At 47.5% G+C, this 43,841-nt stretch carries 38 protein-coding genes, 2 tRNA genes and 1 pseudogene; 29 read left to right on the plus strand and 12 right to left on the minus strand.

The genetic code is table 11. The annotated features are described in order from the left end of the window. The first annotated feature begins 555 nt into the window (after positions 1 to 555). Positions 556 to 1,674 (plus strand): nucleotidyltransferase domain-containing protein, encoded by a 1,119-nt coding sequence (locus tag JWG39_RS12205; RefSeq protein ID WP_205219695.1) that lies wholly within the window; start codon positions 556 to 558, stop codon positions 1,672 to 1,674. 42 nt (positions 1,675 to 1,716) lie between these two features. Here the strand turns inward: JWG39_RS12205 and JWG39_RS12210 are convergent, their stop codons facing one another. From JWG39_RS12210 to JWG39_RS12220, 3 genes are all read right to left on the minus strand, one after another. Next, on the minus strand, positions 1,717 to 2,895 hold the full coding sequence (locus tag JWG39_RS12210; protein WP_205219696.1) for a M20 metallopeptidase family protein: 1,179 nt from the start codon (positions 2,893 to 2,895) through the stop codon (positions 1,717 to 1,719). Positions 2,896 to 2,978: 83 nt separating this feature from the next. After that, positions 2,979 to 4,436, minus strand: coding sequence for a sodium:solute symporter family protein (locus tag JWG39_RS12215; protein ID WP_205219697.1), 1,458 nt, complete (start codon positions 4,434 to 4,436; stop codon positions 2,979 to 2,981). Then, entirely contained in the window at positions 4,436 to 4,696 is a 261-nt protein-coding gene (locus JWG39_RS12220; RefSeq protein ID WP_205219698.1) for a hypothetical protein, read from the minus strand. The genes JWG39_RS12215 and JWG39_RS12220 overlap by 1 nt, the downstream gene beginning before the upstream one ends. A gap of 194 nt (positions 4,697 to 4,890) precedes the next feature. Between JWG39_RS12220 and gpt the strand changes: the two genes are divergently transcribed. The 17 genes from gpt to JWG39_RS12305 all read left to right on the plus strand — a co-directional run bounded on the left by gpt (position 4,891) and on the right by JWG39_RS12305 (position 20,073). Beyond that, positions 4,891 to 5,382 carry a xanthine phosphoribosyltransferase gene (gpt, locus tag JWG39_RS12225; protein ID WP_205219699.1) on the plus strand — a complete coding sequence of 164 codons (492 nt, stop codon included), beginning with the start codon at positions 4,891 to 4,893 and terminating at the stop codon, positions 5,380 to 5,382. Beyond that, the gene (locus JWG39_RS12230) at positions 5,379 to 6,890 is read left to right on the plus strand and encodes an ATP-binding cassette domain-containing protein (protein WP_205219700.1); all 1,512 of its coding nucleotides are present in this window, start codon (positions 5,379 to 5,381) and stop codon (positions 6,888 to 6,890) included. The genes gpt and JWG39_RS12230 overlap by 4 nt, the downstream gene beginning before the upstream one ends. Before the next feature lie 15 nt (positions 6,891 to 6,905). Beyond that, positions 6,906 to 8,189: a diguanylate cyclase domain-containing protein gene (locus JWG39_RS12235; RefSeq protein ID WP_205219701.1), complete on the plus strand. Its 1,284-nt coding sequence runs from the start codon at positions 6,906 to 6,908 to the stop codon at positions 8,187 to 8,189. Between the two features lie 273 nt (positions 8,190 to 8,462). Continuing rightward, entirely contained in the window at positions 8,463 to 9,155 is a 693-nt protein-coding gene (locus JWG39_RS12240; protein ID WP_205219702.1) for a DUF2848 family protein, read from the plus strand. 58 nt (positions 9,156 to 9,213) lie between these two features. Then, entirely contained in the window at positions 9,214 to 10,254 is a 1,041-nt protein-coding gene (locus tag JWG39_RS12245; RefSeq protein ID WP_205219703.1) for a TRAP transporter substrate-binding protein, read from the plus strand. Between the two features lie 78 nt (positions 10,255 to 10,332). After that, positions 10,333 to 10,905, plus strand: coding sequence for a TRAP transporter small permease subunit (locus JWG39_RS12250; RefSeq protein ID WP_205219704.1), 573 nt, complete (start codon positions 10,333 to 10,335; stop codon positions 10,903 to 10,905). After that, entirely contained in the window at positions 10,905 to 12,185 is a 1,281-nt protein-coding gene (locus JWG39_RS12255; protein WP_369130619.1) for a TRAP transporter large permease, read from the plus strand. Before JWG39_RS12250 ends, JWG39_RS12255 begins: the two co-directional genes overlap by 1 nt. Positions 12,186 to 12,240: 55 nt before the next feature. After that, positions 12,241 to 12,972 (plus strand): 5-oxoprolinase subunit PxpA, encoded by a 732-nt coding sequence (locus JWG39_RS12260; protein ID WP_205219706.1) that lies wholly within the window; start codon positions 12,241 to 12,243, stop codon positions 12,970 to 12,972. Beyond that, positions 12,972 to 13,703, plus strand: coding sequence for a 5-oxoprolinase subunit B family protein (locus JWG39_RS12265; protein ID WP_205219707.1), 732 nt, complete (start codon positions 12,972 to 12,974; stop codon positions 13,701 to 13,703). Before JWG39_RS12260 ends, JWG39_RS12265 begins: the two co-directional genes overlap by 1 nt. Further along, on the plus strand, positions 13,700 to 14,731 hold the full coding sequence (locus tag JWG39_RS12270) for a 5-oxoprolinase subunit C family protein (protein WP_205219708.1): 1,032 nt from the start codon (positions 13,700 to 13,702) through the stop codon (positions 14,729 to 14,731). The genes JWG39_RS12265 and JWG39_RS12270 overlap by 4 nt, the downstream gene beginning before the upstream one ends. An 80-nt stretch (positions 14,732 to 14,811) precedes the next feature. Beyond that, a complete protein-coding gene (locus tag JWG39_RS12275; RefSeq protein WP_338032214.1) occupies positions 14,812 to 15,804 on the plus strand; it encodes a TRAP transporter substrate-binding protein in 993 nt (330 codons plus the stop codon). Then, a complete protein-coding gene (locus JWG39_RS12280; RefSeq protein ID WP_240192118.1) occupies positions 15,797 to 16,459 on the plus strand; it encodes a TRAP transporter small permease in 663 nt (220 codons plus the stop codon). Before JWG39_RS12275 ends, JWG39_RS12280 begins: the two co-directional genes overlap by 8 nt. After that, the gene (locus JWG39_RS12285; RefSeq protein WP_205219709.1) at positions 16,459 to 17,760 is read left to right on the plus strand and encodes a TRAP transporter large permease; all 1,302 of its coding nucleotides are present in this window, start codon (positions 16,459 to 16,461) and stop codon (positions 17,758 to 17,760) included. Before JWG39_RS12280 ends, JWG39_RS12285 begins: the two co-directional genes overlap by 1 nt. 242 nt (positions 17,761 to 18,002) lie before the next feature. Beyond that, positions 18,003 to 18,782 (plus strand): putative hydro-lyase, encoded by a 780-nt coding sequence (locus JWG39_RS12290; RefSeq protein ID WP_205219710.1) that lies wholly within the window; start codon positions 18,003 to 18,005, stop codon positions 18,780 to 18,782. Further along, on the plus strand, positions 18,775 to 19,668 hold the full coding sequence (locus tag JWG39_RS12295) for a glutamate cyclase domain-containing protein (protein WP_205219711.1): 894 nt from the start codon (positions 18,775 to 18,777) through the stop codon (positions 19,666 to 19,668). The genes JWG39_RS12290 and JWG39_RS12295 overlap by 8 nt, the downstream gene beginning before the upstream one ends. Positions 19,669 to 19,741: 73 nt before the next feature. Further along, positions 19,742 to 19,900 carry a hypothetical protein gene (locus JWG39_RS12300; protein ID WP_205219712.1) on the plus strand — a complete coding sequence of 53 codons (159 nt, stop codon included), beginning with the start codon at positions 19,742 to 19,744 and terminating at the stop codon, positions 19,898 to 19,900. A 26-nt stretch (positions 19,901 to 19,926) separates the two neighbouring features. Continuing rightward, complete coding sequence (locus tag JWG39_RS12305) at positions 19,927 to 20,073, plus strand: hypothetical protein (protein WP_205219713.1); 147 nt, start codon at positions 19,927 to 19,929, stop codon at positions 20,071 to 20,073. A 296-nt stretch (positions 20,074 to 20,369) separates the two neighbouring features. Here the strand turns inward: JWG39_RS12305 and cimA are convergent, their stop codons facing one another. Further along, positions 20,370 to 21,974: a citramalate synthase gene (gene cimA / locus JWG39_RS12310; RefSeq protein WP_205219714.1), complete on the minus strand. Its 1,605-nt coding sequence runs from the start codon at positions 21,972 to 21,974 to the stop codon at positions 20,370 to 20,372. Between the two features lie 269 nt (positions 21,975 to 22,243). Between cimA and JWG39_RS12315 the strand changes: the two genes are divergently transcribed. Continuing rightward, positions 22,244 to 22,951: a FadR/GntR family transcriptional regulator gene (locus JWG39_RS12315; RefSeq protein ID WP_205219715.1), complete on the plus strand. Its 708-nt coding sequence runs from the start codon at positions 22,244 to 22,246 to the stop codon at positions 22,949 to 22,951. 168 nt (positions 22,952 to 23,119) lie between these two features. Here the strand turns inward: JWG39_RS12315 and JWG39_RS12320 are convergent, their stop codons facing one another. The 5 genes from JWG39_RS12320 to JWG39_RS12340 are packed head-to-tail and all read right to left on the minus strand — an operon-like array spanning position 23,120 to position 27,794. Then, positions 23,120 to 24,088, minus strand: a complete 969-nt coding sequence (locus tag JWG39_RS12320) for a lysylphosphatidylglycerol synthase transmembrane domain-containing protein (RefSeq protein WP_205219716.1) — start codon at positions 24,086 to 24,088, stop codon at positions 23,120 to 23,122. Then, complete coding sequence (locus tag JWG39_RS12325) at positions 24,085 to 24,816, minus strand: acyltransferase (protein ID WP_240192119.1); 732 nt, start codon at positions 24,814 to 24,816, stop codon at positions 24,085 to 24,087. Before JWG39_RS12325 ends, JWG39_RS12320 begins: the two co-directional genes overlap by 4 nt. 17 nt (positions 24,817 to 24,833) lie before the next feature. Next, a complete protein-coding gene (locus JWG39_RS12330) occupies positions 24,834 to 26,177 on the minus strand; it encodes a TRAP transporter large permease (RefSeq protein WP_205219717.1) in 1,344 nt (447 codons plus the stop codon). After that, positions 26,174 to 26,698, minus strand: a complete 525-nt coding sequence (locus tag JWG39_RS12335) for a TRAP transporter small permease subunit (RefSeq protein WP_205219718.1) — start codon at positions 26,696 to 26,698, stop codon at positions 26,174 to 26,176. Before JWG39_RS12335 ends, JWG39_RS12330 begins: the two co-directional genes overlap by 4 nt. A gap of 13 nt (positions 26,699 to 26,711) precedes the next feature. Continuing rightward, complete coding sequence (locus JWG39_RS12340; protein ID WP_205219719.1) at positions 26,712 to 27,794, minus strand: TRAP transporter substrate-binding protein; 1,083 nt, start codon at positions 27,792 to 27,794, stop codon at positions 26,712 to 26,714. 283 nt (positions 27,795 to 28,077) lie between these two features. On the opposite strand from JWG39_RS12340, the gene JWG39_RS12345 reads away from it, so the two are divergent. The 5 genes from JWG39_RS12345 to JWG39_RS12365 all read left to right on the plus strand — a co-directional run bounded on the left by JWG39_RS12345 (position 28,078) and on the right by JWG39_RS12365 (position 32,772). Next, positions 28,078 to 30,285, plus strand: a complete 2,208-nt coding sequence (locus JWG39_RS12345; protein ID WP_205219720.1) for an alpha/beta fold hydrolase — start codon at positions 28,078 to 28,080, stop codon at positions 30,283 to 30,285. Positions 30,286 to 30,347: 62 nt separating this feature from the next. After that, a tRNA-Asn gene (locus JWG39_RS12350) sits at positions 30,348 to 30,423 on the plus strand. A gap of 70 nt (positions 30,424 to 30,493) precedes the next feature. Continuing rightward, positions 30,494 to 30,571: transfer RNA gene (locus tag JWG39_RS12355), tRNA-Pro, on the plus strand. Between the two features lie 409 nt (positions 30,572 to 30,980). Then, positions 30,981 to 31,616, plus strand: a complete 636-nt coding sequence (locus JWG39_RS12360) for an Eco29kI family restriction endonuclease (RefSeq protein ID WP_205219721.1) — start codon at positions 30,981 to 30,983, stop codon at positions 31,614 to 31,616. Positions 31,617 to 31,623: 7 nt separating this feature from the next. Beyond that, a complete protein-coding gene (locus JWG39_RS12365) occupies positions 31,624 to 32,772 on the plus strand; it encodes a DNA cytosine methyltransferase (RefSeq protein ID WP_205219722.1) in 1,149 nt (382 codons plus the stop codon). Between the two features lie 191 nt (positions 32,773 to 32,963). Here the strand turns inward: JWG39_RS12365 and JWG39_RS12370 are convergent, their stop codons facing one another. Beyond that, the gene (locus tag JWG39_RS12370; RefSeq protein ID WP_205219723.1) at positions 32,964 to 35,432 is read right to left on the minus strand and encodes a GGDEF domain-containing protein; all 2,469 of its coding nucleotides are present in this window, start codon (positions 35,430 to 35,432) and stop codon (positions 32,964 to 32,966) included. Positions 35,433 to 35,814: 382 nt separating this feature from the next. On the opposite strand from JWG39_RS12370, the gene JWG39_RS12375 reads away from it, so the two are divergent. Beyond that, positions 35,815 to 36,861, plus strand: coding sequence for a PDDEXK nuclease domain-containing protein (locus JWG39_RS12375; RefSeq protein ID WP_205219724.1), 1,047 nt, complete (start codon positions 35,815 to 35,817; stop codon positions 36,859 to 36,861). A gap of 259 nt (positions 36,862 to 37,120) precedes the next feature. On the opposite strand, the gene JWG39_RS17130 is transcribed toward JWG39_RS12375, so the two are convergent. Continuing rightward, positions 37,121 to 37,387, minus strand: coding sequence for a phage integrase N-terminal SAM-like domain-containing protein (locus tag JWG39_RS17130; protein ID WP_369130618.1), 267 nt, complete (start codon positions 37,385 to 37,387; stop codon positions 37,121 to 37,123). A 670-nt stretch (positions 37,388 to 38,057) separates the two neighbouring features. Between JWG39_RS17130 and JWG39_RS12385 the strand changes: the two genes are divergently transcribed. Next, positions 38,058 to 38,597: a hypothetical protein gene (locus JWG39_RS12385; protein WP_205219725.1), complete on the plus strand. Its 540-nt coding sequence runs from the start codon at positions 38,058 to 38,060 to the stop codon at positions 38,595 to 38,597. A 109-nt stretch (positions 38,598 to 38,706) separates the two neighbouring features. Here the strand turns inward: JWG39_RS12385 and tnpA are convergent. Next, positions 38,707 to 38,940 (minus strand): annotated as a pseudogene (gene tnpA, locus JWG39_RS12390) (IS200/IS605 family transposase); the annotation flags it as partial. Positions 38,941 to 39,253: 313 nt separating this feature from the next. On the opposite strand from tnpA, the gene JWG39_RS12395 reads away from it, so the two are divergent. The 3 genes from JWG39_RS12395 to JWG39_RS12405 all read left to right on the plus strand — a co-directional run bounded on the left by JWG39_RS12395 (position 39,254) and on the right by JWG39_RS12405 (position 43,534). Beyond that, positions 39,254 to 39,814, plus strand: a complete 561-nt coding sequence (locus JWG39_RS12395; RefSeq protein WP_205219727.1) for a hypothetical protein — start codon at positions 39,254 to 39,256, stop codon at positions 39,812 to 39,814. Positions 39,815 to 39,953: 139 nt separating this feature from the next. After that, entirely contained in the window at positions 39,954 to 41,939 is a 1,986-nt protein-coding gene (locus JWG39_RS12400; protein WP_205219728.1) for a GTPase domain-containing protein, read from the plus strand. Then, positions 41,936 to 43,534, plus strand: a complete 1,599-nt coding sequence (locus JWG39_RS12405; protein ID WP_205219729.1) for a LeoA/HP0731 family dynamin-like GTPase — start codon at positions 41,936 to 41,938, stop codon at positions 43,532 to 43,534. Before JWG39_RS12400 ends, JWG39_RS12405 begins: the two co-directional genes overlap by 4 nt. Positions 43,535 to 43,841: the final 307 nt, after the last annotated feature.

Consider the following 43,841-nt stretch of genomic DNA (forward strand, 5'->3'; position numbering starts at 1 on the left):
GGCAGCCAATGGAAGATCAACAGCGTAAACCCATTTTAGAAAAGTTACACTACCCATGCTCGGGCTATAACTGGCAACAAGCATACATCGAATACTTGGCAAAGAAGAGTCTCAGGTTAGTGTAATGCGAAAACGGGGAATAAAGCGTAAACCACTCATCTTAGTATAGAGTTAAAATGAAGATCATCTCTTGCTTGACAACATCTTGAATGTTTGACGTTTTTTTAAAAAAAAATATTTTTTTTGCAAGGTGCGAAATATAAGTTCTATGATTCCCCATCGTTTATTGAATCCAGATTTTGCTCCTTTGGAGCCTAAGGTTACTGATATCATTTTTCCGCAGTTTACCCATGATGCAGAACCCGGCTTGCATGAAATATCTCCTGCCAGGAGCAGTCTGTATCTGCTTCGTTCCCACGTTAATGCCCGTAACCTGCAAGGGCATGGTGTCTCTGCAATGGCAGCAATAGTCAAGCAGTGCCGGTCATTCACGCTCAGTTATGGCAGTTTCGATGACCTTCCGCACATCTTCAACTCAGATTCAAGGTTGTTTACATGAAACGCTATCCGATACTTGAAGTTTGTGCCAGGGTTGAAGGCCATGAGGTGCAGCATCAGATGTTGCGGGAGTATTGCCAGAATTTTAATGACTGGCAGGGGTTGCTGGTGAGAGCTGAGCGTGAGGGGATGGCTCCATTATTGCGCAAGCACATTCTGGAATCCGAGGCCGAAATTCCGGCAACTGTTCGCAGGAGTTTAAGCCTTCTCTATAAACGCCACAAAAAACAGGCTGTTGTACGGTTGAAGGTTCTTGAGGATATACTTCAGTTGTTTGAGCAGCATCAGTTAACTCCGATCCTGCTGAAAGGTTCTGCACTGTGTTTGACACTTTATCCCGATCCAGCCCTTCGTCCTATGCGGGATATGGACATTCTATTCAGCAGAGCTGAGGTTGACAAAGCGCAGGGGTTGTTGCGTGATGCAGGTTTTGAACAGGCCAATTCTCCGATACCACCAGATCATCATCACTTGCCAGCCCTGCATAAGACCATTGATGATATAAAAGTCTGTTTTGAACTGCACCGGGGATTATATCCGAACTGTCCGCCATACTATCCTGTGGTTGATTTCTATAAGTTAATGGAAGCTGGCCAGATGATTCAGGTTGGTGAGGTGGATGTTTTAACTTTTAGTCATGAAGAGACTCTTCATTATCTGTATCAACATGCATTGCGAGCACCTCTTACATACGAGTCATATAAACTGATTAATATTGCAGACATTATTGGCTACACAGAAAAGTATATTGAAACACTTGAATGGCAGATGATCCAAAAGAGGTTCCCTTTGCTCTTTAATGCATTACCACTTATGCAACACGTATCACCCTGGAATCGTCAGAATGTTTCTGAAGATATTATTGCATCAGTGCAGAAAGAGAGGACTGTCGACCTTGCATCTTTCAATGGTTGGCCCCATAGAAGATTAAAAGATTTTAAGGCAAATGGAATTGGAGTATCCAAGATTTTAAAGGAGACCTTCTTACCATCCATCTGGTGGACACAGATCTATTATGGGAAGACAGGATATCGAGGGTATCTCAATGCTGTTGCACTTAAACACCCACGACATATCTTGTGGTGGAAGCGGTTGTACTCTTCTTTAACGGGATAAAAAAATTTGCAGGGTGAGTGATCCGTAATTTATATGACGAGGTCAGCAGTTCCTTGCGTTTGATATTTCCATCACCAGATTGCAAAGATATTTGACACCGGTTCCAAGGACCTCTTCATTGAATGCAAAATGAGAGTTGTGGTGCGGTGCACAACCCGGAGTGCCGATACCTATAAAGGCATAACATCCCGGAACCTGTTCAAGATAAAAAGCCATGTCTTCCCCTCCCATTGTCGCTTCGGCTTCAATGACATTTTCAGAGCCGACGGTTTCAGCTGCGGCCTGACGGGCAATTTCTGTTACCGCGCTGTCATTGATCAGAGGGGGATAACCAGGTTGATAATCCAGTTTGTATTTGACCCCGGCTGCTGTGCAAACGCCGTTTATCATGGGCTCCAGTCGGGACTCCCAGCCTTTCCATACCTCTTTGTCGAGAGTTCGTGTGGTCCCTGACAGATGAACCTTGTCGGGAATAATATTGAAGGCAGTTCCACCTTGAATTGTCCCGATGGTAACGACTGTGGGGGACAATGGATTCATCTGCCGGCTGACAACACGCTGAAGAGTGTTAATAACCTGTGCCGCTGCATCGACAGGGTCTTTACAGAGATGGGGCATGGCTCCATGGCCGCCTTTGCCGATTATATCAAGGTCGAAACGATCCATTGCCGCCATGAGCGGGCCGGCCTTGAGTGCAATTTTATTTTCAGGAATAGAGGCCCAGAGATGAAGACCGAGGGCATAGTCAACTTTCGGATTGTCAAGCACGCCCTCCTCTATCATCAGCTTTGCACCCCCCGGGCCCTCTTCAGCTGGCTGAAAGACAAATTTAATCTGTCCACTGAACTGGTTTTTTAACTCCTTGAGGATCAGTGCTGTTCCAAGGAGGATTGCTATATGACCGTCGTGACCGCAGGCGTGCATGAACCCCGGGTGGGTGGAAGCGAAGGGGAGGCCGGTTTCCTCTGCAATCGGCAGTCCGTCTATATCTGATCGAAGCAGAAGTGTTTTCCCTGGACCGTTTCCCTTGAGAAGGGCTGTAACTCCAGTTTTGGCAATGCCGGTTGTGACTTCAAAACCTGCCTGTTCCAGCGTTCTGGCGATAAATGACGACGTTTTAACTTCGTTGAAACCTGTTTCTGGAATTTTATGCAGCGCACGTCGCAGTTCAATAATACCAGGCAGTTTTGTCTGCACATACTCTTTAATTTTTTGTTTCATAACGATTTTCTGAGTGGAGTGTGAAAAAATAAGGTGCAGACGACAACCTGTCCTGTTCCCTGAACAGGTTGTCTGCCCCTTTTTTACAGGTTGATAAATTTATCCACGTGTTTCTTGTCCATGGGAGGCGTAAGAAAAGAAACGACAATAAGAACAATAAAATTAAGAATCAAACCTTGCAGGCCTGGGTGGATTCCGGCATATTTCGGGACAATTTGAAGGACGATCAGATAGTTGAAAACAACTCCCGTGATCACCCCGCAAATAACTCCTGCCTTTGTTGCCCGGGGCCAGAAGAAGGTGGCGATCGTTACCGGCAGCAGCTGCACAATGGAACCATACGCTCCAAGGAGCAGAGAAACGATGGTTTGACCACCAAAAATTGCAACCATATAACTGATCAATCCAAAACCAATAACTGAAACCCGAATCCATACCGTTGCTTCTTTCTGAGTATGTTTTTTCTTTTTCAGTGGTTCAATCAGGTCCTGAGTGAAGATGGCCCCGGCTGCATGGGTAATTGTGTCCTGGGTGGACATGGCTGCTGCGAGAGCTGCGGCAAGAACAAGTCCGATGGCGAGTGGACTGAAGTTCATATTGGCAAACATCCACGGAAGAATTTTGTCCGGGGCACCAAGGGTTTGCGGGTCAACTTGCAGGATGCCGGCAAAACCGATAAAAAGAACTGGAACAAGAAAAATGGCAAAAGTAGGGTACCACATGATGGTTCTTTTCAGGGTCTTTTCGCTCTCTGCTGTATAGGCTTTCATGAAAAGGTGGGGCCACATGGAAAAGCCAAGAACGGAGACAATCAAGGCGGAAGCATAAGGCATATAGTCCATTTTTGTTCCGGGACCAACCAGAAGGTGAGTCGGCATTGCTTCAGCAATTTTTGTGAACATGGCTGTAGGGCTGCCGTATAGAGAATACGCGAAGTAGAGGCCGAGTACCCAGGCGGTGACTACCATGAAAACACCTTGAAACACGTTGGTCCATGCAACAGCCCGGACCCCGCCATAGAAGACATAGGCGACAACAACAACATAGGCAATAAGTGCACCTGCCCAGAAAGGGATTCTGCCTCCGGAAGCTATTTCAAAGACATACGCACTGCCTTTCATCTGCAGAGTGATGTACTGGATAAAGGCCAGGATTGAGATAATGGCGATTATGATGGAGAGAGCTTTGGATTGAAAGCGATCAGCAAAAAGTTGTGCCTGAGTTACATATTTAAATTTTTGTCCCGCTCGTGCAGCCTTTGGTCCCCAGATCCACCAGGGGACGAGGCCCAGAGCGCAGTATCCCATAATATAGTAAGAGGCTGCCCCTTTTGAGTAGGCCCATCCCGGGCCTCCCAGATAGGCAAATGCGCTGAAAATGGCACCTCCCATCAAAAAATAAAGTACAATAAAGCCCAGGCTGCGGTTTGCGGCAATGTACTCCTGTACCGAGTTTTCTCTGCCCCGCCCGGCAAAGGCTCCGATGCAGAATACGATGCAGAGATAAAGCAGTATGACTCCGAGGGTAATTATCCAGTCCATTATTTTGTCCCCTTATCTGAGAGATAGAGTGCTGTCAGTATGACAAATTCAGCAGCAATCAGCATGACCACTGTAAACAGGCCCAATGGCATGCCCCAGATAATGGGAAACACTTTATTGGCAAACAGCCAGTAAAATGCCTGCGCGAGAGTGATAAGTGCCAGCAGTGTAAAAAATACAATGGCTTTGATTTTGTCTTTCTGTGGGGTGCCAGGTCTGAAGAGTTGCAGGCCCGGACCGATTTTGTCTCTGTCTCCCATGGTACATCTCCTGTGATTGAAAAAATTAAAATGAAAAAAATAAAGGATACACCCCTGCTGTAAAAGCGAAATGTTTCCAACATGTTAAAGAACTATACTGCGTCAAGAGTGGTTTCACAATAAACACCATAATTGTAATATGAGGGTCCCATGAGAACTTCTACAATAACTTTCTCCCCTGACAGGAGCACGAAATGAGCAACACGTATCAGAGAACCTATCCTATTTCCTGGGACCAGCTTCACCGGGACGCGCGCGCCCTGTCGTGCCTGCTGCTTGATACCGGAAAATTCTTTAAGGGGATCATCGCCATCACCCGCGGCGGTCTTGTCCCGGCGGCGATTATTGCCCGTGAACTGGATATCCACAAGGTGGATACCATCTGCATTTCCAGCTACGACTGGAAAGATAAAAAGAGTGAGGCGCAAATTCTCAAGGGATTTACCGGTGGTGGAGATGGCGAGGGGTGGCTGTTGATTGACGACCTTGTTGACACCGGCAACACTGCGCAGATTGTGAAGAATCTCGTTCCCAAAGCACACTTTGCCACGGTTTATGCCAAGCCCGCCGGTAAGCCGCTGGTGGATACCTTTGTCACAGAGGTCAACCAGGAAACGTGGATTCTCTTCCCCTGGGATACTGAAACGACCTTTGTTGAACCTCTTGCCGTACGGGAACGGCTGTGAGTGAGGTGTTGATCCGGTTGGAAGGGATCAGCAAATCCTTCGGCAAGGTTCGGGCGAACAGCAATGTGAGCCTGGAGATTGTCGGTGGTCGAGTGCTCGCGCTGCTCGGAGAAAACGGCGCGGGAAAATCGACTCTGATGTCGATTCTTGCCGGACAGCTGCGGCCGGACTCCGGCACTGTCTCTGCCCGTGGCCAGGTGCTGCATCTTACTTCGCCGGAGGAGGCGATTGCTGCCGGTATCGGTATGGTCTATCAGCATTTCAAACTGGTGGAAGCGATGACAGTGGCGGAAAATGTCTTCCTTGGTCACAGGCAGATGTTCCTCAACCGGCGGAGAATGGAGGTTGAGGTGGAGGCTCTTGCCTCGCGGTTCGGCATGTCCGTGAAACCCTCCGCAGTGATTCGGGATCTCTCCATGGGTGAACGGCAGCAGGTAGAGATTCTCAAACTGCTCTACCGCAGGTCTGAGGTGCTGATTTTTGATGAACCTACCGCCGTGCTCACTCCTGCAGAGGCGGAGAACCTCTTTGCCACCATGCGCCTGATGCTGGCGCAGGGTAAGGGAATTGTCTTTATCAGCCACAAGCTCGAAGAGGTTATGTCGGTGGCCGATGATATTGCCATTCTGCGGCGGGGCGAGATTGTTGACACCGTGCCGGTCAAGGATGTTTCATCCACCGCCGATCTGGCGGAGCGGATGGTGGGTCGGAAGGTGTTGCTTGAGGTGGAAAAAAAGTCGGTGGAGATCCGGCAACAGGTCCTTTCCCTCGACGGCCTCGGCTGGAGTGAGCAGGATGGCGGGGTGTCGTTTGAACTGCGTCAGGGGGAAATTCTCGGTATCGTCGGCGTGGCGGGTAATGGACAGAAGGAGCTGGTGGAGACGGTCTGCGGCATGTGCAAACCACACTCCGGTACGGTGCGTATCCTTGGCAGGGAGTGGGGAGAGTTCTTCCGCACCGCCGCCGACGATCCCGAGAACACGCTTGCCTGGATCGCTGAGGATCGCCAGGGGCTTGCCACCTGTCCAAGCCTTGATCTGCTCGACAATTTTCTCCTCACCACCCGCCGCAGTTTCTCCAGGGGACCCGGTAAATTTTTCCTTTTTCGGGAAGAGGCGCGTAAACGTGCAGAATATCTGCTCAAGACCTTCGACGTCCGCCCGCCAGACCTCTCCGCTGCCGGCTGGCAACTCTCCGGCGGGAATCTGCAGAAGATGGTTCTTGCCCGTGAATTTTACCGTAAACCGCGGCTCATCGTTGCCGAGCAGCCCACCCAGGGACTTGATATCTCTGCCATGGAAGAGGTGTGGAAGCTTTTGCTCAAGGCTCGTGAAGCCGCAGGAATTCTTCTTGTAACCGGCGACCTTACCGAGGCTCTGACCCTTTCCGACCGCATTGGCGTGATGTTTGACGGCCGCCTGCTCGCCTGTTTTCCGGTAGAGGATACGGTAAACCTCGCGGCTGTGCCGCAGATGATGGCGGGGATATGTGAGGAGTGTGCAGCGTAAAAAAGGAGTAACGACATGAAAAAAAACATCTTTACATTTATTTTCCAGTCTCCTGATAGCGAGGTTGAGGAAGGAGCAGGGGGTGTTGAACGTCACAAGGTGAATCGGATCCGCTGGGGGTTCCTGTTTGTCATAACTCTTCTCTGGTTTCTTTTTATATATATCCTGTTCTACTGGAACCTGTCCCGCAGTCGAGAATTTCACATCGGAGAGAATGTTCGTGCCGCCCGATCCTTTTTTGAAATGGTCGTTGTTGCCCGGCGCTGGAACGCCGAACAGGGAGGTGTTTATGTCCCGGTGACCGATAAACTCCAGCCCAATCCGTGGCTGAAGGATCCTCTGCGGGATGTTGTCACCCGTGGAGGAATGGAACTTACCATGATTAACCCCGCTTTTATGACCCGTCTCATCTCTGAGGATTCCAGCACGAGCAAACTCGTCGATTTCCATATCACCAGCCTCAAGCCTCTTCGACCCGGTAATGCGGCCCGGGCGTGGGAGAAAGATCCTCTTAAGGATTTTGAAAGGAAGAAGATAAAAGAGTACTGGTATGTGGACGATACAAGGGAAAGGTTTCACTATATCGCGCCGCTCTATACAGAGGAGAGCTGCCTTGACTGCCACAGGGAGCAGGGCTATAAGGTGGGGGATATCCGGGGCGGGATCAGCGTAAATTTTCATATTCCCGAGCAGCGTATCTGGCCGCTCGCGGTCAATATGCTGCTGGTTGGCGGGGTGGGAGCCGCAATAATACTCTTCTTTGGCCGTCAGCTTATCCGTTCCTTTGATACTGTTGAAAAGCTGGCAGAGGTAGACAGCCTCACAAAGCTCGCCAATCGGCGTCGTTTCTCCCTGACATTTCACCGGGAGTTTTCCCTCGCCCGGCGAAACGGAACGTCTTTGTCCATGATCCTCTGCGATATCGATTATTTCAAGCCGTACAATGACAATTACGGCCATCCGGAAGGTGACAACTGCCTGCGCCACGTTGCCAGGGCCCTCGCTGAAGAGATCAAGCGCCCTGGAGACCTGCTCGCCCGCTACGGCGGTGAGGAGTTCATTGTCATCCTGCCGGAGACCAGCGCAGAGGGCTGTCGGAGGGTTGCAGAGTTGCTGCGGGAGAAGGTGGAGCAGCAGCACATCCCCCATGAATTCGGAGCCGGAAGTCCATGGTTGACGATGAGTTTCGGCTGCAGTACTTTCTGCGACGAGGATATTTCAGAGGAGGAATTTCTTAATCGGGTTGATCAGGCACTCTACCGCGCGAAAGAGAAGGGGCGAAACAGGGTTGAGGGGTAAAGCCGGAAGGAATTTCTTCTGCTGTATTTTTTCTGTTCTGAATTCTTCTTCTGTGGAAGTTGGCAGCCGGGAGAGTGTTATATTGTTATTTTAAGTTTTGAAATATCTTAAAAAAAACAGTGTGTTAATAGATAATAATTACATATATGTTATAAAAATATAAAAAATATCGATAATTGCTTTGGAGTGTGGCATTATGACCATTATGTCGAATTTTTCCATGCGTTATCCGAGTGCTGGTGGACAGAATGTGGGGCTGAGAAAGGAGTCAGCATGAAAAAAGAAATAAAAGTGATGGGAAAAAATGGAGAGGTAAAGAACGCTCTCCTCAGCATCGAATGCTGTGTCGCCGCTGGTTATACCGGACGTCGGCAGGATGTTGTTCAGTCTCACATAGAGGAGTTACAGAAACTTGGAATCCCGACTCCCTACTCTGTTCCGGCCCTCTACTGGATTTCGCCGCATCGGATAAGAGATGGAAACGAGATATATGTTGTCGGTGAGTACAGCAGCATGGAGGTTGAATTTTTTCTTGCCTTGGATGAACATGGCCGTCGATATTTCACTGTGGCCAGTGATCATACAGACCGTGAACTGGAATCTGTCTCTACCTCCAAGTCGAAACAGATTTGTGACAAAATTATTGGAGATGAGTTTTGGTTTGTTGATGAGGTTGACGATCACTGGGACGGGATCCAGCTGCAGGCCCGGGTGATGGTGGCCGGAAAGTGGCAGAAATACCAGAACGGTGTTTTGGGGGATCTTCTCCACTGGAATGATTTGGAGAAGATCATTGCCAGAGATAACGTAGCTTCAGGCACCCTCGCCATTTTCGGCGGGACATTGCCGATTATTGCCGAAGGGACGATTTATTCAGAGGCCTGCGAAATCACGATGATTGACCCTTTTCTCTCCCGGTCAATTACAAAACAGTACAGAGTTCACATCCTTCCAGACAGAAGCTGACGTATCAATCCATACCGCTTTCGTCACAGTATGGCGAAAATCTTTTACAGGGAGCACAATGATGATTTCTAAAACAGTTGCAGCTGCACTTGTTGCAGTCCTTTTTTCATCGACTGCCGTTTTTGCCGCGCCGGACAGATTACGTGTTGTGGGAAGCTGGAACAGTTTGACACTGTATAAAAATTTTGAAGAACCTTTCTGGACAAAAACGATTCCAGCCGAATTTGGGAGCAAGGTGAACATGACCTCCCTTTCCCAGGTGAAGTTGAAAGGTCCCGCAGTAGTTCGCCAGATGAAGATGGGCGTGTTTGATGTGGTGAATACCGTTGCGGATTATATCGTTTCCGACTGCCCTGATCTGGCGGGTCTTGATTTACCTGGAATTACCACTGATCTTGAGACGGCTCGCAAGACCGTGGAGGCGTATCGGCCCGAGCTTGAGAAGTATCTGGCACGGGATTTCGATGTAAAACTGCTCAGTGTGACCCCTTATCCGGCACAGGTCCTTTTCAGCCGGGTGCCCCTGAAGTCTCTTGGTGATTTAAAAGGGAAAAAAATTCGTGCTTCCGGCTGGACAACCTCGGAATTTGTGACTGCCATCGGTGCTACGGGAGTGACTCTTTCCTTCAGTGAGGTGCCTCAGGCTCTGCAGCGTGGTGTGGTGGATGCCGCCATTACGGGTTCGCTTTCAGGCTACTCTGCGGGGTGGGGTGAGGTTTCCTCATATCTCTATCCGCTGCCCGTTGGCGGCTGGGATTACGTTGTTGGAGTAATGTCGCTGAACACCTGGGACAAATTCTCCGCCGAGGAACAGACCAAATTGATGCACCTCGTGAAGAAAGATCTTGAGGATCCGGGCTGGGCTGTTGCCGGGCAGGAGACTCTCGAGGGTGTGCAGTGTCTCACCGGAGGAGACTGTCCCCACGGCAATGCTCTTTCTCTGACTCTGGTCCCCGTGACGGATGCGGACAGAAGCCGGGTAAAAGAGGTGTTGATTTCCAACGTACTGCCAGCTCTCGCAGAAAAAGTGAAGCCTGAAACAATGACCTCCTGGAACGAGACAATCGGGAAGGTGGTCGGCATAAAAGCAAAGCAGTAAATCCGGGCGGCAGGCGGGTGTGAAAGGCAGGTGCGGGGCATTGTGTTCCGCACCGTAATTTTTTAAGAGAGTCAGGATATGGATATTGTTCACAAAGTGGAGAAAGTCTCACAGGCTGCCTCCTGGGGCGGCGGTCTCCTGTTGCTGCTGACGGCGGTATTGATTGTCGTGGAGATTGTACTGCGCAAGGTTTTCTCCATATCCCTTGGTGGAACGGATGAATTGTCGAGGTATGCCCTTGCCATCAGCTGCAGCTGGGGCTTCAGCTTTGCCCTCTTTCGAAAGTCTCATATCCGTATCGATATCCTCTACCGACTCTGTCCGCAGAGGTTGCAGCAATACCTTGATATTTTATCCCTGAGCCTGTTCCTCATCTATCTCGGAGTTGTCAGCTGGTTTGCCTGTTTTGTGCTGAAGACTTCACTGGTGCGACATTCTACGGCCAATACCCCGCTTGCGACTCCCCTGTGGATTCCACAGAGTCTCTGGCTGGCTGGCCTGATCTGGTTCTGTATTGTGATTCTGGTGCTGTTGACGGTTACGGTCTGGCGGCAGATAAAGGGCAACCGCAGGGAGAGTGAGGATTTTGCCTCTATTGTCACTCTTGAAGAGGAGATTGAAGAGATAGAGGAAGTGGGAGATAAATCATGATTATTGGTGCGACCCTTGTCCTTCTTCTGGTTCTCCTGCTCTGCAGTGTGCCGGTCGCGACAGCTCTTGTTATTCTCGGGCTCTCCATCGGTGCGTTGTTTTCAGATTATCCGCTTTACAGAGCGGTGGGGGAGATAACCTGGTCTGCGAGCACAGATTTTCTCCTGCTTTCCATTCCTCTCTTTGTCATGCTGGGCGAGATTCTGCTGCGTGCCGGAATTGCCAGGCGAACCTATAATGCCCTTAACCAGTGGCTCTGCTGGTTGCCGGGTGGACTGCTGCAGGCCAATATCGGGACCTCGGCCCTGTTTGCGGCAACTTCCGGCTCCTCCGTGGCCACTGCCGCAACGATTACCACTGTGGCACTGCCCCAGGGGCGGAGGTTCAAATACTCTGAAAAGCTCTTTTGTGGTTCGATTGCCGCAGGAGGGACGCTCGGGATTCTCATTCCTCCATCCATCAATCTTATTGTTTATGGTTTTTTGACTAATACCTCTATTCCACGCCTCTTCCTCGCGGGCATTGTGCCGGGGATAATTCTCGCCATCCTTTTTATGACCTGTATTGCAGTGGCCTGCATGGTTAATCCGGCATTGAGCGGGGGGCGACAGCGTTACAGCTGGGAGGCTCGGATTCACGGGCTGCTTGACCTCATTCCGGTGTTCATTATCTTTTTTGTGGTGATCGGTTCTATCTATGCAGGACTGGCTACGCCGACGGAATCAGCAGCTCTCGGAGTCCTCGCATCTCTGCTGCTGGCCTTGATTCACCGGACGGTAAACGTGAAGTTTTTTCAACAGGTGTTTGAAGGGACAATGCGAACCAGCGCGATGATCATGCTGATTCTCATTGCAGCCAACTTTCTCAATTTTATCCTTGATTCCATTGGCCTTGCAGATATGCTCAAGGAGTTTGTCTTTGGACTGGGAACTTCTCCGCTGCAGACGCTGCTCATCGTTATTGCGCTCTATATTGTTCTCGGTTTTTTCGTGGAGACCCTCTCTTTGATGGTCATTACTATTCCGATTATTGCACCAGTCTTGATTGGTCTTGGGTATGATCCCATCTGGTTCGGTGTGGTGCTGATTCTGCTGATTGAGATGGCACTGATTACTCCACCAGTGGGGCTGAACCTCTATGTAGTGCAGGGCGTACGGCGCACGGGTTCCATCAGTGACGTCATGGTGGGAGCAGCTCCCTTTGTGGTGATGATCGCGATTATGATTGTACTTTTGATAATTTTCCCGAATATTGCCCTCTATTTCACTCAATTTGTATAAAAGTACAGAACGATATGCTGTCAGCAGAGCTCTAAATTTAAAGGAAGAGGAAAAGATGAAACTCAACTGTGATATGGGAGAAGGCTTTGGCCGCTACTCTTTTGGCTGGGATGAAGGCATTATGCCCCACGTCCAGATGGCGAATATCGCCTGCGGATTCCACGCCGGAGACCCGGGTGTAATGGCAGAGACGGTGCGCATGGCAAAGGAGCACGGTGTGGAGATCGGAGCCCATCCCGGTTATCCGGATCTGCAGGGCTTTGGCCGGCGGAATATGGGCCTGTCGCCCGATGAGGTGCGGTGCATTGTTCTCTACCAGACGGGTGCGCTTGATGCCTTCTGCCGGGCATCAGGCACACAGCTTTCCTATGTTAAACCTCATGGGGCCTTGTACAATACGATGATGCGTGACGATGCTGTTCTTGGCGCGGTGATGGATGCTGTGGTGACATGCAATCCGCAGCTGCGGTTGATGCTGCAGTCCACCGCCCGTTATGCGCACCATCAAAAGATGGCGGAGAAACGGGGCCTTTCTCTGTATCTGGAGGCCTTTGCCGACCGTGCGTACGAAGAGGATGGTACCCTGCGTAACCGTGCTCTTGAGGGAGCTGTCCTTGACGGTGAGGGGGTGCGTGAACGCGTGAGAACTCTCTGCGAAGAAGGAATTATCGTGGCGATTACCGGCAAAGAACTGAAATTTCCGGTGGACAGCATCTGTGTGCATGGTGATAACGAATCCGGTGTGAAGCAGATTGCCACCATTCGTGCCATGCTTGAGGCGAAGTGATGACTGTGCCTCCTGCCCTCGAATTTCTTCCCTGCGGGGATACTGCCCTCTGCGTTCAGTTTGGCGAGGTTGTGGATCGGGATCTCTGCCTCAGGGTGGTACAATTGAAGGAGGCGGTGAGCCGGGCCGCGCTGCCCGGAGTGGTGGAAACGGTCCCTACCTATCGCTCTCTGCTGGTTCACTACAACCCGCTGCAGACGAGTGCGGAGGAGTTGAAAGATGCGCTGTCCGGGCTTGTGGAGGAGGGCAGTGACGTTACACGTGAGGTAAAACGCTGGCTGATGCCGCTCTGCTGTGACAGCGAATTTGCCTGGGATCTTGCTGATCTCTCAACGCAGCTGCAGCGCAGTGAAGCAGAAATTCGGCAGATTCTCTTTGAGACGGAACTTTTTATCTACATGATTGGCTTTACCATGGGCCTGCTTTACTTCGGGGATTTCCCGCAGTTTCAGCAGGTGTCGCGGCGTACCAGTCCACGCACGAAGCTGGCTGCGGGAGCGGTGGCTGTCGCGCAGGGTTCCGGGGTAATCTATCCGGTGGAGAGTCCCGGAGGCTGGAACGTGATCGGGAATACTGCCGCACCGCTTTTTGATGTGCGCCGTGATCCGCCATCTCTTTTTACCCCCGGCGACACCATCCGCTTTCAGACTGTGGACCGCGCGGAGCATGAGCGTATCGCAAAGGCGGTGGCCCGTGGAGAGTATGAGCTGCAGTGGGAGGCAGGAAAATGAGTGCACTGAAGGTAACGGAGGGTGGTTTCTGCACCACTGTGCAGGATCTCGGACGATTCGGCTGCCAGGCGATGGCTGTGCCGGTCTGCGGGGTGCGCGATGCCGATGCCCTGCGTCTCGCCAACCGACTGGTCGGCAACGAAGAGGGAATGGAGGGGCTGGATATTATCTTCAGTGGCCCCGCTTTTGAGGTGGCGGCTGATTCCGTGCGAATTGCACTGGCCGGAGCTGAAGTTGCCCTGGAAATTGAGGTGCCTGGCGCGAAGAAAAAACGGCTGATTCCCGCCGGAGAGAGCGTGCGCCTTAAGCGGGGAACCCGGTTTGGCGTTGGTTCGTTCAGCGACAGTTTCTGTTGTGTGCTTGCGGTGGAGGGCGGCTTTGCAGTGGAGAAAATCCTTGGCAGTCGTTCCACCTGTATTGCCGGAAAATTTGGCGGCTTCGAGGGGAGGCATCTTCAAGAGGGTGATTCCCTTCCTCTGCAGCTGGAGAGTGTTGCAAAACGGCCGGAGCGACTGCTCGCCGGCTGGTTTTATCGCAGTGGGACCGACGGCAGTGCCGTGATCCGCGTGGTGCCGGGACCGCAGGAGGAGTATTTTACCGCAGAGGCCCGCGAAACATTTTATGCTGGCCGCTATACGGTAACAGCGCAGTCCAACAGCATGGGGCTGCGCCTGGAAGGGCCGTCGCTGAGGCACAGCAGCCGTGGCTTTAACCTTGTCTCCGACGGGATTGTCACCGGCGCTATCCAGGTGCCGGGCAACGGGATGCCGATTATCCTTTTCAATGACCACCAGATTACCGGCGGATATCCGAAGATTGCCACCGTTATTTCCGCCGATCTTGCCACCCTCGGCAGGCTGGGACCAGGAGCGGAGATTTCCTTCAAACCGCTCACAGTGGCTGCAGCGGAGCAGGTGCGCCGCAACCATGAACGCTACTTTCAGCAGATGTGCAGACAGATTTGTGAAGTTTGCTCGTCGAAGGAGGCGCTGGCCCTGCGTCTCGCCGCGTGTAATCTTCTTGACTGAGGCTGTAGTACGATGACCGGAGCAGACTTCGCACCGTGCGGGGGCTCTGAACACTCTTAACCCGTAAAAGGAGAACAGCTGTGAACGTATCGAAAAATATCGTTGCCGGGATTGCCGGCCTGAGTTCCACTCTCATTCTCAGTGGCGCCGCTCTCGGTGTTACCTGGGATATGCCTACCCCTTATCCCGACAAGACCTTTCACACCGAGAATATCATTGAGTTTGCCAAAGATGTAGAAAAAAAGAGCGGTGGCGAGCTGAAGATCAAAGTGCATTCTGCCGGATCGCTGTTTAAACATGCGGAGATTAAAAACGCCGTGCGCGGAGGCCAGGTGCCCATCGGGGAGTTTATCCTTTCCCGTATTTCCAATGAAAACCCGATCTTCGGGGCAGATTCTCAGCCTTTTTTTGCCACCAACTATGACGAGGCAGGGAAGCTGTGGCAGGTGCAGAAACCGATTGTGGTGCGGTTGCTTGATAAAGAAGGAATGATTCCGCTCTTCTCCGTACCGTGGCCGCCGCAGAACCTCTATACCAAAAAAGAGATCAAGACGGTTGACGATCTCAAAGCACTGAAATTTCGTGCCTACAATGCAACTCAGGAGAAGCTGGCCAAAGAACTTGGTGCCGCTCCTGTTGCGGTGGAAGTACCGGATATCCCCCAGGCTTTTGCCACCGGACGTGTTGAAGCAATGCTGACGTCTCCCTCCACCGGGGCCAACTCAAAATCGTGGGACTTTGTTAACTATTACAGTGATATTCAGGCATGGTTACCGAAAAACGTGGTAGTGGTCAGTAAACGGGCTTTCCGCAAACTTGATAAGAAGACTCAGCAGGCTGTGCTGGATGCAGCCGCCGAGGCGGAAAAGCGTGGCTGGGAGATGAGCCGGGCGGAGACGGCCGCCAAGACACAGATTCTTGAAGAGAATGGCATGAACATGGTTCATCCTTCTGCCGAGTTGATGACTGGACTGAAAAATATCGGCGACAATATGATTATCGACTGGCAGAAGAGTGCCGGTCCGGATGGGAAGACGCTGGTTGAGGAGTATCGGAAGCTTACTTTTGAGTAAACTGCCCGTTGTGCCGCCAGCCTTCTTTCTCCAGGCTGGCGGTTGTTATTCACTGGCACCGCCAGCGGTGCCATACCTTGGATTTTTCATGCGCACGTTCCTCAATGGTCTTTATACCCTTGGCGGCTGGCTTGGTGCTGGCTGTATCGCAGCGATCTGTCTGCTGGTTTTTTCTCAGGTGGGGCTCAATCTGATTGATCGTATCTCCTCCGCCACCACTGGTCATGCTATTGGTATGACCATTCCCTCCTACGCTGATTTTACCGGCTTTCTGCTTGCGGCCGGAGCATTTCTCTCTCTTGCCTGGACCCTGCGGCAGGGCGGCCATATCCGCGTTTCGCTGGTAACTTCGCATCTCCCGGACCGATTTCAATTCTGGGTGGATATCTGGTGTCTCGCGGTGGCTTCCACCGTCACCGCCTTCTTTACCTGGTACACCGCGCTGCTGGTGCTGGAGTCGTGGCATTATAACGATCTCTCCGCCGGGATGATTGCTGTGCCTTTGTGGATTCCGCAGTTTTTTATGTTTTTTGGTCTGTTTATTCTTACCGTGGCGCTGATTGATGATTTCGTTCTCAGTGTCACCGGACATATTCCCGTCTCGTCCCGGAAAGCCGGGGCCGAAGATTTGACCGGTAACGAGGAGGGAATCTGATGCCAGAACTGTTTCTTGCCCTTTTCTTGTTGATTCTACTTTTTGCCCTTCTTGCGGGCGGACTGTGGGTGGCTTTTTCTCTTTTGGTTGTTGGCATGACCGGGATGGTGCTGTTTACCGATGCGCCCCTCGGCAGTGTGCTGGCGACTACGGTGTGGGGGGCGAGTAACAGCTGGTCGCTGGCCGCTCTGCCACTTTTTATATGGATGGGGGAAATCCTTTTCCGGTCGCGACTCTCCGAGGATATGTTTGCCGGACTCGCACCCTGGCTGACTCATCTTCCCGGACGGCTGGTGCATGTGAATATTCTTGGCTGCGCTCTCTTTGCGGCGGTCTCCGGTTCCTCGGCGGCCACGGCGGCAACCATCGGCAAGATGAGTATCCCCGAGTTGAAGCGGCGGGGTTACCCTGAATCGCTTATTCTCGGTTCTCTTGCCGGTTCGGCCACCCTCGGTCTGCTCATCCCGCCCTCCATTATTCTTATTGTCTACGGGGTGGCCACCGAGCAGTCGATTGCGCGGTTGTTCGTTGCCGGAGTGTTGCCCGGGGTGTTGTTGATCGGGCTTTTTATTGCGTATGTGACGGTCTGGTCATTTCTTCATCCTGGGGCAATTCCGGAAGAGAAGGTAGAGATCAGCCTGCGTGGCAAGCTGAAGGGATTGACGTTGCTTATGCCGGTGACGCTGTTGATTTTCGGGGTGATCGGTTCGATATATTCAGGGATTGCCTCGCCGACCGACGCAGCCGCTGTCGGCGTGGTACTGGCGCTGGGGTTGTCAGCGTGGAGTGGTACCCTCAACCGGCAGAATTTTATTGACGGCCTGCTCGGGGCGACGAAAACCTCCTGCATGATCTCTTTTATCCTTGCCGGGGCCGCGTTCCTTACGGTGGCGATGGGCTTTACCGGTATCCCCAAAATGCTGGCAGTATGGATCAGCGGTATGGGGCTGTCGCATTACACTCTGCTCGCTGCGCTGACAGTTTTCTTTATTGTTATGGGCTGTTTCCTCGACGGTATATCCGTGGTGGTGCTGACGACCTCGGTCATCATGCCGATGGTGGAGCAGGCCGGGATTGATGTCCTGTGGTTCGGCATCTTTGTGGTCATTGTGGTGGAAATGGCGCAGATTACGCCGCCAGTTGGTTTTAATCTTTTTGTTATTCAGGGATTGACTGGAATTGACATTCTGCGTATTGCTGCAGCAGCACTGCCTTTTTTCCTGCTTCTCATGCTGGGACTGGTCCTGATTTCGGTTTTTCCGCAGATTGTGACGGTGCTGCCGATGATGATGGGGGGCTGATTTTTTCGCAGAGTATTGCTGTTGTTCTATCTTTACTCTTTGCGCTGTTCGTGAAAATTCGTGTCTATTCGTGGTTACAAATTGCAAAAGGAACCACGAATGGACACGGATAAACACGAATTATTATCCATTTGTAATCGCCAAAAAAGATGTCGACGCAGTTGCGTTCTCTGGTCAGTAAAAAATGTGATTGATATTATTCGATGTCCCCTTATTTCTTGAAAACTCTGAAGAGGAGAAAAATGACCTCAGTAACAACCCCGGCCGAGTTCCGGAAGAAGATCGCCAGCGGTGAGTTCAACGCACCCACCGCCGGATACTGTGATGGTTTTGTTCAGGCCAATCTGCTGGTGCTGCCCGGGGAATATGCCGGACATTTCGAGGCGTTTGCCCGGGCCAATGCCGCGCCGGTACCGGTACTGGAAATTGTAAAGGGCGGGTATCGCAGCTCGGTACTGGCGGACGGGGCCAATCTGCTCAATGAACTGCCCTCCTACGATATCTTCGAGAACGGAGAGCGGGTGGCACGGACAGCGGATATGGAAAAATACTACTCTGAGGATATGGTCTTCTTCCTCATTGGCTGCAGCTTCTCCTTTGAGGCCCGGATGGTGCAGGAGGGGATTCCTCTACGCCATGTTGCTCAGAAGATTAACGTGGCCATGTATGACACCAGCCTGCCGCTGACGCCGGTGGATATCTTCCACGGCAACATGGTGGTTTCCATGCGACCCATCCGTCGGGATCTGGTGGCAAAGGCCTGCGTTGTCACCAGTCATTTTCCCAGGACCCATGGAATGCCGGTGCAGGTGGGCTCTCCGGAGATGATTGGCATTACAGATATCTCCCGGCCTGATTACGGCGATCCCGTGGAGATTAAAGCAGATGAAATTCCGGTCTTCTGGGCCTGCGGGGTGACACCGCAGAATGTGCTGCGCAGTATCAAGATCCCTTTCGCCATTACCCACTCACCGGGGTACATGTTTGTGTCGGACCGCAGAGACAGTGAATATTATGAATAAGACCGTTGACGATGTCATCCTTTCCCGTTCAACACGCGGCATGGACAAGCTGTATGCCCGTTACCCCCAGCCCTGGTGCCGCCGTGCGGCGGAAGCCTTTCTCGCTCTTGACCGTGGCCGGGTCTTTATCTATACAGGATTTCTGGCTGGGGAGAGAGGGGAGACGGACGGACCCGTTGGTGCCTTTTTCCTCTATCAGGGCATGGTGAAGCTGGGCTGGTCGCCGATGATCCTGACCGATTCCTGCTGCAACGGCTACTTTTCTGAATGTGAGACGCTTTTCATTGAGAAAGGGGAGGATGATGACGCACGTCTGCAAGAAATTCTCCACAGGTATGAACCCGTAGCCCACCTCTCCATCGAGAGACTTGGCCATGATGGAGCAGGGCAGTATCTTAATTTCAGCGGGAAAGATCTCTCAGAGAGCACTCCCCGGCTTGATCATCTCTTTGAGCTGGCACAGACGCCAACCTTTGCCATCGGCGACGGCGGCAATGAGGTGGGTATGGGTAATTTTGCCGAGTTTCTGCCGAGTCTCGGGGTGACTCCCTGCGTGATTCGCAGCGACTTTCCGATTGTCGCCTCCGTTTCCAACTGGGGAGCCTATGGTCTGCTTGCCGAGCTGGAACGAGACAGCGGGGAAGAGTTACTGCCGGATTTTGCCGAGGTGGAAGAGTATCTCCAGAAGATAGTTTCCTGCGGTGCAGTGGATGGCATCAGTGGCAAAAATGAAATGTCGGTGGACGGTAAAGGCTATCTGGTAGACTGTGAGGTGCTGCGGGAACTGCGGGAGGTGAGGCAGGGAGACGGAAGACAGGAGACGGGAGAAAGGAGAAGGGAGACAGGAAAAAGCAAACATACACGCCATATTGTCACCACGGGGTGATAACGGTGACCTTACACATCATTGGTGAAAAATTGCCACAACAGTGATTCCAGCAATGATGTAGAGACAAGGCATGCCTTGTCTACACGGTGACGATAAACGTTACGGTAACGGTGCAACCGTAACCGAATACGAAACACCGATAACCCGCGAAAAATACACGCCACATTGTCACCACGGGGTGATAACGGTGACATTACACATCATTGGTGAAAAATCGCCACAACAGTGATTCCAGCAATGATGTAGAGACAAGGCATGCCTTGTCTACACGGTAACGATAAACGTTACGGTAACGGTGCAACTGTAACCGAATACGGAACACCGATAACCCGTGAAACATACACGCCACATTGTCACCACGGGGTGATAACGGTAACATTACACATCATTGGTGAAAAATAGCTACAACAGTGATTCCAGCAATGATGTAGAGACAAGGCATGCCTTGTCTACACGGTGACGGTAACCGTAACAATAACGGTGGAATAACACGGTGGAATGATTTGTAACGAATGGATAAACAGGATGTAAAAAGAGCCTTTCTTAATAGAAATGGTCTAATCGTGCGAAAAAGGGCATTTTTTATAAAAGCGTAACTTCTTAAAGTTTTTCGCTGTTCCGTCTTTTGCTTTTCCCTGTCTCCCGTTTCCCGTCTCCTTTCTCCCTTTTAAATCCACCAATACAAAATGGAAATGGTATTACTCCTCAAGGGCCCGCTGTTCATCCTTCATGAGCTTATAGCTGACAGCGTCAATCAATGCCTGCCAGCTCGCTTCAATGAGGTTTTCCGAGACCCCGACGGTGCCCCAGTGCATGTAGGGATCTTTGCTTTCCACCAGTACCCGCACCCGGGCCTGGGTGCCATAGTCGCCGGAAAGAACGCGAACTTTGTAGTCGGTAAGTTCCATCTCTTCAATAGAGGGGTAGAAGACAGTCAACGCCTTGCGGATTGCCTGGTCAAGGGCATTGACCGGACCATCGCCCATTGCGGCGGTGTGCATCTCGCGGCCGCCTACCTCGATCCGGATGGTGGATTCGGTGAGGGGGCTTTTGTCCATGCGGTACTTGTGGTTCATTATCCGGTAACCGTCAAACTTGAAATAGGTGCGCTGCATGCCGAGAGTGCGCCGCAACATCAGCTCGAAACTCGCCTCGGCACCTTCATATTGAAAGCCAAAGCTCTCCAGTTTTTTCAGTTCACTCATGATGCTGCTAATCATCGGATCGTTCGCCTTCAGCTGCAGCCCCCACTGTTTCGCCTTGAGCAGGATGTTGGCTTTGCCACTCTGGTCGGAGATTAATACCCGGCGATTGTTGCCTACGACTTCCGGCTTGATGTGTTCGTAGGTGAGCGGATTATGTTTCACTGCGCTGACATGAATCCCACCCTTGTGGGCAAAGGCCGATTCGCCCACATAGGGCTGAAATCGCCAGGGCTGGAGGTTGGCCAGCTCGTTAATGAGACGGGAGACGGTATAGAGGCGGTTGATATGTGGTTTGGGGCCGCAGTCATAACCCATCTTCAGCACCAGCGCGGGGATAATTGAAGTGAGGTTGGCATTGCCGCAGCGCTCACCGAAACCGTTGATGGTTCCCTGCACCTGCTGTATTTTGCCGGTGGCGATGGCGACAAGGGCGTTGCCGACGGCAGTCTCAGAATCATTGTGGGTATGGATGCCGAGGGGTGTGACTATGTCTTTTTCTTCCAGGAAACTGCTGAGCTCCTCAATGATCGATGTGATCTCCTGGGGCAGACAGCCGCCGTTGGTGTCGCAGAGGATGAGTCGCTCCGCGCCGCCGCGTACAGCCGCTTCGATGGTCTGCAGAGCATATTCACGGTTGTTCTTGAAGCCGTCGAAAAAGTGTTCGGCATCGTAGAAGAGCTGGTCAACCTGTGGTTTCAGCCAGGCGAGACTGCTCTCAATGATATCAAGGTTCTGTTGGAGGGAGATACCAAGAGCCTGAGTGGCATGGATATCCCAGCTTTTGCCGAAAATGGTCAGCACCGGGCATTTGGCAGCGACAAGTGCCTGAAGATTGGCATCTTTCTCCGGGGTGTTTTTGATGTGGCGGGTGGAACCGAAGGCCGCGAGTTTCGCGTGGGAGAGCGTTTCCTTGCGAATTTTTTCAAAAAACTCTTCGGAGACCGGGTTGGAGCCGGGCCAGCCGCCTTCAATATAATCAATGCCGAAGTCGTCGAGGGCGCAGGTGATCTTCAGTTTGTCAGAAACAGAGATGTTGAAGTTTTCTGCCTGGGTGCCATCACGCAGGGTTGTATCGTAGATCTCTATAAATGTGCTCATCAGGTGTCCCTCGTTAAAAAAAAGATGTAAACCGGCAGATTACGTTTTTTACCTTGAGAATGCAAGAGGCAACAGAATGAAGGTATAATCTTGCAACCTATGGTTTTTTGGATTACCATTAGACCAATGGCGATGACCCAATCTCAGGGTCTTTTCAGTGCAGGTTCAGCAGAAAAAGGGTTTCTGGGCGTATAAAGCAGTTGCTGTTTCCCTGTTATTCCGTGACTGACCTGTTTTTTTTTAAACCTTAATATAAACACAATGCAACTATGAGTTTGAAACCAATCAAGCCGAAACGTATTTCCGATCAGGTCTTTGAGCAGCTCCGTGAACTGATCTACAGAGGTACTTTCAAACCGGGGGCGCAGATTCCACCCGAGCGTGATCTTGCTCAGTCCATGGAAGTAAGCCGGACCTCGGTGCGGAACGCCATCAATAAACTGGTTACCCTGGGACTGCTGGAACACCGTCAGGGGCAGGGTACCTTCGTCAGTTCACCCGAGAGCCGTGAGGGGAATCCCCTTGTTGCTGCTATGGGAGCGGAGGAAGCTTCCATCGACGATCTGCTCGAAGTGCGGATGGGGCTGGAGTGCAACTCCGCCATGCTTGCAGCTCTTCGGGCATCGGAGGTTGATATCAATGCCATGCGCAAAAATCTTGAAGACATGGAAGATGAGCTGCGGATAACTGATAAAATTTCACCGGAATCGGATGTTGCCTTTCACATGGCTATTACCTTTGCCACCCGAAATCCTGTGATCATTCATCTGATGCGCAGTTTCTACGATTTTCTCTTTGTCGGGATCAAGACCAACCTGGTTCATCTTTACCTTGAACGTCCGATGCTTGACGAAGTAATGCTGCAGCATCGACGGGTCTTCAATTGCATCGAATCCCGTGATGCTGACGGTGCACTCGAAGCGATGAAAGCGCATATCCTCTTTGTAAAACACTTTTTCAAGAAGAAACAGTTCTGAGATTTTCCTGGCTGAATTTCCCCGATTTCCCTCTATTTTATGGAAGTCGGGGATTTTTTTTGACCAGAAAAAGCAACTGCATAGACATCTTTTGCTTTTTCCTGTCTCCCGTCTCCTTCCTCCCGTCTCCCCTGTCTTTGAATCCGCCAATACAAAATGTAAACAAAATTATTCCGTCGGGGGCTTTTTGCTTTTATCCTGGGTGAGCAGACGGTGGAGGTAGACAAGTCCTCCACAGGTTGAATAGCTTATGGTCAGGGCTAAATAGAGCAGGGCAAGAGAGCGGGTCTGCAACTCGCCCATACCGACACTGCCGAAAAAGAAGATATACCCGGCGTCGCGCAGGCCGATGCCGTTGATGGAGATGGGCAGGGTTTCGAGCAGGGTGACGAGGGGAACGAACATGCAGAAATAGATAAAACCGGTGTGGCAGTGGATAATCTGTGACAGCATGTAGACAACAATGCAGACAGAGAACTGGAAAAGAAAGGAGAGGAGTATGGCCCGGATGAGAAGTTTGCGGTCCGCACTGTACACCGAGACCGAGAGCAGCAGCTTGTCAGCCAGTCTGCGGATAAGGGGAATATTATTAAGGCGGCAGATGGAGAGCACGGCGTTGAAGGGCTTTTGGGCAAAGAGGGCCCAGAGCCCCAGCAGCATTGCCCCCAGCAGGCCCAGCGGGATGAGGAAGAACCAGGGGTTGCCGAAGCGGGAACCCACCAGCATGGAGCTCACGACGCCGAGACAGACCATTGCCAGAAGTCCGGAGAGACGGTCTGCGAGTACGGAGACAGCGGTTCGAGCTGTCTGCTGACTGCGACCGGCCACATCGACAATGCGGTAGGAGTCTCCCCCGATATTGGAAGGGAGAAACATATTGTAGAAGCTGCCGATCATATAGGTGGCGGTGAGGGTGGAGAGCGGCAGGTCGATGTTGTCACTCTGCAGAAACATGCGCCATTTGGCTGCGGAAATCACTGTGTTAATGAGAACCAGTGCGGCAATGGGCAGCAGCCAGAGAAAATTGGCTCCGGCGAGAACCGCAGCCATGTTCTCAAGGGGAATCTTGCGGTAGAGCAGGAAGATCAGGCCGAGACTGATGAGGAATTTGGCTGCTGTGAGGAGTCGTTTTTTCATTCTCCGCGCCTTTTCACAACCTTTGCCGGGATACCAAGGCAGACGGCGTTTTCCGGTATCGATCTGGTGACCACTGCACCGGTTCCGGCAATGGAGCCGCGCCCCATCTTTACCCCGCCGAGTACGCTGACATTGGCACCAAGCCAGACGTTGCCTGCCAGCTCGATACCGCCATCATTGCGGATTCCCTGTTCGCGAATCAGTTTTTCGAGATCGTCGATGTTGTAACTGCCTCCGGCAATAACCAGACTGCGCTGGCCGAGGATACAGTCTTCGCCGATGACCACCGGGCAGCCGTGGGTGGACTGGACAATGGCCTGAGTATTGATTCCGGTGTTGGCCCCGATGGTGATGGAGCCCTCTTTGCAGGAGAGGGTGATGTCGTTGGAGAGCATGACGTTGTCGCCCAGCTCTATGGCCCGTTCACCTGTCCCGCGGCCATCGAGCACACACCTTTCACTTATCACCACCGCGTGGCCGAGAAAGATCCGGCCCGGTCGGCGCAGGATGATGCCGGAGGCGAACATGCAGCCACCACCGCAGGCTCCGAAGAGGCGGGGCCAGAACAGCTTGCGCAGGACGATGCCGAGGGCTCCCGGAATGGGGGAGAGCAGCATGCACCATTCAAAGTAGAGCAGTTTGCCGAGTCCGCGGCTGCCCACCATTACATCTTGATATTTGCCGAGGGGAGAACCTTTTCCGGCGACTGTATCATGGGTTTTACTCATCGTGTTTTTCCTGAACCTTATTCGAGAAAGGGTTTAAAGCCATATATCCCAGGGAATATCACCAGCGAGATCAGTACCAGTATCTGCAGGAAGATAAAGGGGATAACTCCCTTGTACATATCCGTAGTCTTCAGGCCCGGCGGGCAGACTCCTTTCAGAAAAAAGAGGGAGAACCCGAACGGAGGCGTGAGGAAGCTGGTCTGCAGGTTCATGGCAATGAGGATGGAGAACCACAGCGGGTCAATGCCAAGTCTGGCGGAGATCGGCAGGATGATTGGAATGACGATATAGCTGATTTCGATGAAATCAATAAAAAAGCCCAGCACCATGATGGTCAGCATGGTGAGGAAGATGAAAGTCCATCTCTGGCCCGGCAGGGCGAGGAGGGCGTCTTCAACAATATAGTCCGCACCACTGTAGATGAAAACCATGGAGAAGGCGGTCGCACCGATGAGAATGGCAAAGACCATGCCGGTGATCTTCACCGTGGTAAGAGAAGCCTCTTCCACAATCTTCCAGTTCAGGCGGCGATAGAAGGCGGCGAGGACCGTTGCTCCGATGCAGCCCACCGAGGCTGATTCTGTGGGAGTCGCGATACCCATGAAGATGGAGCCGAGGACCAGCAGTACAAGGGTCAGCGGCGGGATGATGGCGCGGAGAGCCTCAAGCAGGTTGGCTGCTTTCGTCCCCTCGTGCATGGGCATGGCCGGAGCGATGTCCTTTTTCACAAAGGAGATGAAGAGGATATAGAGGATATAGAGCACGATAAGCGTGACGCCCGGGCCGACGGCTGCCTGGAAGAGATCACCGACCGGCTGCTGAAAGACATCTCCGAGAACGATGAGCACAATGGATGGGGGGATAATCTGCCCCAGTGTTCCTGAGGCGCAGATAACGCCGGTGGCGAGCTGCTTTGAGTAGCCGTATTTAAGCATGACCGGCAGGGAGATAACTCCCATGGCGACAACAGAGGCGCCGACCACGCCGGTGGAGGCGGCAAGCAGGGCGCCCACCAGAACGGTGCTCACCGCAATTCCGCCACGCACCTTGCCGAACAGGGTCCCCATTGCTTCAAGCAGGCGCTCGGCGAGTCCTGATTTCTGCAGGATAATTCCCATAAAGATGAAGAGCGGCACAGCCATCAAAATGGTGTTGCGCATGATGTAGAAGATGCGGAAGGGCATCATCGAAAACATCTGAAAAAATTCGGAGCTGATCCCGACAAGTGACATATCGGGCCACATCTGCAGGATAACGGCGGCGATTCCGAAGAAGATGGAGACAGATCCGAAGGTAAAGGCTACAGGATATCCTATGGCCAGTATCAGCAGGGCTGCGCCGAACATGATAAGGCCAATCATTTTTTCACCTCTCCGGCCACCCGTTCTGCACGGTAAAGATTGATATTCTGGATGAGATATCCAAGAGAAAAAAACAACAGCATTGCGAAGGCAGCGGGTATCAGCCCCTTCACCATCCAGCGACAGGGCAGTCCGCCTGGATCGTCAGAGATCTCACCGATCTCCCACGCATCATAGACGAACTCAAAGGAGCCGAAGAAGATAAGCAGAGCAAGCGGGATAAGAAAGAAAATTGTGCCGAGGATATTCACCATAGCTCTGGTCTTCAGAGAATATTTCTGATAGATGAAGTCGACCCGCACATGCCCCTCAGTCATGAGAGAATAGGACATGGCAAAGAGGATGAGGACGGAGAAGAGATGCCACTCCATCTCCTGCATGCCGACTTTTGAATTGTGAAAAAAATAGCGCATGACCACATCTGCAAAAACATTGAGGGTCATCAACAGCAAAATGAAGATAAGTATCTTCCCGAGGAGACGATTGAGTCGGTGGAAGATCAACTCGGCTTTAATTAACATGTTGCTTCTCTCCTCACTCCTGCACCGCTTTAGATGTTTCAAGGTAGTAGAGGGTTGAGTTGTTTGTCCATTCTCTGGCCTGTTTCATATAGGCATTTTGAGAGTCCATGATCTCTTTGAAGAGCGGATCCTTTGCAGCGTACCCGTTCATGACCTCATCTGTGGCTTGTTTCATCGCCTTGAGAACCGGTGTGGGGAAGGTCATGATCTTAATTTCCGGGTGCTCTTTCTTCATCTGCTGCCATCCCTTGACGTTGGCGTCAAAATTCTCCACATAATCCTCAAAGTTCACCTGCTGTATTGCTGATTTGAGAATGGCCTTATAGTTTTCTGGCAGGCGGTCAAACGCCTGCTTGTTGACGAGAAACTGCAGGTCGGAAGCCGGTTCATGCCAGCCGGTGTAATACCAGGGAGCAACCTTGTGAAAGCCCATCTTCAGGTCCATGGCCGGTCCAACCCATTCGAGGGCATCGATGGTGCCACGGTCAAGAGAGGTGTAGAGCTCTCCGGCGGGGATGTTGGTGACGTTGACACCGAGTTTGGCAAACACCTCTCCGGCGAGACCGGGGATTCGCATTTTCAAACCTTTCAGGTCGTCCACTGTTTTGATCTCTTTTTTGAACCAGCCACCCATCTGAATGGAGGTGTTGCCACCAGGCCAGGAGTAGACGCCAAACTTACTGTAGAGTTTCTGCTGCAGGTCGATGCCGCCGTTAAACCACATCCAGGCGAACTGCTCTTCCGCAATCATGCCAAAGGGCGTGGTGGTGAAGAGAGTGGCGCTCGGGTCTTTGCCTTTCCAATAGTAGGAGGCTGTGTGGCCTATCTGATACTGACCGCCCTTGACCATATCAAGAATGCCGAGGGGCGCTTTATGCTTTTCCGCTCCTTCCACACGAATTACAAAATTACCGTCGGTCATATTGCTGACCAGTGTGCTCAGTTCCACGGCTGCATGAGCCAGGGGGGCGAGGGTGGAGGACCAGGTTGTGGCCAGTTTCCAGCGGACCTTTTTCTGCTTCGCGTCGGCGTTGACGGCTGGAGTAAGGGCAAATAACGCTGCGGTGAGGATCAGCACAGGGGTTTTGAATTTCATGACAGTCTCCTGAAGGAATGAAGGACGCCTGTCAGCATTTCTCTTCTGAAACAACTGCGCTCAGGGGTCCGGTAAAATAAGGCGAATACACAGAAATAAACACACCAACATAACATTTTCTGCATAAAAAAAAAGGAGCGACAGAAAACAGCTTTTGCCGTACTTCAGGCCGGTCCATTTCCGTTCTTTTTGAAGGGTTTTCTGCCGGGCTCCCGCTTGACGCTCCCGGACCTGAGGAGTAAACTCTTTCCTTTAATTTACTTGTCATTTCACTGGTGGCGACATGAATCCCAGCGCATATTTTACAAGCAGTATTGCCTTGAAAACCCTCTCCGTTCTGGCGAAAGCCAGGGTGGTCGTTGAGGGAAAAGAGAATGTTCTCTCTGCCGGGCCCTCCATCTATGCAGTGAATCACTTCACCTGCCTTGAAACTCTGCTGTTTCCCCTCTGGTTGCATCAGCTTTCCGGTAATCCTGTATTTTCTCTTGCCGCGCGTGAACTTTTCGAAGGTGGACTGAAGGCGTTCTTTGACCTTGCCGGCGTTGTCTCTACTGAAGACCCGGCACGGGACGGAAAGATTATCCGCTCACTTGTCACCGGTGAGGCCGACTGGATCGTTTTTCCTGAAGGGCAGATGGTGTACGACAAGAAGATCATGTCCGCAGGGCAGTATTCGATCGTCGGCAGTAACGGTGAACACGAACCGCATCCCGGGGCGGCGATGCTCACCATGCGGGCGGAGCTTTTTCGCAGTTATCTGCGCGGGGTGATGGAGAAGGAACCCGAGCAGTTGCCCGGACTGCTTCAGCAGTTTGGCATTGAAAAAGAGACGGAAATCAGTCGCCGGCGTATCTCAGTGGTTCCGGTAAATATCACCTGTTATCCACTGCGTGCTGCCCGTCGGATAGAATCAAATCTTATGCAGCGCTTTATTCACGGAGCACCGGACAAGGTGATGTCAGAGGTCCTGGCGGAGAGTGCTTCTCTTTTTGCGGGCATGGACGTTACGATTCGTTTCGGACGACCAATCAGGGCTTCTGAGTATGTGGATGAGAGCTGGCTGCTGGATCTGCCCGCTGGCAGGAACCTCAATTTTCAACTCGCAGAGCATTATCTCCCGGCGGTGAAGAACGTGGCGAAGGAATTTCGCCAGCATTATATGGAGGCAGTCTACACCTCCGTTTGCGTCAACACGGATTCCCTGCTCGCCACTCTCCTGCGCCTTACTCCCCGGGAGCGGATCAGCGAGGATCAGATGTGCCGTCGCCTGCTTTATCTTATGCCAGGGCTGCGCAAACTGGGGAGGCGTCGTCTCTTCCTCCATCACACGTTCAGAAAATCCCAGTTCCACCTGGTTACTGATGACCGGTTTCAGCGGGTCTTCAACTTTTATACACTCTGTGAAGAGCAGGGGGTAATTGAGCGGCACGGAGGATATCTCTATAAAAAAGCGGAGATGCTCAGTTCACCGTTCAATGGGCGATACGGAAAACGGGATAATCCTGTGGAGATCATGGCCAATGAAGTTGAACCCCTCGCCGCTCTGCAGCGTTTCGTGCGCAGAGTGGCGGCGATGCCCGATTTTGTGGTGAACTTCCGGCTGGCCCGGCAACTGGTTCACGAGCAGACAAAGATTTACCGCAAGGCTCGGAAACGAAGCGGCAGGAAGGTGGAATCCGAGGTTGCGCTGAATGGTTCTCCGCAATGCCTGCCTGGTGTCCGGCGTATCGGCCTGCTGCTGATTCACAGTTATCTCGCGGTACCGGCGGAGATGGCCGGGCTGGCGAAGTTTCTCAGGCGGCACGGTTATCCTGTCTATGTGGTGCGCCTGCCTGGTCACGGCACCTCAGTGCGGGATCTCATTGGCCGCCGGTATGAGGAATGGGTGGAGGCGGTGGAGGCGGGGTACGCCATTGTCAACTGCATGGCACGAGATGTGGTGGTCTGCGGGGCTGGAGTGGGAGGGTCTCTTGCCCTTGAACTTGCCTCAAGGGTGAAGAAGGCAGCGGGAGTATTCGCCATCTGTCCCCCCTTTGAATTGAGTGACTACTCGAATAAATTCATGCCTGAACCGGATGCCTGGAGGCAGCTCCTTGCCCGTTTTGTCCGCTCAGGGAGTTCTTCGGAGATGATGGAGTTCAGCCCTGGGAATCCGTGGATCAACTACCACTGGAATCCGGTGACAGGGATCGCCGAAGTAGGGCGGCTGCTCACAGATATCAGGAGTTGCTACCGAAAAATCGAACAGCCGGTGGTTATCCTGCAGAGTGACTATAACCCGGTGGTGCGTCCGCAGGGATCGCTTGAGCTGTATGAATGGCTGAACTCACAGAAAAAGGAATTCTGCACGGTTTCAGAGGATAATCATGTGCTGGTGGACAGCGATGACCCTTCGAGAATTTTCCGCAAAATCCTCGCTTTCCTCGGGGAAGTTTCTGCGCAAAAGAGGGAAGAGAGAAAAAAGAAGGAAGAAGACTCGAAAAATCGTTGACAGCTTCACGCTGGCCGTATATATTCCCGGGCTACATCAAACGACACACACACAGTTTGTGTTCCTCGGTAGCTCAGTTGGTAGAGCGGGTGGCTGTTAACCACCTTGTCGGCGGTTCGAATCCGTCTCGAGGAGCCATATTTTAGGAAAAAGACTCATTCGTGGGTCTTTTTCTGTTTTTGCAGTTTGTATCTTTTTTACATATTGTCGGGGCGTAGCGCAGCCTGGTTAGCGCGCCTGCCTTGGGAGCAGGAGGTCGGGCGTTCGAATCGCCCCGCCCCGACCATTGATTTTAAGCACCTTCAGCTTTTTGCTGAAGGTGCTTTTTTGCGTTTTGGGGGTGGGAAAAAAAAGGGAGACGGGAGAAAGGAGACGGGAGACAGGAGACAGCAAAAGGCTCCGCAGAGACGATCAATTTTACATCCTTTTTATCCATTCGTAATCGCCAAAAAAAATGTCCAGGCAGTTGCGTTCTCTGGTCAGTAAAAAATGTAAATGGTATTATTTGTGGAAGTCTGGAAGGGTCTGCAGACATCGTAGAGATGACCAATTTGGGCATCCTGTGTTGCCCTGGGTGAATTTAGGTTTTTTTTCCATAATACCTATGATAAAATCATATTATGGCCGTTTTTTCATGTATTAGACTTTTATAATTGTGAAGACAATAATGTCGCTACTGTTTAGAACTGGAATCTATGATTAAATTTGACAGAGAAAAACATGTATATCAGTCTCAAGAATTCGAAGAGTTAATAAAAGATACAATTCGATTCTTTAACGGTACGCCTGTTCACACTCTTCCCCCACCAGAAAAATTTTATGGCACCGGCGTTTATGCAATCTATTATATAGGTAAATTTCCACAGTATAAAAAGATTTATGAGCAAAATAGAATGTCTTTTAACCATCCTGTTTATATAGGAAAAGCCGTACCGACTGGCTGGAGACAGGCCAGATCTATTCATGCTATAGGCGAAAAAACTTTTGAATTACACACAAGACTGAAAGAGCATTCAACAAGTATTTCACATGCTTCAAACATTGAGAACAAAGACTTTAGATGTCGATTTATGATTTTAGAGAACGATGCCAGCAGCATGATAGGTACAGTTGAAGCAGCACTGATCAGATTTTATACTCCTCTGTGGAACTCCTCAATTGACGGTTTTGGGAACCATGATCCAGGTAAAGGAAGATATAACCAGGCAAAATCTGATTGGGACGTGCTGCACCCTGGTCGACCATGGGCAGAAAAATGTCAAGGTGTACACTCAACAGGAGTATCAGTAAAAGAAAATATTGCGACATATTTTACCAAATTTAAAGAGTAATTACAGTATGTTAAATAGTATTGAAATTTTTTCTGGCGCAGGTGGTCTGGCTAAAGGTCTTGAGCTTTCAGGTGTCAACCATAAGGCATTTGTTGAATTGAATTCTCAGGCGTGTAAAACATTACGTGAAAACTACGCGAAAGAACTTGTTCATGAAAGTGATATTGAGATATTCAATTTTCAAGATTTCAAAAACATTTCAATTATCGCAGGGGGGCCACCGTGCCAGCCCTTTTCTCTCGGGGGGAATCATAAAGGAAATTTAGATAAAAGAGATATGTTCCCCTATGCAATAAAGGCAATTCAGGAACTTACTCCAAAAGCTTTTATTTTTGAGAACGTTAAGGGGTTATTACGTAAGTCATTTGCATCATACTTTAACTATATTATTCTTCAACTCTCATATCCAGAGATGACCAAACGTCCTGATGAAAAATGGCTCGATCATCTTAAAAGATTAGAGAAAATTCATACCGCAGGTGTTACCAATTCGCTAAGATATAACGTCGTTTATCGACTGGTTAATGCCGCAGATTACGGAGTTCCACAAAAACGAGAAAGAGTAATTATCGTTGGCATAAGAAATGATTTGAATTTGTCTTGGAGTTTTCCCCAGCCAACTCATTCTGAAGAAAGTTTACTCTGGAGTCAATTCGTTACAAAAGAATATTGGGACAGGCATAATATTAAAGATATGAGTAACTCATCGCTTACTGCAGGCATTCTTCAAAAAACAAAGAAACTTAAACAAAAATACAGCCTTTTCACTCCACCTCGCAAACCCTGGCGCACAGTCCGAGACTGTATTGGGAGTCTTTCTGCTCCCCGCGAGGGAGAGTCAAAAGAGTACAGTGATCATATCTTCAGGCCAGGAGCAAAAGTATATCCTGGCCACACTGGGAGTCCTTTGGATTTGCCTTCAAAAACAATCAAGGCAGGAGGACATGGTGTCCCAGGAGGTGAAAACATGATGTGTTTTCCTAACGGAAAAGTCAGGTATTATACGACACTAGAGGCAAAATTAATCCAAACATTTCCTTTAGATTACAAAATTACGGGTGTGTGGTCTGAAGCTATGAGGCAAATTGGAAATGCTGTTCCTGTAATGCTGGCAAATATTATTTCCAAAAGTCTTGTTAAAGAATTAAACAGCTAATAAAATTAAGGGAATTATAACAACTCTTTACATTTTGTATTGGCGGATTCAAAGACAGTGGGACAGACGCCAAAATTGGGCGTCTCTACGATGTCGGGAATCTGTTTTACGGGTATTGATTGTGCAGATCCGGATGCAATCCCGCCGTTATCCATAATGGTGTTGCACTTATTGTACTGATCCAGCACTCATTAGTAATCCTCTTCTGTCCAGAGGTCGGGGGTAAATCGGATCGTACGATTTCTGCCTGTCTTTTTTGCCTCGTACAAGGCAACATCGGCAAATTTGATAACCTTGTAAAAGGAGTCTCCATTCGTTGGATATTCAGCTACACCAAGGCTGATTGTTTTGTGGATTTTTTCTCCGTTAGGAAGGGTTATCTCGGTTTTTTCAACACTTGTCCTGATTTTTTCGGCGAGAATTTCACTGGAGTTTTCCTCGACGTTAGGGAAAATCAGAAGAAATTCTTCTCCCCCGTAACGCACAAGGAGGTCAGATGACCGGATTTCTTTTTTCATTACTGCAACAAGTTCTTTGAGGACTGAATCTCCGGCCTGGTGACCATATTGATCGTTAACCTGTTTGAAAAAATCCAGGTCAGCCATTATAAATCCTATGGTCTTTTGTTCACGTTTGGCCAGTGGTTCATATTGCTCAATATACTCATTTAAAAAACGTCTATTATGAGAATGCGTGAGGGGATCGCGCATGGCCTGTTCTTTAGAAGCATCGATGAGACGAAGTGACGTTAGAATCGGGGCCAGTTCTTCCAGGTATTTTCGGATAATAATTATCTGGTCGGTGTAGTTATTCAGCTCCATTTTGGGAATCATGAAAGAAAATACATTGCCCGTCTGACCTCCCATTATCTGGGGGATACAGAACCGGTAATACTTTGAGTGATCACAGTTGAAATATGGGCAGAGAACAGGGTTGTTTACCGAGGATATTTCCTCACTCATACGTTTTGCCCTGCATCTTTCAGGGTTCAGCATTACATTTGCCTTGCAGAAGGAAAGTTCCGGATGACTGTCAAAGGCAGAGGTCATTCTGTTATCACTTGAATTTACCTCAAACATGATGAAATATGTGAGTGAAAATGTATTTTCAAAAATATATCGAAGCTGATTGTACACTTCCTCTTTGCTGGCAACACCCCGAATATCCCGACTGAAGGATGTTAATTTCGCCATTTGTTCGAGTCTCATGGCGATATCATCAAGAGATGGGTGGGATGAATCATGGCTGGTCCTGAGTACCTCGGAGAGCAGATTGCCGCTTTTAATGAGAAAGACACTCCATAGTCGCATCATTGTATTGATGACATTACGCATTTCAGAGATCTCATCACCTTTTCTCATGGCATAGACAGGGCAATTTTGGCATGTGTTGTATTTATTCAGGAAGATACAGGTATTCCGCCATGCGGGAGATATCGCCTCGGATCCTGTTTCAAGATAACATACTAATGACGGATTTTGATACACAGGACATTTCTCATTCTGGCAGTGAAGTACGTCCAGGCAGTAGACATGGTCGCTTTCAAATCTATCGGCAAAATCATTGCTGTGAGATGCTATTATAATTTTCTTGAGCCGGGTGAGAAATGTTTTCAGCCGGTTCAGGTAAAAATAAAGGAGAAGGATTATAAAGGCAGTGATAATAAATGATGGGGCTGCAGTTTTAAGTATCTGGATTGTTTTTATCGTAGTATATTTAGATGTATCCAGAACGATAACTATGCCGCCTTTCTTTTGGTTGGAATTAATCTCAAGGGGAATAAATTGGAAGGCAGTAGTATCATCTATACTACTCTTTATGCATGGGTTGATCTGGGCCAGTAATTCACGAAGCTGGTTGTCCATGGATGCTGAATACTGAAAAATCCAGTGAGATGTTTGAAGTGAATCAAAAGGCTGGCAACATAGAGTGGTATTTTTTTGCAGTACATTTTTTTCCTGTGTATCTTCCAGCATCACCGCAGTGATAATCCGGGTCTCAGGACCAAGTGAAACAGAGCTCAAAACTTCATTGAGCATCACCCTGACTTCTATGATCCCCCCTTTACTCTTTTCTGACACGGGATTGTTTTTTGTGATGGCGGAAAAGGCCCTTAAAATCAGTCCGTTACTGGACATACTTACCAGTTGATGATTTCTGCCTTGCACTATGCTCTGGATACGTGCCGGGGAATGATCCTCATCGTGTACTTTAATATTTGAACTTTGGGCTATGGGTTTGTAGTTATTATCGTACAGGATATATCCCAGAGATGTCAGATTGTTGTCGAGTCTTGTCTGGTTGATAACCGGAACAAGTATATCATCAATGGCTGTAGTGGCTATATTTTCGGTATCGGATGTTTTGATAATGGTTGACAATACCGTAGCTTCTACTGAGAGAATCTGTAAAAAATTTTTAATGACAAGCTGAACTTCACGGGAATCATGTTTAAGTTCTGATTGTATGTATTTTTTGGTATTTATATCCTGGAAGTGTGAGGCGACAAGGATGGTGACCAGAAGGAATATGCATAATAACGTTGTCGGCAGGTATAAAAATCGGCTGGTAAGACTCCAGTTGCTGGCAGTGAGAAATTTGTCCAGATTACTGCGAATTTTGTGTATCAACTCAGAAGGACGTTCATTTAGTTTTGTCATGGGAAATTTAAGGGGGCTATTGTTATTAAGAAGGCTCATGTTGCGTTTCGGTGTCATAACCTGGTAAAAGAAGGTTTTCCTTTTACCAACTACTGAAAAGAGTCCAACAATATGAAGATAAACATATAGACCATGATAGATAAAACTTGTAAGTGTTTGTAATTGTTACTATGGATTTTTCAAGGTTTACGAAAAACAACCGTAACCTATTGATATTAAAATGAAAAGAAAAAAGAAATAATCCTGTAAAATCAAGTAGTTATAAATTGGCTTCGTAAACTTTTTTTAGCCTTTAGTAATGATTTCAGCATATTGTACAGTCAGATACAGGAAGGTGAGAAGCTGGATGCGGTGATCCGACAGAATCTGGAGGTGTTAGGATATGGGGAGTAATCTGACCCAGGACAGTGACTATCTGGAGTGGTTGAAAGAGCTTAAAAAGAAAGTCCGGCAATCCCAACTCAAAGCAGCCGTAGCAGTGAATACGACATTGCTGGAGTTTTATTGGGATTTGGGGGCTGATATCGTTGAAAAACAAAAAAACAGCTCGTGGGGCAGTGGATTCCTGAAATGGCTCAGCCACGACCTCATGTCTGAATTTCCAGATATGAAAGGGTTTTCCAAAAGGAATCTAGAACAGATCCGAAGATGGTATCTTTTTTACAGTGAGGCTGGCCCAATTGCGAAGCAGCCTGCTACGCAATTATTTTCTATTCCCTGGTGGCATAATGTAGTTATTGTCAGCAAATGCAAAACAACCCCAAAAGCCTTCTTTTACATACAGAAAACCATCGAAAATAACTGGAGTCGGAGCGTTTTGACGCACCAGATTGAAAGCGGTCTTTATGAAAGAGAGGGGAAGGCTATGACCAATTTTCGCACGACCCTTCCGGCGCCCCAATCTGATCTTGCCCAACAGATCCTCAAAGATCCATACAATTTCGATTTCCTGACGCTGACAGAAGATTATAACGAACGAGAGCTTGAACAGAATCTGATACAGCATATTACAAAATTTCTTTTAGAGCTGGGAGCCGGATTTGCCTATATAGGAAAACAGGTGCCAATTCAGGTGGGCGAGCGTGATTTCTTCCTTGATCTTCTCTTTTATCACACAAGGCTTCACTGTTACGTGGTCATTGAACTCAAAATAGTAGATTTTGAGCCGGAACATGCGGGCAAACTCAATTTTTACATCAAAGCGGTTGATGAAACGCTACGAAAAGACGGAGACAACCCCACCATAGGTATTTTGCTGTGCAAGAACAAAGACAGAGTAGTGGTTGAGTACGCGTTGAGTGATATCCACAAACCCATAGGTGTTTCAGAATATCAGTTGACACAGGCCCTTCCTGAAAATCTGAAATCAAGCCTGCCATCCATTGAAGAGATAGAAGCAAAGCTGAGTGGAGGGTTTGAAGATGAGTAATACCAATCACATTTTGTATTGACCAGAGAACGTAACTGCGTAGACATCTTTTTTGGCGATTACAAAAGGATAAACAGGCTGTAAAATTGAGCTCATGGTAGAAACACCCGTTGTGCTGGAGACGCCCAAATTGGTCGTCTCTACAAAGACCTTTTGCTTTTTTCTGTCTCCCTTTTCCCGTCTCCCGCCCCTGCCTTTGAATCCGCCAATACAAAATGTAAATGCTATAATCCATCGATCAGTATACGCGGCAGGAAGGTTACTCTCTCTTTTCCACCACGGACAAATATTTGGTCTTGTCCAAAATCGATGTCTTGTATTCGAAAGCGAATGCACTCCATGAGGCGTATCCCTGACCCATATATTTTGGGTGGCATTTTTTCCCATAAAAATAGATATATCGTAAAATCCACTGGCAATATGTTTTTTCTGTTAAGCGCGCATAATGAGAGTATCTCAGGGGCTCACGCACTTGATCCATCAGTTTGAGCTGAGAGTATGGAATGAATTTTAGCTTGTTTTCCATTATAACCGTGATAAGATCAGATTATATGGAAAAAATGGAAGATCAGCTATTCCCGGAGTAAAACCTTGTAAGTGTTTGTAATTGTTACTATGAACCCTTCAGGGTTTACGAAAGACAATCGTAACCTATTGATATTACAATAAAAAACAAAAAAGAAAGAATCCTGTAAAATCAAGCATTTAGAAATTTTCTTCGTAAACTTTTCTTAGTCTTTAGTAATGATTTCAAAATATTAGGTCATTTCGCTCCGGGAACTGCTGATGGAAGATAGAAGTAATAACTGGACATGATTTTCCATTTTTCACCTTTAATACAAAATATAGTGGCAAAAAAGTCTATATATAGGTTGATATTATGGACTTTTTCCACTTAACCCACTGTTAAATGAGACCGCTCTGCGGCCTCATTTAACGGGGCTTGCAATCGAGGATTGCCTAGGAGCCTGTCCGAGAATGCACTTTTGCCCAAACTTCTCGTTATTTTAAAAAACCAATGCTCGTAATATCAACTATATAACTGTGCTTGTTTTGTGAAAATGCCTCGATTTTGGATAGAATGCCTATTCTCAGACAGCCTCTTAGCGGCTTATTGCAAGCCCCGTTAGATTACCTAAGTTCCCCCTCCAAAAAAAAATATTAGGATCAAAAAACTTAAAGACAAGTAGGAAAATATGATAGATAAAATTACTGATCTAAAAATAGTTAAGTACTTGAGCTTCTTTTTTATTATTGTCAGCATTATAAATGCTGTAATTTTTACAATTAATTGGTTTAGCCAATTGTCATCGCCAATTACTTTGATACAAGGAATATTCTTCTCAACAATAATGACATACGGCGCTATTATTGTAGCAGGTTTTACATCACTATTGGACCCATTTTATATGTTTGAAGAGATGGGTATTTTGCCTTCATATATTTCTCTTTCCCTTTGTTTTGTATGGCTGTTTTTCGTTTTTTTTATTACTTTTTTCGGGAAAAACGAATTACAAGATGATCTTTTTTTTGTGATGTTTTCCTTGTCATCTATAACTAATGGTACTTTTTGGATATATTTTGCGTGGACTACTAATGATAATTACAGTATTATATCGACAGGTCTTCCAAATAAAGATTCTCAGTTAACTTTTATTTACTGGGGAATTGGTGCAATAGTTTTAAACATAGTATCGCTATTAGATGCAACTGGAGTTCTTGACCTAAATAAGTGATACTCCTCCCGCAGAGCGGGAGGCCTCAAAAAGCCCCCTTAAAGGGGGCATTCACGTGAGGATAGCCCCATAGGGGCTTTGTTAATTCAATTTAGCCAAATAATTCTAACTACTGTTTGTCCGCCTTTTCTTTTCCGCGTATATATTTACGGACGGTGGCTTCGTCCAGCCCAACTGTGCTTACGCAATAACCTCTGGCCCAAAAATGCAAGCCGGTCACCCGCTTATTTCCTGCTTTGCGATGGATACGTACTGCACTTTTGCCTTTCAGAAATCCTATCACAAAGGCGATACTGTGTTTCGGCGGCACTCGCAGGCACATATGAACATGGTCCACCATTAACAAATTTCCCCTGTGGCAAGACTATCTTCGGAGGAAGAACCTATCTCTATTTACCCCGCATCGGTAGAACCTTTCCGGGTCCTCCACTAGAAGTGGAGGGTTTATGAATAACTAACTAACGAATAAGGTTAGATCGTGAGAGCGGAGCAAACTACAGCGGTTCCCGGGCACCCCTGAAACGCAGCAATAGCGTAGTTTTTCAAAAAAGTCTTCGTAAACATTTCAGGAGTTAAGGTAAAATTTCCCTTGACATATTGATGCAATTGTAATCGTCTTTTTGTAAGTAATATTAAAACCTTACAAGGAGGATGCAATGTCCAGTTACATAAAAGCAATTATAAAAAGACACAAACGAAAAATGGCCCGAACTGAAGACATCAAACTTCGCCAACACCTGAATGCCGACGCGCTTATTAAAGATATGCACACCGGTTTTGCAGGGATTCGTGACTATCGTACAGGTACTGTTACCCACACTCTTGCCGATTCACTTATGGCCGGTTTTGCCATGTTTTCGCTAAAAGACCCCTCGTTACTCGTTTTTGATCAACGGAGATTTCGTAGTCCTCAGAATCTTATGACCATCTATGCGATGGGCAGTATTCCCCGCGATAGCTCAATGCGGGAGATCCTCGACGGAGTCGATCCTAATGATCTCCCGCCACTGTTTAAGGAAGCCTTCCGGAAATTGCAGCGCGGTAAGATCTTGGAAAAATTTGTCTTTATGGAAGGCTGCTATCTCCTCAATCTTGACGGCACAGGTTATTTTTCCTCGGATTTCCGACATTCTGATGCCTGCCTCGAAAAAAAGCATCGGAAGAGCGGCAAGGTCATGTATTATCTTCAAAATGAGACCGCTACGCGCTCCAATTAACCACGCAATCAAGCAGAATTTGGTTGCGATTAAAATAAAAAAATCACTAACGATAGTTGAAATATTAAAAATATACTGAAAATTGTCCAGCCACCGGCTTCTCTCGAAAGTCGGAACGTTAGCCCCTTAGAAGGAACCAATGGAATCACAATACAAACAAAACATCATTAATTCTGTATCTGATTTAATACATTCATTGAATAGCATAGAAAACCTATCATTGGACAATGTTAAAGATGAGAAATTGATAGAATCATTTGAAAATATTCGAGGGGTTATCTTTAAAGGTATTTCAAATATTAAACATCATATTGAAATATTATCAACAGTGGCCGAATGGGGCAGATTAAATGTTTCATTTTTTGGCGAAACGAATGCTGGGAAAAGTACAATTATCGAATCGTTGATAAATGGAGATGGGAGAAGCATTGGAGAAGGGTACAAAGACTTTACAAAAACAGTAAATAAAATAGCATATAAAAACATAAACTTAATGGATATGCCTGGTATTGAAGGCCGAGAGCATAAGGTAATAAAAAATATCCATAAATCAGTCAATAAATCCCATGTAGTTTTTTATGTGGTTGGTACCAATAAAGAACCTGAAGAGCAAACAATATCAAAAATCAAGAATTTTTTAAAAGATAATGTGAAAGTGTATTCGATAATTAATGCCAGAGGTAAGCCAACTATTTATAAATATAAAAAAGAATTGAAAGATAAAAATACATTAATTGTAGAAAATAGAGTCAGAGAAAAGTTCGCTGATTTATTGGATGGTAATTATGCAGGAAATGTAGTTGTTAATGGCTATTTGTCCTTATTGAAAAATAATAGACTTGAACAAAGATTTAAAAATGATAAAGAAAAAGCAATAGGTATATTTGGCAATGAACATGCAATCGAAAAGTTTTCAAATATCCAAGATGTCAATGCAATAATAGATAATTTGGGTAATGGTAAACATGATGAAATCATAATATCTAACACATATAAATTTTTAAAAAGTTTTGGGGTAATTTTATCTAAAATATTAAGAGAGAAGAAAAACTTTGATTCTTTTATCAAAGAGACAAATAGCTTAACCTCTAAATATTTGGATGATGTGGAAAGTATCATATTAAAGTATGAGTCTGAAATTCATTCAAGTTTAGATGTTAATATCAATAGAATGAGAGTTGAGCTTAAGAAAACAATAAACAAAATTATTGATAATGGTGGCGGTGAATCATCAATGAAATCAGAGTTAGATACTGTAAAACAAAAGCAGTCAAAAAAAATAAATGAAGAGATAACAACGCTACTTTCTTCGATGAAAGATGAAATTGAAGAGAAAATAAAAGAGTTTAAAAATAGGATATCTTTGCAGACGGGATTTTTAAACTTAAATGGAGATTTTAATCTTGAAAGTATTCTTGAATCATTAGAAATTAGTTTTAAGTATGTCTTGGGACAAATTGTTGATGTTGGTTTGTCAGTATGGGGGGTAGTTCTAGTATTTGCTATTAACCCAATACTGGGTATCGTTTCTGGAGTATTGGCATTATCTCGAAAAATATGGGATTGGTTTTTTAGTGATCCAGATAAAAGAAAACGAGAAGCTAAAAGTAAGTCTGCAAAAAAAATAGATTCATTAATAAATGATATTGAAAAGAAAATAAAACCTGATCTCGAAAGAAAACTTCGTAAGATAAATAGCAATACTAAAAAGCCCGTTAAACAATTACAAGAGAGCATGAAGGGTATCAAAAATATTAGTTTATCAATTGATAAGAAAATATCAGAAATAAAACTATCTCAATCAAATTTGAGTTTACTACTTATGAAAGAGTTTCTTGGAGAGAATATAATTTTTTCATATATTGATTTACAGTTGTCCGAAGCTGTTGCTGTTGGTTATTCTGTAAATGAAAAAGCAAAAGTTTATTTAAAGAAAAAATTTAGAATAAAAGATATAAATCTATATTCATCATATACTGAATGGTTGAGTAAAGCGGGATCGAAAAAAGGAACAGATATTTTTATTGCTAAAAATGAATTTGATTTTAGGGCAGTAAACGCCGTTTCTTTGTGCAAGGAGAGCGGAATACAGTTTAAAATAGTAACAAGGAGTGAAAATATATGAGCGTAAATATCAATCAAGAAAAACAGCTTATTATTGACAAATTAAAGTCTCTAAGAAATAAATTACTTGGAGTTGAAAAAGGCTTTAAAATTGATTTGTCGGAACTGATAAGTAAAGTGAACCAAGCGATTAATAATGTCGAAGATGACGTGTTTTCAATCGCATTTTTTGGTGCTTTTTCTGATGGAAAATCAACGATATTATCAGTTCTTTCAAATAATCTTGACATTAAAATATCCCCGGAACCGACAACAGATAAAATACAAAAATATGAATTGGGCGATTATCAAATTATAGATACGCCAGGTCTGTTTTCTGAAAATTTAATCCACGATGACTTAACAAAAAAATATATATCAGAAGCAAATATAATTATCTACACGGTCGATCCTGTAAACCCATTAAAAGATTCCCATTTGTCAACAATTAGGTGGATTATGTCTGATCTAAAAAAACATGAATCTACTGTTTTTGTAATCAATAAAATGGATGAAGTTGCTGATTTAGAAGATGATAATGACTTTGATAAAAATGCAGAAATAAAAAAAGAAGTTATTTCAAGAATCCTCAGAGAGGAAGTTGGGATTGATCAGAAAAATAGAATTATTTGTGTGGCAGCAGACCCTTTTGAATTAGGATTAAGCTACTGGAAGAATAACACCGATTACAAAAGACTATCAAGAATTGATAGTCTTGAAAAAATGATTTTAGAATTCAAATCAACTTATAAAAATGAATTGATTGTAAAGGCGGGTCTTAGTGTAATTCGTGATGCGAGTGCTTGTGTTATTTTGGAATTAGATAAAATAAAAATAACATTGGTTTCTGAAGTTGACTTGTTGAAAAGTCAAATCGAGGAATTTAATAGTCGTGTTAATGTATTAGAAGGAGACATAAACCGAAGTTATATTAATATCAAAGAGGAATGTATTTCATTGCGTGAAGACGTTTTACTCGAAATAGATTCAGTAAGTACTATGATGGAATTAGGTGAGGCTGTTCAAAAAAGGTTAGGAGAAGATTGCTATATCCTACAAGAAAAGATTGATTTAATAATTAGAAAGCATACAGGCAATTTACTTACTGAAAGTAAAGAAGTGTTTGAATCGTTGGAAGAATCTCTTTTTTATCATTCCAATATTCAAAATGAAATTATTGGAAAATTATCAGATACGGGTAAATCTGTGGTTAAAGGAATGTTGGGAGATCCAACACGAAAAATCGCTGATGCCGTTATTAAAGCAAGAGATTTTTTAAAAATACCATTTAAATTTAAACCTTGGGGTGCTCTTAAATTTGCAAAATTTTTAAAGGTAATGCCAGTAGTTATGGAATCTCTTCAATTAATTGTTGGAGTGTGGGGAAAATTAAAAATTGATAAAAAGAGAAGTGAGGTTAAAAAAGAAATGGAAACGGCCTTCAAAGGTCTAATTCAAAACATTACGCTTGAGAAATATACTGATACCTATTTCCCCTTTGTATCAGAAACACGTAATGTTCTTGCAACTATAGAAGAAAGTAAGATAGAAATTCAAGGCACAATAACAAATCTTGATAAAATAAGAAGAGAAATTAATATTGAATTATTGGACTAACGAATAAGATTAGATCGTGAGAGCGGAGCAAACCAGGATCTGAACCGTTTGTTGGACAAGCCCGGTTATATATATAGAAAAGAGCTTTTTGGGTTTGAGGATTCTGGATTAAACAGAAGTGAAGTACAGCCTGTTCCTTTGCCAATCTCTCAAATTTTGGGGAAAAATGTTCTACTACATCTTATATTTCGCACTTTGTGAAAATATTATTCCTAATACCCACAGATGCTCTCGGCATGGTTAGGTCAGGACTCTCTTTTTTTTCAGCAATTCTGAAATGCTGATCTACTTGCAGAAACTAACCGTA

The sequence above is a fragment of the Desulforhopalus vacuolatus genome (assembly GCF_016918505.1).
Lineage (GTDB): Bacteria > Desulfobacterota > Desulfobulbia > Desulfobulbales > Desulfocapsaceae > Desulforhopalus > Desulforhopalus vacuolatus.

What these genes read in the sequence shown, in the direction of transcription:
- JWG39_RS12205 (WP_205219695.1), top strand. Translation starts at nt 556, where the DNA reads ATGAAACGCTATCCGATACTTGAAGTTTGTGCCAGGGTTGAAGGCCAT.
- JWG39_RS12210 (WP_205219696.1), bottom strand. Translation starts at nt 2,895, where the DNA reads ATGAAACAAAAAATTAAAGAGTATGTGCAGACAAAACTGCCTGGTATT.
- JWG39_RS12215 (WP_205219697.1), bottom strand. Translation starts at nt 4,436, where the DNA reads ATGGACTGGATAATTACCCTCGGAGTCATACTGCTTTATCTCTGCATC.
- JWG39_RS12220 (WP_205219698.1), bottom strand. Translation starts at nt 4,696, where the DNA reads ATGGGAGACAGAGACAAAATCGGTCCGGGCCTGCAACTCTTCAGACCT.
- gpt (WP_205219699.1), top strand. Translation starts at nt 4,891, where the DNA reads ATGAGCAACACGTATCAGAGAACCTATCCTATTTCCTGGGACCAGCTT.
- JWG39_RS12235 (WP_205219701.1), top strand. Translation starts at nt 6,906, where the DNA reads ATGAAAAAAAACATCTTTACATTTATTTTCCAGTCTCCTGATAGCGAG.
- JWG39_RS12240 (WP_205219702.1), top strand. Translation starts at nt 8,463, where the DNA reads ATGAAAAAAGAAATAAAAGTGATGGGAAAAAATGGAGAGGTAAAGAAC.
- JWG39_RS12245 (WP_205219703.1), top strand. Translation starts at nt 9,214, where the DNA reads ATGATGATTTCTAAAACAGTTGCAGCTGCACTTGTTGCAGTCCTTTTT.
- JWG39_RS12250 (WP_205219704.1), top strand. Translation starts at nt 10,333, where the DNA reads ATGGATATTGTTCACAAAGTGGAGAAAGTCTCACAGGCTGCCTCCTGG.
- JWG39_RS12260 (WP_205219706.1), top strand. Translation starts at nt 12,241, where the DNA reads ATGAAACTCAACTGTGATATGGGAGAAGGCTTTGGCCGCTACTCTTTT.
- JWG39_RS12265 (WP_205219707.1), top strand. Translation starts at nt 12,972, where the DNA reads ATGACTGTGCCTCCTGCCCTCGAATTTCTTCCCTGCGGGGATACTGCC.
- JWG39_RS12270 (WP_205219708.1), top strand. Translation starts at nt 13,700, where the DNA reads ATGAGTGCACTGAAGGTAACGGAGGGTGGTTTCTGCACCACTGTGCAG.
- JWG39_RS12285 (WP_205219709.1), top strand. Translation starts at nt 16,459, where the DNA reads ATGCCAGAACTGTTTCTTGCCCTTTTCTTGTTGATTCTACTTTTTGCC.
- JWG39_RS12290 (WP_205219710.1), top strand. Translation starts at nt 18,003, where the DNA reads ATGACCTCAGTAACAACCCCGGCCGAGTTCCGGAAGAAGATCGCCAGC.
- JWG39_RS12295 (WP_205219711.1), top strand. Translation starts at nt 18,775, where the DNA reads ATGAATAAGACCGTTGACGATGTCATCCTTTCCCGTTCAACACGCGGC.
- JWG39_RS12300 (WP_205219712.1), top strand. Translation starts at nt 19,742, where the DNA reads ATGCCTTGTCTACACGGTGACGATAAACGTTACGGTAACGGTGCAACC.
- JWG39_RS12305 (WP_205219713.1), top strand. Translation starts at nt 19,927, where the DNA reads ATGCCTTGTCTACACGGTAACGATAAACGTTACGGTAACGGTGCAACT.
- cimA (WP_205219714.1), bottom strand. Translation starts at nt 21,974, where the DNA reads ATGAGCACATTTATAGAGATCTACGATACAACCCTGCGTGATGGCACC.
- JWG39_RS12315 (WP_205219715.1), top strand. Translation starts at nt 22,244, where the DNA reads ATGAGTTTGAAACCAATCAAGCCGAAACGTATTTCCGATCAGGTCTTT.
- JWG39_RS12320 (WP_205219716.1), bottom strand. Translation starts at nt 24,088, where the DNA reads ATGAAAAAACGACTCCTCACAGCAGCCAAATTCCTCATCAGTCTCGGC.
- JWG39_RS12325 (WP_240192119.1), bottom strand. Translation starts at nt 24,816, where the DNA reads ATGAGTAAAACCCATGATACAGTCGCCGGAAAAGGTTCTCCCCTCGGC.
- JWG39_RS12330 (WP_205219717.1), bottom strand. Translation starts at nt 26,177, where the DNA reads ATGATTGGCCTTATCATGTTCGGCGCAGCCCTGCTGATACTGGCCATA.
- JWG39_RS12335 (WP_205219718.1), bottom strand. Translation starts at nt 26,698, where the DNA reads ATGTTAATTAAAGCCGAGTTGATCTTCCACCGACTCAATCGTCTCCTC.
- JWG39_RS12340 (WP_205219719.1), bottom strand. Translation starts at nt 27,794, where the DNA reads ATGAAATTCAAAACCCCTGTGCTGATCCTCACCGCAGCGTTATTTGCC.
- JWG39_RS12345 (WP_205219720.1), top strand. Translation starts at nt 28,078, where the DNA reads ATGAATCCCAGCGCATATTTTACAAGCAGTATTGCCTTGAAAACCCTC.
- JWG39_RS12360 (WP_205219721.1), top strand. Translation starts at nt 30,981, where the DNA reads ATGATTAAATTTGACAGAGAAAAACATGTATATCAGTCTCAAGAATTC.
- JWG39_RS12365 (WP_205219722.1), top strand. Translation starts at nt 31,624, where the DNA reads ATGTTAAATAGTATTGAAATTTTTTCTGGCGCAGGTGGTCTGGCTAAA.
- JWG39_RS12370 (WP_205219723.1), bottom strand. Translation starts at nt 35,432, where the DNA reads ATGACAAAACTAAATGAACGTCCTTCTGAGTTGATACACAAAATTCGC.
- JWG39_RS12375 (WP_205219724.1), top strand. Translation starts at nt 35,815, where the DNA reads ATGGGGAGTAATCTGACCCAGGACAGTGACTATCTGGAGTGGTTGAAA.
- JWG39_RS17130 (WP_369130618.1), bottom strand. Translation starts at nt 37,387, where the DNA reads ATGGAAAACAAGCTAAAATTCATTCCATACTCTCAGCTCAAACTGATG.
- JWG39_RS12385 (WP_205219725.1), top strand. Translation starts at nt 38,058, where the DNA reads ATGATAGATAAAATTACTGATCTAAAAATAGTTAAGTACTTGAGCTTC.
- JWG39_RS12395 (WP_205219727.1), top strand. Translation starts at nt 39,254, where the DNA reads ATGTCCAGTTACATAAAAGCAATTATAAAAAGACACAAACGAAAAATG.
- JWG39_RS12400 (WP_205219728.1), top strand. Translation starts at nt 39,954, where the DNA reads ATGGAATCACAATACAAACAAAACATCATTAATTCTGTATCTGATTTA.
- JWG39_RS12405 (WP_205219729.1), top strand. Translation starts at nt 41,936, where the DNA reads ATGAGCGTAAATATCAATCAAGAAAAACAGCTTATTATTGACAAATTA.